Source organism: Desulfosarcina widdelii (genome assembly GCF_009688965.1).
Taxonomy (GTDB): domain Bacteria; phylum Desulfobacterota; class Desulfobacteria; order Desulfobacterales; family Desulfosarcinaceae; genus Desulfosarcina; species Desulfosarcina widdelii.
Window position 1 is genome coordinate 2,994,404 of record NZ_AP021875.1, and the last position, 57,671, is coordinate 3,052,074.

A 57,671-nucleotide genomic window follows, 5' to 3' on the forward strand; every position below is an offset into this window, starting at 1 on the left:
CCAAGGGCATCTGCGGCTCGGGCCTGATCATCATGATCGCGGTGATGTTCGAACTGGGTCTGATCGACAACCTGGGCAAATTCAACCGCGATCTTGCCACCGACCGCATCCGTGAGGACAATGGGGTATGGGAATACGTGCTGGCCCGGGCCGAAGAAACCCAGATCGACCGGGACATCGCCCTGACCGAGATCGACATAGAGAACCTGATCCGGGCCAAGGGGGCGATATACAGCGGCTGCATGACCCTGCTGGCCGAGGTGGGCATGGACAAGGCGGATATCGAGCGCATCATCCTGGCCGGGGGGTTCGGCAGCTATGTGGACCTGGAAAAGGCCATGACCATTGGCCTGCTGCCGGAAATCGAACCGGAGAAGGTGACCTTCATCGGCAACAGTTCTCTCATGGGTGCCAAGATGAGCAGTCTGACCAACCGCATCCGGCGGGACGTGGTGGAGGTGACGCGCTCCATGACCAATTTCGAATTGTCGGAAACCCCGTCGTACATGGACAACTATGTGGCCGCCCTGTTTTTGCCCCATACCGACATGGAACGGTTTCCCCGTCTCAAAGAACGGCTGTCCCGACGTCGGGACAATGCCTGATCGCGCGCTTGCGGGCAAACCGAAAAAACGGAAATCCGATTGTTCTAGGTGCAGGCGTTTTTGCCATTGCGAACAATCCCTGCCCACTGAAGGCAATCTAGTAGGAAATTGGGATTTAATCGCACTCCTCTATTGACAAATAAACCCGCCAAGATATAAGTACAATCCTTGGTTTTACACCTTTTATTAAGCAAAAAGCCGTCTTGGCCCTTCGGGCCTTATCGCAGTGAATAAAAAGCCGTTTCTCAGATTGACCAAATAAGCGATTATTTGTGCACCAGAGGACTGTTTCGACGATGCCACGCTGCATAAAAACGAAAACGATCCATCTCGCTTACCGCGGTTTTTGCTTTCCCCCGCCATACGCCTGCCATGGATTCTTATCTGCCGTTGTAGATATTGCATATAAAAAAAAATTATACGAAAGGGGGTCTGAATTTCTCATGTAGTGGCCGGGTATCTGCGCCCTGTCACGAGCGTACGAACCACCGCATTGCTGTCACAAAATTGCTGTCACAAACCTCAATCATTAACCGGTAGCTGATAAGGAGGTAACGTTGAGCTTCGAATTCTACAAGGAATCGTATGCAGGTGCGATTAAGGCGATCTCCATCGGTAAAGGCGACAAGGCCATTACCGTTGGTGGCGAAACCTGCTATCCGTTTTACCAGTTTGAGGGGGAAATGCCCCACAAACCGCGGATTGCCATGGAAATCTGGGATATGGAGCCCGAGGAGTGGCCGGCAGCCGCCTTGGAGCCGTTCAAGGATGTGATTTCGGATCCGGCTGCATGGGCCAAAAAATGCGTCGCGGAATACGGTGCCGAGATTATCGTGCTGCAGCTCAAGAGCACCGATCCCAACGGTACCGACGCCAGTCCGGCGGATGCCTCTGCCACGGTCAAAAAAGTGCTGGCCGCCATCGATGTTCCCCTGGTGGTCTGGGGCGTGGCCAACCACGAGAAAGACGAAGCGGTCTTCAAAAAGATCGCCGAAGATGTCCAGGACGTGCAGCTGACCCTGGGACCGGTGGAAGATAAAAACCACAAAGGCATCGGCGCCGCAGCCATGGGTTACGGCCACGCCATCATCAGCTCGTCTCCCATCGACGTCAACCTGGCCAAGCAGGTCAACATCCTGCTGGAAAACCTGGGCATGCCCATGGACCGAGTGATCATCGACCCGACCACCGGCGGTCTGGGATACGGCATGGAGTACAGCTATTCGGTCATGGAACGCCTGAGAATGGCCGCCATGGCCCAGGGCGACGACAAGCTGCAGATGCCCATCATCAACAACCTGGCCAACGAAGTCTGGAAGTGCAAGGAAGCCAAACAGACCGTTGAAGAAGCCCCGACCCTGGGGGACCCGGAAAAACGCGGCATCCTCATGGAAGCCGTAGGGGCCGTTACCTACCTCATGGCCGGTTCGGACATCCTCATCATGCGACATCCCGAATCCATCCGCCTGGTCAAGGCCTTTATCGACCTGGCCATGGACGGCGGCAGTGCTGCCGACATTGATCCCATCGCCAAGCGGCTGGAAGGCGTCTCCGTTGACCTGGCCGCCCTGGCTCCGGAACCGGATCTGACCGTCGAAGAAGAGAAGAAAGCCGCCAAACCGGCTGCCAAGGCCGCGCCGAAAGCCGCTGCCAAGCCGGCTGCCGCCGCTGCAAAACCCGCCGCCAAACCGGCTGCGGAGAAGAAAGCCGAACCTGCACCGGCCGCTGCCCCGGCCGCACCTGCGGCAGATCCCGAAGCCGAAGCCAAAGCCAAAGCCGAAGCTGAAGCCAAGGCCAAGGCCGATGCTGCCGCCAAAGCCGAGGCCGATGCCAAGGCCAAGGCCGATGCTGAAGCCAAGGCCAAAGCGGATGCCGAAGCCAAAGCCAAGGCCGATGCCGAGGCCAAAGCCAAAGCGGAAAAGGAAGCCGCAGCCAAGGCTGCCGCCGAACGCGAAGCCGCCGAAGATGCCCTGCGCCAGAAGCGTGCCGCCGAGCGCGAGGCACATGCTGCCAAGCGTGCCAGCGGCGAAACGGAAAAGGCCGTCTCCATGACCGCCGCCGCCGTCCAGAAAACCGAATACGAAAAGATTCTGGACAAGCTCAACTGGGTGCATCGACGCATCCCGCTGTATTAATTTGTTAACCTTTGCCGAAATCAATACGAGGAGGAACCTCTGATGGCAGAAATCAAGAAACCCGTCGCGAAAAAAGCCGCGGCCCCGAAGTTGGCCGATCCCATCGCCGCAACCATCGATCCGGCCAGTCAGGAAATGATCGCCCGGGCCCAGAAAATGGGCATCGACACGGTGTTCGACCGCGCCGTGCAAATGAAACCCTGTAACATCGGAATCCAGGGCATCTGCTGTAAAAACTGCGCCATGGGCCCCTGCCGCCTGCCGCTGCCCAAGGGCGGCATCGAAGGCGAAGACACCCGTAAGGGCCTGTGCGGTGCCACGGCCAACACCATTGCCGCGCGTAACTTCATCCGCATGATCGCCGGCGGCGCCTCCGCTCACTCCGATCACGGCCGCTGCGTGGCCGAGGTGTTCATGAGCGCGGCCCGCAAGGAGACCGAGGCTTACAAGATCAAAGACACCAACAAGCTGCTGCAGATCGCTCCCTGGCTGGAAGTCGCCACTACCGTCGAGGAGGACGGCGAGGTCAAGGACCGCGACATCGACGAGATCGCCCTGGAAGTGGCCGAAAAGGCCCTCAATGAATGGGGCAAGTACGAAGGCGAGTTGCTTTTCGCCAAACGCGCACCTGCGCCGCTGTACGAGAAATGGAAGAAAAACGGCGTGATTCCGCGCAACATCGACCGCGAAATCGTCGAAATCATGCACCGCACCCATATGGGCGTGGACCAGGACTACAAAAACCTGATGAAGCAGGGCACCCGCGCCGCCATCGCCGACGGCTGGGGCGGCTCCATGCTGGCCACCGACCTGCAGGACGTGCTCTTCGGCACCCCCTACCCCCTGCAGTCCGAAGCCAATCTGGGCGTGATGAAGGAAGACCACGTCAACATCGTCGTCCACGGCCATGAACCGGTACTCTCCGAAATGATCGTAGCGGTATCCCAGAAGCCCGAGATCATTGAATACGCCAAGTCCAAGGGCGCCAAGGGCATTCAGCTCAGCGGTATCTGCTGCACGGCCAACGAAATCCTGCAGCGCCACGGCATCCCGTCGGCCACCACCTTCCTGTCCCAGGAACTGGCCATTATCACTGGCGCCTGCGACGCCATGGTGGTCGATATTCAGTGCATCATGCAGAACCTGGCAAATGTGGCCAAATGTTTCCACACCAAGCTGATCACCACCCACCCCATCGCCAAGATGGAGCAGGATAACGTGATCCACATCGAATTCGATGAGCATTACGCCCTTGAAGACGCTGAGAAGATCGTCAAGATGGGTATCGACAATTTCGCCAATCGCGGCAGCGAGGTGATGATCCCCCGCCATAAATGCACCCAGGTCGCCGGTTTCGGTGTGGAATCGATCCAGTATCACCTGGGCGGCACCTTCCGCGGTAACTACTACACCCTGAACGACAATATCATCAACGGCCGTATCCGCGGCATCGCCGGCGTAGTGGGATGCAACAACGCCCGCAACCGCCACAACGAAGCCCATATCGAGGTGGTCAAGGAACTGATCAAAAACGACGTCATCGTCCTGACGACCGGCTGCAACGGCATCGCCTGTGCCATGGAAGGGCTGCTGACGCCCGAAGCCGCCGCCGTGCATTGCGGTCCGGGCCTGGCCGAGGTCTGCGAGGTCGTGGGTATCCCGCCGGTCCTGCATCTGGGCTCCTGTGTGGACAACAGCCGGATCCTGCTGGCAGCCACCGAAGTGGTCAAGGCAGGCGGACTGGGCAAGGACATCTGCGATCTGCCGGCCGCCGGTAGCGCGCCCGAGTGGATGAGTGAGAAAGCCATCTCCATCGGCCACTATTTCGTCGCCTCCGGTATGTATACGGTATTCGGCGTGACCCTGCCCACTTCCGGTGCACCGGTGTTCCACAATTACATTTCCGATGAGCTGGAAAAAATTTACGGCGGCAAGTGGGATATCGAGCCCGACCCGATCAAGCATGCTCAGATGATGATCGCCCACATCGACAAGAAACGCAAAGAACTGGGAATCGACAAAGCCCGGGAACGTGTGCTCATGGATATGGCCGACCGCCAGGCGCTGGAAGCGTAATTGATTTTCAACCAGATCCTCAACGAAGGAGGAATACGATATGTCTAAATTAGTCGCATTTGCTGCCATTCAGGGTGGATACAAGGTGGTTTCCAGCACTGAAGGCCTTTACCGCAAAGCAATGGCTACCTACAACGCCGACACCAAGATCGGGTTTCCCAACACGGCCTACTACCTGCCGGTGATCTACTCGCTGACCGGCATGAAGGTCGAGACGCTGGAAGACCTGAAAAAACCCCTCGAATTTGCCCGCGGCCTCCTGCCGCCGCACATCAAGGGGAAACACCATCTGCCCTACCTGGGTCCCCTGCTGGACGCCGGTATGGCCAGTATTTTCTGCTACGAGATCATGGAAGCCCTGCGCATCCTGGAGCAGCCGGATTTCTACATTCCCGAAGAAGATCCGGACATCGAAGCCGGCAAGCTCTGGGTCGGTCCGGCCGACGATACCATCCTGCGGAAACGCGGTGTGGAATTCGTCGACGGTTCGGCTCCCGGATTCGCCGCCATGGTCGGCGCCGCACCGAATAAAGAGATCGCCAAGGATATCGTCGAAGAGTACCAGAGACGAAGCCTTTATATCTTCTGTGCGGCCAGCCACAACGGCACCACCCTCATTGAGCAGTTGCTCGATGCCGGCGTCCAGATCGGCTGGAACACCCGTATCGTTCCTTTCGGCCCGGACATCTCCTCGGCCGTATTCGCTCTCGGTTTCGCCAACCGCGCCGCCATGGCTTTCGGTGGCGTGAAACCCGGTGATTACAAGAAAATCCTGCTCTACAACAAGGATCGTATTTTTGCCTTCGTCAACGCTCTGGGCGATGTGGGCACCGAGTGGGGCGTGGCTGCTGCCGGCTGCGTCAACTGGGGTTTTCCGACCCTGGCCGATACCGACATTCCCGAGATCCTGCCCACGGGTATCTGTACCTACGAGCATGTGGTCGCCAACGTGTCCCACGAGGAAATGTGCCAGCGTTCCGTGGAAGTCCGCGGCTTGAAAACCATCGTCTCCGACATCGAAATCCCCTGCGCTTTTGGTCCGGCTTACGAGGGCGAGCGTGTACGCGGCGCCGACCTGTATGCTCAGTGCGGTGGCGGCAAGACCCAGTGCACCGAGTTGGTGAAGATGGCCGAGATGAACGAGATCGAAGACGGCAAGGTTATCGTCGATGGCCCGGATGTGGGCGACCTTAAGGAAGGCGACACCTTTCCCATGGGGATCTTCATCCAGGTGGCCGGCCGCGAGATGCAGCCCGACTTCGAGCCTATCCTGGAACGCCAGATCCACCACCTGATCAACTACATCCAGGGCATCATGCACATCGGTCAGCGTGACATCTCCTGGGTGCGCATCAGCAAGGCCGCCATCGAGAAGGGCTTCACCCTGAAAGACATCGGCGTGGTGCTGCATGCCAAGTTCCATCAGGACTTCGGCAAGATCCTCGACAAGGTCCAGGTTACCCTGATGACCAAGAAGGAAGACGTGGAAAAACTCACGGCTAAGGCCCGCGCCGAGTACAAGACGCGCGACGAGCGTGTCGAGAAGATGACCGACGAGGATGTGGAGATCTTCTACTCCTGCACCCTGTGCCAGTCCTTCGCGCCCAACCACGTGTGTTCGGTCAGCCCGGAACGGACCGGCCTGTGCGGCGCTTACAACTGGATGGACTGCAAGGCCTCCTACGAGATCAACCCCACCGGCCCCAACCAGCCCATCGAAAAGGGCGAGTGCATCGATCCGGTGCTGGGCCAGTGGAAAGGCGTCAACGACTTTGTTTACAAAGCCTCCCGCGGCGCCGTGACCCACTACAACTTCTACTCCATGGTCATTGATCCCATGACCACCTGCGGGTGCTGTGAGTGCATCGCAGCCATGCTGCCCTCATGCAACGGGGTCATGACCGTTAACCGTGACTATGCCGGCGAGACTCCCTGCGGCATGAAGTTCACCACCCTGGCCGGCGTCATGGGCGGTGGTGCTTCCTCACCGGGATTCGTGGGCCACTCCAAGTTCAACATCACCCAGAAGAAGTTCATCAAGGGTGACGGCGGACTGAAACGCATGGTCTGGATGCCTAAAATCCTCAAGGAAGAAATCAAAGAGCGTCTGGACAGATTCGGCGAGGAGAATGGTATTCCAGGTTTTTATGACATGATCGCAGACGAAACCGTGGGCATCACCGAGGAGGAGATCCTGCCCTACCTCCAGGAAAAAGGCCACCCGGCCCTGTCCATGGATCCGCTGATTGGTTAATCAGGTTTAGACGGGCCGGTCCCTGGCGTCCGGCCCGTCGAGCCATAGCAACCGATTCCCCGGTCACGCCAGCCGGGGAATTGCCCATACAGATAAGGAGAAGAGTATGGCATTAACCGGTATTCAGATTTTCAAACTGCTGCCCAAGACCAACTGCAAGGAGTGCGGGGTACCCACCTGCCTTGCCTTTGCCATGAACCTGGCATCCGGTAAGGCCGAGCTGGACAGTTGCCCCTATGTCTCCGATGAAGCCCGTGCCCAACTCTCCGAGGCCTCAGCGCCGCCCATCCGTCCTGTCGTGGTCGGTGCCGGTGTACGCAAAGCCACTACCGGAGGCGAAACCGTCCAGTACCGCCATGAAAAAACCTTCTACAGCCCCACCCTGCTGGCCGCCCAGGTAGGCTCCGACATCTCCGCCGGTGACCTGGAAGCCAAACTCAAGGACTGGAATGCTTACCAGTTCGAACGGGTGGGGTTGAACCTGCGGCCGGAACTGGTGGCCGTCAAGGATGTAAACGGCGATGCAGCCGCCTTTGCTGCCGTGGCCAAACAGATTGCCGATACCTCCGAGTTTAACGTGATCCTGATGACCGAAGACGCCGACGTAATGAAAGCCGGCGCGGAGGCTTGCGCTTTTAAACGCCCCCTGCTCTTCGGGGCCACGGAAGCCAACGCCGACGCCATGGGTGCCATCGCCAAGGACAACGACCTGCCCTTGGGCATCAAGGCCGATTCCATCGATGCGCTGACCGCCCTGTCTGAAAAACTCACCGGCATGGGTCTCAAGGACCTGGTGCTGGATCCCGGATCACGGGAACCCAAGCAGGCCAACGAGGACATGATCGCCATTCGCCGGGCTGCCCTGAAGGACGGCAACCGGGCCGTGGGTTTCCCCACCATTGCTTTTCCCTGCGAAATGGCCTCCAACCTGGATGCGGAAACCATGCTGGCTGCCATGTTCGTGGCTAAATACGGCAGCATCGTGGTCATGTCCGACTTCGCCGGCGAATCGGTCTTCCCCCTGCTGCTGGAACGGCTCAACATCTTTACCGACCCGCAACGGCCTATGACCGTCACCGAGGGCATTTACCCCATCAACAACCCGGATGAGAATTCACGCGTGCTGGTGACCACCAACTTTGCGCTGACCTACTTCATCGTTTCCGGTGAAATCGAGGCCAGCAAGGTACCCACCTGGCTGCTCATCAAAGATTCCGAGGGTCTATCCGTTCTCACCGCCTGGGCCGCCGGGAAGTTCGCCGGCGACGATGTGGGGATGTTTGTCAAGAAAAGCGGCATCACCGACAAGATCAAACATCAGGAAATCGTCATTCCCGGCTATGCCGCCGCCATCGTGGGCGACGTGGAAGAGGAACTGCCTGGCTGGACCATCACCGTGGGTCCCCGGGAAGCTGCGCACATTCCTGGATTCCTCAGAGCGTAACCGCTATGTGATCTAACGGTCAGGATCGTTGGCAACCGCCTGGTCCTGACCGTCGTTTCCTGGCCGGATTGCCGGCCATCAACGTTGGCAATTGCGTCATTCGTGGCCGGAAAACTGGCCGGAGCATGATGCCGAGAAAAAGAAAGGAAGGGAGTATGCTACTTATCGGCGAGAGTTTGAATGTTATTTCCAAAAAGATCGGTCGGGCCTTCAAGGAGCGCGATCCCAAACCGATCCAGGAAGAGGCCCTCTTCCAGAAGGAAAAACGGATGGACTACATCGACATCAACCTTGGTCCTGCCAAGAAAGACGGCCATGAGTTGATGCCTTGGGTGGTCGAAGTGGTCCAGGATGTTGTTCCCGATTTGCCCCTGGCCCTGGACACCTCCAACATTGACGCCATCGAAGCGGCCCTGAAGGTGGTCAAGCCGGTGCCCAGCGGGACACCGCACATCATCAACTCCATCATGTGCCGCCCCGAGCGTTACGAGCGCATGGTGCCCATGGCGGCCGAGTACAACGCCGACTTCGTGGCCCTGATGTGGGGTCCCGATGGTCTGCCCCGGGACGAGAACGAACGCGCCGCCCTGTGCGTGGAATTGCTTTACTTTGCCAACGAAGCCGGCATCCCCAACGAAAAAATCTGGGTGGACGGCATCGTGACACCGGTGAACATTCAGCAGCCCCAGGCCATCAGCCTCATGGAGTTCCAGAAGATGATCCCGGACATGGCCCCCGGCGCCAGAAGCACCTGCGGCCTGTCCAACATCTCCAACGGACCGCCCGATCACCTGCGTCCGATTTTGAACCAGACTTACACCGTAATGTTGATGAAATGCGGTATGGAGTCGATCATCACCGATCCTCGCGATGAACAGCAGACTGCTATTTGCAAGGGCGAGCGCCAGGATGTCGTGGACCTGATCTACGGCATGCTGGACGGCAACGAGCCCGACCGCGCAAGCCTCTCCAAGGAGATGCTGGACTACGCCAAGACCGTGGACGTCATCCTCGGAAAGACCCTTTACTCCGACTCCTGGTTGGAAGTTTAGGCGTCCAGCGCAATACCTCTGTTTTGCAATGAAAAGCCCCTTCCGTATGGAGGGGGCTTTTTTTATTTTCTGGCGGCGCAAATGGCGCCATGGTCAAATTTGAAATTTCAAACCATCAGTGTCCCGGCATGCGCATTTTAACAGAGTGCTCGGATACCGCCCGGGTCCGGTCCGAAAACATCTTGGCACAGGTCGGGCAATAGGCATGGGTCTCTTTCACGTGGGGATGGGGTGCGGTGCGCTGTTCGATGAAATCCATGAAGCGGGTGGTGGCAAACCAGCGTCCACATCCTTCGCAACGCTCCAGCGGATGTTTGCCGACGACTTCGTCCCGAATCATCACCGAGCGAACGTTTTCATGGTCCTCCACCCGGATGGCACCGGTGGGGCAGATATTGGCGCAGGTGCCGCAGCCGATGCAGCGATCCGGTTCCGGTATCACAAAGTTGACGTCGTCGATTTTCTTCATTTTCAACGCACTGGCCCCGACGACCTCTTTGCAGACCCGCACGCAAAGCCGGCAGCGAACGCAACCGTCCGGCGGCGTTCCTAAATCCACACCGTGTTCCCTGGCCATTTGCCGCAGCCGCGCGGATTGGGGAGCCATGCGCAGCAGATTTTGAAAGGCCTTGGTCCGGGCGGCCTCCACAATGGGCCCCGTGGTCTTGATTTCCAGCCCGTCCTTTACCTTGAGAATACAGGACAGCATGGCGATTTGCCGGCCGCTGCGGCCGGTCACCTCCACCGCGCACAATTTGCAGGAACCGGACGGTTTCAGGGCCGGATGGTAGCACAGGGTCGGAATGGAAATGTTGTTGGCCCGGGCGACCTGCAGCGCCGTCTTTCCTTCTTCGGCTTCGTAGGTCTGCCCGTCGATAATGATGGTGGTCATGAGTTGATCCTTTACAACCGCTTGATCGGTTTTTCGAAATCGTCAATCGTGTACGGCATCCTGAAGATCGGTAATGTATTCCTGGAGGTAGTGCAGTTCGGCAGTCAATTCGCCCACGTGGTGCTTCACCAGATCGGAAATGGTGAGCATGCCGTCGATTCTCCCGTCTCTGACCACCGGCAGGTGACGGATATCCGCCTTGATCATCATGGCCATGGCGCTGCTCACCAGATCGTCAAGCTGGGCCACGATCAGGTTATCGGTCATGGCCTCCTTCAGGGGCATTTCCCGGAAAAGCCGATCCCGCCAGGCTACATGGCACCGCAGCACGTCCCTCTCGGTAAAAATTCCCACCGGCATGTCGCCATCCATGACAATCAGCGCCGATGCCTGCTGCTCTGTCATACGTACAATGGCGTCTTCGGCGGTTTGCCTGGCATCAATGGTGTGCACGGCCCGGCTCTTTCCCGCCATCACATCCCGAACGCGCATGTCTTTATGGCTCCTTTACGAAAGACCTTGGGAACGTTTCACTCGTCGATGCGTCGCAAACAATCCTGGGGCAGCCGGTGGGTGCCTTTGCCTTCGAGACTCACTTCCACCAGCGCATCCGGATCATTGATGGCCGTGTCCGGATCGGTGATGATGCCGTGAAGGCCGATAAAGCGATCCATGTATGTCTCCCAACTCTCATCGCTGCTGCGCTGAAATACTTCTACTTTTTCCCCTCTGCGGAACGCCATGGCGCCTCCTCTTTAAGAAACAAACCGAACGAAAGAAATTCCAAATACCAAATACCAAATCTCAAAAAAATTCCAATATCCAAATCTCAAACGACATGGCTTCATCAGGTTCGGAAATTGTGGTTTCGGTCATTGGAATTTGTTTGTTATTTGTGATTTGGGTTTTGTGTTTTTTGCCTGATCCAACAGCAGGAAAAAAAACACATCCGATTCAGCGGCTTGACGGTTGCCCGAACATCCTTACACAGGCAGGGTGTCCACATTGAACCGCGCCGTCTGGCTCCGGGCACACGCTTCGCAAAGGACCTGTTCGCCGGTCGTCTGCCCAACCGATTTCACCCGCTTATTGATGAAATCCAGATATTTTTTCGGTCCCATGGCTTTTCCGCAAGAGCTGCAGAATACCAGTTTCTGCCGGTTTAAAATGGTACCGCAAAGGATCAGCAGCCGTTCGTCGCCGCGATCTTCGATACGAATGGCATTGTTGGGGCAGTTGGCGGCGCAGGCGCCGCAAAGAATGCAGCGCTCCTCGGTAGCCCGCAAATCGGTGTGGCCGGGGTGGTCGAAATCCAGGTAGCCCATTTCCAGAGCGCTGATCCCCATCTTGTCCCGACAGACCTCCACACACTTGCCGCAGCGACGGCAGATATCGCACCGCAGACATCGGCGGGCCTCCTCGCGGACCATATTTTCGGTGTACCCCAGTTCCACCTGCTGAAAGGTCGTTCGCCGGCGATCCAGGTTCAGCATGTCCATGGTCGGCCGCTTGATCACCATTTTGGTGCTGGCCGGCAGCTCGGTACAGGCCTCCCGGCCACGGCGGACGGGAACCGGCGGCATCTGTGGCTGGGGAATTCCCAACAGGTAGCGGTCGATGGATTCTGCGGCCCGCTTGCCACCGCCGATGGCTTCGATCACCGTGGCCGGTCCGGTAACGGCATCGCCGGCGGCAAAAATGCCCTCGACGGCGGTTTCCATGGTTACCATGTTCACATCGATGGTCCCGCGCCGGGTCCATCCCATCCCTTTTAGATCCCCCATGCAGTGCTGGTCGACCTTCTGGCCGATGGCGCTGATTACCACGTCGGCATCCATGACGTACTCGCTGCCCAGAACCGGAACCGGGGACATGCGGCTGCTGCCCTCCCGCTGCACCAGTTCAGCCCGCACACATTGCATTCCAGTAATGCGGCCGTCCTGGCCAACGATCTTGCCGGGAATGGTGAGAAAAGAGAAATGCACGCCCTCTTCCTCGGCCTGCTCCACTTCTTCCTCGTCGGCCGGCATTTCATGTCGCGTCCGCCGATAGGCGATGGTCACTTCGGGAGAACCGAGACGCAGGCAGGTTCGGGCCGCATCGATGGCCACATTGCCGCCGCCGACCACGACCACACGCTTTCCGGGCACCCGCCGTTCACCCAGCGCCACCCGGCGTAGCAAGTCAATGGCCTCCATGGTCTGCGGAAAATCGGCTTCTCCGGGAATCCCCAATTGATATGCCTTGTGGGCGCCGATGGCGAAGAAGAAGGCCTCATATCCCTCGGCTTTCAGGTCATCCAAGGTCACGTCTTCGCCGAAGCGCGTGTTAAACGCAAAGGTGACGCCTAGTTCTTCCAGCATGGCCACCTCCCGGTCGATCACCTCCCGGGGCAGGCGGTAGCGCGGAATGCCCACCATGATCATGCCGCCAGCCATGGGCAGGGCCTCGATGACATGAACGCCGTAGCCTTTCAGGGCCAGATAGTACGCCGCACTCAATCCGCCGGGGCCGGCGCCGATCACGCATACGCGCTTGCCCCGATCCGGCTCTTTTTCCGGATTGCGATAACTGCCTTCCGACATGGCCCGCTCGGCGGCAAAGGCTTTGAGAAATTTGATGGAGACCGGCCGGTCGATGCGGCCGCGCACACACATGAATTCGCAGGGCCGGGTGCAGACCAGACCGCACACCCAGGGAAAGGGATTGTCCCTACGGATGACATCGATGGCTTCGGCGTCCCTTCCCTCTCCGATCAGGGTTACGTAGGTCGGGACATCGATTCCCGCAGGACACGCCATCTGACAGGGTGCCGGCGTCAACCATTCGCAGGTTCCGGTAGGACAGTTGTGGGTTTTCACATGGCTGTCGAAAACCTCGCCATGGGTATCCAGGGTCTGCTGAAGCTGCGTGGCCAGGCGATGCCCTTCAGGTTCGTCGGCATCGCCAAGTAAATCCTGGATCAATGTCTGAACGGCTGGCATGTGGTCATTACCGGCCCGCCCCCAGGCGACATCGTCCAGCAGGCTATGAATCTCTTCGGCAATTCTGCGGCTTCGGGGAGACGTCAGCCCACCCTGGCGAATGACTTCGTCAACAAAATGGATGCTTTCCGTGACCGGGCATTGGCTTGCAGGCATGCGTGACCTCTTGTCACCCGCTGCCCTCCGGGACGAAAATCAGTGTCATAACCGAAGAGCGTTTTGAGAGAAGCCAACTTCCGGTCATGAGTGGAGCGGTCCTTCCGGGATGCGCCCGGAAGGACCTGGAGGGAGGGGGTTGGGTGTTTGGAACATCGTTAAGTAAATGAAGTCGTCAGTTAAAACGCACTGTGCTCCAAAGATGCGACACTCTGGGCGTGGCGTTCCCGACGGATCTGTGTCATGTCTTCCACTTTGCCGAACTTCAGGCAATGTGAGGTACAGGTGGTCACGCAGGCAGGCTCCAGCCCCTGGTCCACACGATCCATGCAGTAATCGCACTTGACCACCTTGCCGGTTTCCGGATTCCACTGCGGCGCCCCCCAGGGACATGCGGAAATACAGGTTTTACATCCAACGCAAAGGTTCTGGTCCACAAATACGATGCCGTCGCTGCTGCGCTGCTGCATGGCACCGGTGGGGCAGGCGGCCACACACCAGGGATTTTCGCAGTGAAAACAGGGCATGAAAATGTAAGCGGCACGTGGGAGGCCACCGATCATTTTCGGACCGATCTGAATGATCTGGCACAGTCGCGGCCCTACGGGCAGATTTTTGTTGGCCTTGCATTGAACTTCGCAGGCATGGCAGCCGATGCACTTTTTGGTGTCCTGGAACAGATAGTATTTGCTCATCGTCCTCTTATCCTGTTGCACTTGCGGTTGCATTCACCGCAGCTTCAATGGTGAACAGCAGAAAATCAGGCGGCTTTCACGTCAACAAAGGTATCATGATACGCGGGACTGCCTCCGACTTTATCGAATATGTTTTCCTGCAAGGCCGCATCGCTTACGCCCCTGTTGTAGGAGCGCTCCGCACCCTTGGCCTGATGCCCGAACCCATGCAATAGAAACACGCAGTCAGGATGGATCAGGTCGGTCACATAGGCGCGGATCTGACCCTTGTGACGACTGGAAGAAATTTCCACCACGTCCTTGTTGGCAATGCCCAGTTCGGCGGCTTTGCCGGTATTGATCCAGAGTACGTTCTCGCCGCACAACTCGTTAAGGTATTCCACATTCTGGGTCGATATGTGGGTGTGCAGTGCATTGCGGCCGGTCACCAGACGGAACTTGCCGGACTCGGGCGCAGGCATGGGTTCGTAGGCTGGGAAGGATGCAAACCCGGCATCTTCCAGCAGCGAGGATTTGAACTCGATTTTCTTTGACGGAGTCTTGAATTTAATGCCATCCTGCCGGTCCCAGAAAATCTTCTGCTTTCCGTAGGCCACAAACCCCTTGGCTTCGAAATCCTCCATGGAAAACCCCGTGCCCTCGAGTTGCCAGCGGACCAGATCGTCCATGCTTTCATAGGGGAAATAATGGCCGGTACCAATGCGCTCGGCGATCTGCTTCAGGATCATGGCCCCCTCACGGGTATCGTAGCGGGGGGCGACGGCCTGACGCCGCAGAAACATCTGGGGCTTGAGCCCGTTGGCCTGCTGGATGCAATCGGTGCGTTCCAGATAGGTGGACTCGGGCAGGATCACGTCGCTGTACCAGGCGATATCGCTATAATTGATATCGATGGTAACGATCAGATCCAGCTGGTCCAAGGCCTTGCGGGTCAGCTCGGTATCGGCGATCGACATCAGGGGCTCGAAGCGGAAATTGAACAGGGCCTTGATGGGATAAGGATCGGCGTTCATAATGGCATAAGGCAGCCGGTGAGGCACCCCGTGGGCCGGGTCGGGTAGTGGGAAATCGGGTGTTCCCACCTTGTCGAAACGCGGCACCTCGATTTTGGGGAAGTCCTGCTCGACCAGTTTTCGCGCCGCCTTGCCGCCGACTTCACCGGGACCCTTCTTAAAAAAGAGTCCCCCTTTTGCCTCTACAGACCCCATCAGGGCGTTCAGCATGAGAATCGAGCGGCGCAGGTAGATCTCGTTGGTATGACTGGCCCCACGGTAACCGTAGTGAAATGCCACTGCCGGCCGGTCCTTGGCAACCTCGCGGGCAAAAGCGACAATTTGATCAGCGGGAATGCCGGTCTCCGCCTCCGCCCACTGGGGCGTATACGGCTCGACGAATTCCCGAAGCTCGGCCAAACCATGCACCCAACGGTCCACATACTGGGCATCGTAAAGCCGCTCATTGAGGATCACATGCATCAGGGCGTAATTGAGGGCCAGGTCCGAACCGGGCCGAATCATCCAGTAGCGATGCGCTTTGGTGGCGGTTATGGATACACGTGGATCGATGTAGGTCATCTTGGCCCCGTTCTCCAAAGCCTTCATCAGGTTGTTAACTTCTTTGACCGAGATGGCTTCGAAAATGTTGCGGCCGTAAAGAACAATGTGCCGGGTATTGCCGTAGTCGACACCGATCTGTCCATCGGTGTAACCGAAAAGTGAACGGCAGGCCGTATTCACCGACCCCTTGCACAGGGCGTCATGGGTAAAATGGTTGGGAGAGCCGATGGCTTTTAAAAAGGTTTTGCTCACATGGGTAGCCAGTTGGGTCCGCTCGCCCAGAACGACACTGTGCCCCCCATATTGATCGATAATCCCCTTGAGTTTTTCACCTACATAATCCAGGGCCTCGTCCCAACTGGCCTTTCGCCAGTTTCCCGATCCCCGGTCGCCGACCCGGATCATAGGGCTCTGCACCCGCTGGCGGTCATACAACAGGGAGGTGCCAGCGGCACCTCGGGGGCATAAACTGCCCTCCATGCCCGCAACGTTCGGATTGCCTTCGATCCATGTCACCTGTCCATCATTGACCTTGACTTTGATGGGGCAGCGAACCGAACACATAAAACAAAGACTGTAGACTTCCTTTTCCATGCCTTGCCTCCAGAAAGCAGCTGATTATATGCAGCATTGTGTCCTACGGTGGATTCAGCATCCGCAAGGGATCGGAAGCGTTGCAGATCTTGCATCCCTTCTCCCGCACGAAATCGTTGCATTTGATAGCAACATCCGTACCATCTTTATTCTTGTTTTCTTTGATCCGTTTCTTTCGCTGGATTCTTTATCGCACTGAAATTTTACCATATCACGAGAACTCAAAAGTAGAGGAAGAGGCGGTTCCGCAGTAGAAATCCAGGAAGATGAAATATAATTCTTGCACTGATATAATTTTTTTGCAATACCTTGACACGTTAAAAAACCGAAGTTTTTGGTGAACCCAAGAGAAACTGCAATATTTTTCTTGCATTTATATGAATACGCGCAAACGAAAACCACTTTCAACGCCTTCCTCGAAGCCGGACAAATCGGGTTCGATTCATCCATATCGTACATTCTTTCAAAGAGTTAAATTCCTGTTGGGCCCCTCTTCCCCATCAAAGACGACCCATGGCACAGGCTTTGCTGTGTGGTGGGAGATATTCCTGCCCCGTTAGGGGACCTCACGCCCTGAGGAGCCGAAAGCCAGAAGATGAAAAGAGCCTTTGTTTATATCATATGCACATTACCGGCCATACAGGCATTTGCCTGGAGCACGCTTTCCGGTCTGATCGGAACGTTGATTCTGGCCGGGTTTTTCAGCACCATCATGAGTCTTGAATTGCTATCTCTGCTGCTCCCGCTGATTATGGGCATCAATGCATCCATATCCGGATATATGCTGATCGAAGGGGCCGAAAACGAAATATGCCGCACGCGTCTCTCCTCTTTGGCTGCGGGGGTACTGGTGGCTGTTTTATCGTTTATTGCGGTCAATGGGTTTTGCTATAAAACGGGCGGCTTTATTCTCATGTCCGGCTTGCAGGCGCTGGTTGCAATCGGCATCTGTGCCATCGGCGCGTGGTCGGGAGGGATTCTGGCGGTCAAATACCGCAAACTCAAAGAGCAGGCCGCTGGAAGCTGAATGTTGGATATGCGGGGCGCAAATCCGCTCTGATAATCGATATCGAGGAGCCGTGGGCTCCGAGCGGTTTAGGGGAAACTGGAGTTGTTTTCTTTTTCACACTGCATGCCTGAAAGGCGAGCGTATTTTTACTTTACCATGAGGAGGTTGACAATGAAGAAAGTTTTGTTTCCGGCTATTATGATCGCATTAATAGCTGTTTTTACAACCACAGGGATCTGCAGCACGGCTGCCACCATTTCCGCCACCGAAGTAAAGGCGGGGGACACGGTCACCATAGAGGGTACCATCCTCCCGGGCCAGGACCTGTACATCGCTGTGGCTCAGCAGACAATGTTCGCCCCGCAGGACACCAACGGCGTACATGAAGTCAAACGCTTCAAGAAAGACATGGAAAAAGCCAATTTCAGTGCGGATACGAAGATCCCGCCCATGTACTACATGATCACCAACAATCCGGGCGCCTTCGGTGCCGAAGGAAAAAAGAAATTCGGCGGACCGTCCGTGCTTCTTGGCAAAAAGGGCGGCATTTACAACACCACCATGTATTACCTGAAAAAAAACTTTGCCGAAGTCGATCCCACGGCCAAGGCCATGCTGGGTCCCATCCAAACCGAGGAACAATGGAATTTCCTCCGGTATGCCAACGAATCCAGCTACGGAATCAATACCATCGTCAAGGAAGGCAACAATGTCGGCAAGGTGACCATCTTCTCCCGCACCGTGATCACCGACCATGCCACCAGCGGCAACTACTGGGACAAGGGCACGTCCGTCAAACTGGACAAGGCCACCGGCAAATTTACCGCAACTTTTAAAACCTACCGTCACACCGCACCGGACACCAAGTTCGACGTCTTTGTCAACGGCGAGAAAAGCGCTTCATACAATGTCGCCGGCAAAGGCTTCTGGCTCTCCAAAGGCTACCGCTACATGAATCCCATCTGGATCATCATCGGTGCCATTCTGGTGGGTACCTACTTCTCCATGATCGGTGCCGCCGGCGGCATGCTCATGGCCGCCTTCCAGGTGCTGGTCGTCAAAACCGCCGGCCCGGTGGGTATCAACGCCGCCAACGTTTTGAAACCCTCCAACATGGCCCTGACCCTCTTCTCGCCGCTGGGCTCGTTCTATCGATACGCAGTGGTGGAACGGCGTGTGGCCTGGCCCATCGGCCTTTCCTTCGGGGCCGGTATTTTCATTGGCTCCATCTGGCTGGGTAAATACGTTTCGGCCGTACTGCCCTTAAAGGCCTACAAAGAGTGGCTGGCCGTGCTGGTGGTTCTCATGGGTATCCAGACCCTGCGGGAACTGTCTCCGAAAATGATGGAGAAACGTAAAAACATCAAAGCCATGGTCAAAAAGTTCAACGATGCCGTGGCCAAGGCCAAAGCGGACGGCACATCCGTGGAAATGGGCAAGATCGAGCCGGTCAAGAGCAGCCTGGTCGATTATCGCTTCAAGTTCTGGGGCGAGGAATTCAAGATCAATCCCCTGCTGTTCGCCATCCTCGGTCTGGCCATCGGCGTGGTCTCCCGTTCCTTCGGCATCGGCGGCGGCTTTCTGCTGGTTCCAGCCATGACCACCCTGGGCGCCCTGCCCATGTACGTAGCGGTGCCCATTTCACTAATCGGCACCTCTTTTTCCAGTATCGGCTCTTTTATCGGCTACCTGATGACCGGGTACTACCCCGACCTCTGGCTGATGATCGCCATCATCATCGGCGGGTTTGCCGGCGGTATGCTGGGAAGCCGGGCCCAGAAGCTCTTCAGCGAAAAAACCCTGAAGGTCGTTCTGGCGATCACCCTGTTCTTCCTGTTCTTCCGGTTCTTCAAGATCGAGATCTGGATCTAATCTGTGAAGAATATTAACAATAGGGGAAGGCGCCAGCCTTCCCCTATTGTGCTTTTATGCCAACGGTTTTCGACAAACCGGTTTGTTAGATGGATCGTTTCTCTCATCGGAAATGCCCATGGATGAATGGATGGACAGGGTGTGGGACGCAATTGTGGGGTTCATCGTCCAGATTGCGTTCATGCTGGATGGGATTCTCGCCCCACTCAACGACCGTATCGGCCCGGCCCTGGTGATTTTCATGCTGGTTGTTCTGCTGGTCGCTTTCACCAAATTTCTGGGCAGCGTGTACCACACCAAACGGTACGTCGAACTGAAAAAAAACTATGAGCACTGGTACAAACTGCGCCAAGAGGCCATGGCCTGCGAAGATCGCGAAAAGGCCAAACTGCTTGCCAGAAACATCGACCAGGCCCAATTGAACAAAGCGTACTACGACTACTTTTTTGAAGGCTTTTTAAAAAGCATCGCGACGGCAATTTTGCCCATCCTTTTTTTCGCGGCCTACGTGAACCATGCCTACGGGCCTGAAAAACTGCTTCGACAGATTGGCCAAAAGACAATCTTCTCGTTCTCGCGAGCCAGCGGCGAACCCATTGCGGTCAGCGCTTTCTTCTGGTTTGTGATCTGCCTCGTTCTTGTGCACCTGATCTGGTTTGTGGCTGCCGCCATGGTTAAAAAGCGACGGCGCTCCGGCGACGGCTGAATCGAATTTGCCTGCCGCTGGCCAAAAGGCCCGATACCCGTCGTGAGAATCACCTCCACAGCGACTTATTTGCTGCAATGAAGCTGAATCGTATTTTTTTCGTTTTTTCCGCCTGGATGGTTTTATGGCTGCTGATTCCTTCGGCTCCGGCTCTGGCCACCCAGGGTCACGCCGGAATCGAGGGTGTCTGGGTCCACCAGTTTGCCCACCTGTTCTTCCTTTTTTCCATGCTGCTTCTGATTTACTGGCTGCGGCAGGCGGGGCTGGTAAAACGGCCGGGTTGGCGTTTTATCCAGTATGCGGCCCTTTTCTTCATTCTCTGGAATTTAGACACCATTCTGGTTCATTTCCTCGACGAACAGGTTCGCGCCGTCAGCGTCGACAATCTCGGAAACTGGAGAATCCAGGTCACGGCCGTCGACGGTTATGAATGGCTGGCCACGGTGTACTACCTGACCAAGCTGGACCACCTGTTGTGCGTGCCGGCCATGATTTTTCTGATGATGGGACTGCGCCACATGCTCAAGGAGGTCCCGCCCGCAGTCGCCGATAAAGGAGGCCGTCAATGACCGCCTCTTTGATTCCCATCTGGTCGGTGGACGTTGTCGGCTCCATCCTGATGATCGTTTTCGCCTTTGTCAGCTACGGAATGAGCCTGCGCCTTAAAAAACGTGACCCCAACAATATTATCCTCACTTACCTGCTGTGGGTCTGCCTGGCCCTGTTCGTTTTCGCCATCTCGCGATCCGCCGGACATCTGCTCAAACAGATCTTTCTGCTCATCGACCGCCGGGATCTGTGGACCGCCATTCAGCCATTTTCCGGCGCGGTCAATACCTTTACCTTTATCGTGGTCGCCTCGGTTACGCTTTTCTTCGAACGCACATGGGTCATTTACGGCACGATTTTGAAAGACCGGCAGGCCCTACAAAATGCCCATGAGGAGCTGCTCTACCTCAACCAGAACCTGGAACAACTGGTGGAAAAACGAACCGAGGCCCTGGTCATTTCCGAACAGAAATACCGCCGTATCTTCGAAGTCTCCAAGGACATGATCCTGGTTACGCGCAGAGATGGACGGATTGTCAACATCAACCCGGCCGGGAGAAATATGATCGACGTCCAGAGCGCCAGCGGGGGCGAAGCCCTCGACCATCAATACTTCCGGGATTTTCTCTCCGGCCCCGGCGACTGGGGCGCAATCAGTCGACACATCGAAAATCGCGGCTTCATCTCCAGCGAGGAATTCGATCTGGTATTGAAAAACGGTGTCCGCCGCCGGGTGCTGCTTTCGGGAAGCCTGGCCAAAAGCCCCTCGGAGGACGGAGAAACCATTCACTTTTTGATCAAGGATATCGAGCAGCGCCGGTTGATGCAAAAACAGATGGCCCAGGCCGACAAGCTGGCCTCCATCGGAGAACTCTCTTCGGGTATCGCCCACGAAATCAACAACCCTTTGGGCATTATCCTTGGCTATACCCAGCTTCTGCTACGCGGCGAGGACGCCGAATCCGATCGTTTCAACGACCTGAAAACCATCGAAAAACACGTCCAGTCCTGCAAGGCCATTGTCGAAGACCTGCTCAACTTCGCCCGGACATCCAGTCCTCAGAAGGAAAACCTGGATATCCATGACATCATCGAGGATGTCATCGGTTTCGTTCGCCATCACAGCAATCTCGAAAACATTGACATCAATACGGATTTCGGGCCCAGGCTCCCTTTGGCACGCATCGACGAAAAGAAGATCAAACAGGTGCTGATCAATCTGCTGATGAATGCCATTCATGCCGTGGAGCGCGAGGGTACCATCACCATCGCCACCGGGATCAACGCTGCCACCGGCCGGATCACCGTGGAGGTGTCCGATACCGGACATGGTATCGCGAAAGAAAATCTTTCCAGAATCTTCGATCCGTTTTTCACGACCAAGCCTACCGGAGAGGGAACCGGGCTCGGGCTTTCGGTCAGCTACGGCATCATTAAAGGCCATGGGGGCAACATCAGTGTGAAAAGCGAACCGGGACAGGGAGCGGCGTTCACCCTTACCCTTCCCGTCAGTCCCCCGAATTCAGGGAGATAGACCATGGCACAACATCTTCTCATCGTCGATGACGAACCGGACATGCTCACCCTGCTCAAAAGAAGCCTGGAGCCCGAACTCGGGTGCCGGGTGGACACCGCCGCCTCGGGAGAAATGGCCCTGGATATGATCCGCGACGGCGACTACGACCTGGTGCTGGCGGACATTAAAATGCCCGGTATCAGCGGTCTCGAAGTGCTCGAACGGGTCAAATCCGACCACGAGGAGATCACCTTCGTCATGATGACCGCCTACGGTCATATCGAAATGGCTGTGGAAGCCATGAAACGCGGCGCCTACGATTTCATCACCAAGCCCTTCGATCACGATGCCCTGGTGATGCGTCTGGAAAAAGCCTTTGAACGCAGCCGGCTTTTGAAAGAAAACCTGCGGCTTCATCACGAGTGCCACTCGACGGACATGTTTCAGGAACTGGTGGGTAAAAGCCCAAAAATGCAGCGCGTGTACGAAACGATCCGTACGGTGGCCCAGAACGACCTCACGGTGCTGATCACCGGCGAGTCGGGTACGGGCAAAGACTTGGCCGCACGGGCGGTGCATGCCCTGAGCAACCGCAGCAAGCGATCCTTTATCGCAGTGAACTGCCCCACGGTTCCCGAACACATTCTGGAAAGTGAGTTGTTCGGTTACAAGAAAGGCGCCTTCACCCATGCCACCAGCGACAAGAAGGGACTTTTCCAGGAAGCCCATACCGGTACGATCTTCCTCGACGAGATCGGGGACATCACCCCCACAATCCAGACCAAACTGCTGCGGGTATTGCAGGAAAAAGAGATCAAACCCTTGGGCGACGCCCGTCCCGTCCAGGTGGATGTGCGCATCATCGCCTCTACCAATCAGCCGTTGGCCGAAAAAATCAAATCCGGAGATTTCCGCGAGGATTTTTTCTACCGGCTCAACGTGCTTCCCATACGGCTGCCGCCGCTTCGGGAACGGGTGGAGGACATTCCCCTGATTGCCAACCATCTGCTGGAGAAGCATTGCCGCAAGCTTGGAAAAGCGTCGAAGCGATTTTCACCGGCGTTGATGGACGCCTTTGTCGCGCGCAGATGGGAGGGAAACGTTCGTGAAATGGAAAATATGATCATGCAGGGGATTCTGTTTTCCCAATCCGATGAAATTACCTTGAAGGACGTGAAAATCGGTCGGAAACCCCCAGCGGTACCGGAGGCCGAAATCACACCGAACTTGGACCAGCCGTACAAGCAGGCCAAGGAGAACAACCTGAAGGCCTTCAATTCAGCCTATATCGGCCATATGCTCTCGCAAAGCAAAGGCAACGTGACCCAGGCGGCCAAGGCCTGCGGCCTCGAACGCCAGGCCCTGCAACAAATCATGCGCCGCTACGACATTTCGGCGGAGCCGTACCGCCGGTAACAGGTGCAGGCAGGGAAAACGATTACTCGACGGGCAGTCCGCTTTCACGCCAGCGGGTCAGTCCGTTTTTGAGGTAGCCGACATTCTCGAAACCGTTAAGCACGAGAAGTTCGGCCAGTTCCTCGGCCAGCGGGCAACTTTCTCCGTCGCAATAGGTAACGATCCGCGTCGCAGGATCGGTGGCGGGAATAAAGTCCGGCAGCCAGGCATCCGGCTCGGTAACGTTAAGATTAACGGCACCCTGGATGTGCCCGGCCTCATAATCGGCCCGATGCCGGGAGTCCGCAAAAAGGACGCCTTCCTCTTTGAAAAGATGCCGGGCTTCTTCGACCGAAATTTCCCGGACCCCTAAAGTCTGCTGAATCGTTTGGACGTCACCGCCGTTGGACCGGTCAACGACGGGCGCGATCCTATCGGGCCGGATAATATGGATTGCGATGGCAATCCCGACCGCTGCCAGGATAAGGATCGTCGCTTCTTTGATGGTCTGTTTGATCGTCATGGATGACCCTTTTGTTTTATCCATGCACGGTATTGCAATTTGCAGCCGGATTGTCCACAATTGTTTTTCGCTGGTTAAAGGAGTACAAAAACGGTTCCAAGATCGTGGGCGGGCTGCCGTGGCCGCCCATTTCAGATAGGAGATGAATGATGTGTGATATCAGTGTATTTATCAGGAAAAACGGCGCCGAAGAGAAGGTGCTGGAAAACGTGGACATCATCGAGGAAGTGGCCGGCGGCGGTATGCGTCTGGTCAACATATTCGGCGAGGAAGAAACCATCAGCGCTAGGATGATCCTGTACAACAACAGCGAAAAACGGATGGTATTTACGCCGGTGTGACGTCAAGCGGCCGGCTGTAGACATCAATACTATTGATTGTCGATCCACGCCTGCTCCCTGCGGACAATGGAAGCAATGGCCTCGCGAACCTTTTCCGGCAGCGCTTCGGCGGTATGCGTATCCAGGATTCGGTCGACCTCCCTGGCCGCCTTTTCCTCAAGCGTCAGGCGCCCGTTTTTCTCCCACATCGAGTAGGGTCCTTTGTCGAAAAGCTTCGAATAAAACGGCTCCTTGTAATGCCTTAAGGTATGCGGGTGCTGCAGGAAGCTTCCCGTTGGCCCGACTTCGTGGATGGCGTCCAGGGCCAGGGTTTCGTCGTCCACGACAACTCCCCGGGTGGCGGCCCGGAGAAAACCGATGGTTTCGCTGGCCATTACCTGCAATTGCAGGGAGCCCTGAATGCCCGAATCCATGAACCCCACATCGTGAACGATGTTGGCGCCGTGGAGCAGTGCAGTCATGAGGCTGACAGTACACTCCATGCCGGCCTGGTGGTCGAGAACCTTGGCATCGGTGGACCCGCCCAGGCCGAACACCGGAAGATCGTAGTATTTCCCCATGCTTGTGGGCACCCCCTGCTCGTCGGCCAACACATAATTGCCCACCATGGTTTTGAGGTTATAAGGGCCGCCGTTCCAGCCCGGCACGGCAATGGGAACGCCGGGGCGGACCAGTTGGGACAGCACGACGCCCAGAAGAATGCCGGCATTCATGGAGGCCATGCAACCGGCGATGGTGGCCGGTGAATTGACGCCGCCGGCGTTCAATGGGATCCACAGCTGAGGCAGCCCCTTTTCGGCCAGGTAGATGCATTTCTGGAGCGATTCCGCATTGGCTACCAACCCTGCCGTGACGTTGATGTAGCAGGTGGCGAAAGGATATTGCCGAAATGCCTCTTCGCCGCCGGCAACGGCTTCGCACATTTCCACGGCCGCGACGCAGCCCTGGAAATCCGGGGAAACGAAAACGATGGGTTTGGTGGTGTGGTTAAGCATCACTTCCATCTGATAGCGGTCGTAAATGCGTGCATCGACGTCTTTGGGCAGGAATAGCGACATGACGAAATCGATCTCGGGCAGAAAGTCCATCACTTTTGTTGCCGCGACAACATCGGCAAGCAGCGGTTCGCGGCGCTTCCCCGTCCGATGATCCAGAACGTTCAGGCAGTCCGAACCGCCTCCATAATACGTGTTGTGCCCCCAGGCGCGAATCGCCGGCCGCTTGGCCCGATCATACAACGTAAGCCTGCGGGGGGCGCTGGCAAGGGCTCGGGTGACCATGAATTCCGGGATACGGATACGGACTCCGTCGACGCTGGCTCCTCCGGCTGCCAGGATCTTCCGGGCGTTTTCGTCGTGAACGTCCACCCCGGTCCGCTCCAGGATCTCCAAGGTGGCGATGTGAATGCGGTCGCACTCGTCGTGGCCCATACGGGCATAATGGGCGCTGGCCATGCGGGTTTCGCCGGTCGGTATCATGTTTTCCCTTCCTATTGACAGGTCAACTTAATGGTTAATCGTAATTCTCGATAAACAGCCGCGAATCGCCGAACCGCCCGTCGATGACAGCCGTGGCGTCTTTAATCATATCACGCCGCCCGCACAGGTAGAAATCGTAGGTGCCGGGAGCCAACTCCGATTTCAAGTAATCGGTGACACGACCCGCATAGACCTCGATCCCGTCTTCCGGGATTGTGGCTGGCCTGCCAATGCAGGCAAAATACCCTTGTACGGCAGGTGCCAGGACGTTTCGATAAATCAATCCGTCGGCATGGTGCACGCCATGCAGCAGCAATGCACGCTCCACGCCGCTGCGGCAAAAGGCCACGAAGGGGGCGATTCCGGTGCCCGTAGCCACGAACACTGCCGGGTTGGCTGCCCCCTGGTAGATGAAATGCCCCAGCGGACCGGACGCCTGAAACCGGCTTCCAATCCGGGCCTGTCGGATTGCGGTGGAAAAGCGCCCCCCGTCTGCCACGGCGATGCAGAAATCGATGGTCTGCGCTTCAGGACGGGAAACCATGGTATAATCCCTCTGGACCCCATCCACCGTAAAACGCAAAAACTGGCCCGGGAAAAAAGTAAAACCGTCCGGGCGCCGCAGCCGGAATTCGAGGACACCGGGCGCCAGCCGTCGCCGGTCCACCAATACCGCTGAAAAATTCGGTTTGCCGCTCAGGCCTCCCACAAAAAGTCCCCCTGGCCCGACAGATGGTTGCAGTATCTTGCAAGGACAAACAGATAATCGGAAAGTCGATTGAGGAAAACCAGGATATGGACCATAGTTTCGCCGGCGCCGTCATTATCCGATTCGACCAGGGAAATGGTCCGTCGCTCCGTCCGCCGGCAGACGGTCCGCGCCATATGTGCCAGCGAAGCGGAGAGGTGGCCGCCGGGCAGGATGAACTGTTTCAGCTCTGGAAGGGAAGCGTTCATCCGGTCGATGGCATCCTCCAGCCATTTGGCCGGCGCTTCGGTGAAAGGTTTCAAAAAGCGGGTGGTAGCGGCATGGGGCGTGGTCGCCATCCAGGCCCCTGCATCCAGGAGCATCCCCTGAACGAACTGGATCTCTTTTTTCAGGTCGTTATGCTTGGGTTCGAGCGCTGCCGCCACAGCCCCCATGACGGAATTCAGTTCGTCCAGGTCGCCGTAGGCCTCGATGCGAAGGCTGCTTTTGGACACCCGTTCTCCGCTGAAAAGGCTGGTTTTCCCCCGATCCCCCGTACCGGTGTAAATCTTCATACCACCTCCAAAGCCCCGAATCGACCGGACCCGTTAAAAGAATATTTGACGTTATTGGTCGGACCGCATTCGGATCAATCGGCCGGCCACAAAATACCAGATGGCGGACAAAACCTGAAGGCCAATCATGAGACCGAACCCGGTCCGGTAGCCGGCCAGGGCGTAGCTTCCGTGTTCGCCCACTGGCCAGAGGCCGATGACCAGGCCGATGGCCCACTGGCCGGCAAAGGCGGCCACGAAGACCAGCAGGTTGATGGCGGTGGTGACCCGCCCGGACAGATGAACCGGAAATTTCTGGGACAACGCCGCATAGGCAAGAATCCCGGACGTGCCGAAGAAACCGAAAAACGGCCAGACGAATTTTGCCCACGCGATGGGCGCTGCCAGCAATAAGACCTGCGTTCCCATGAAAAGGTTCATCCCTGTCACCGCTGTGCTGCGCACGGGGATGCCAGAACGGCTGAGACGTTCTGCCAGTGATCCCAGCAAAATCCATCCGCAGATCATGGCTACGGCAATCCAGAAAAGGATGCCGGCAGCAGCCATGCGGTCCATCCCGGCCACGTCCTTGAGCCAGGGACCGGCCCACAGTCCCTGGATGGAAAGAAATGCGGCCTGGGACACGGTGGTCAACGGCGCCGTCCGCCAGAATTCCAGGCTGGTAAACACCGTCCGCACCCCCTGCAGCGCATCGCTGAAGCGCTCCCCTGCACCGCTGGACGATTTTTGCGGTACAACCGTATAAACGGATACGGACACCACCAGGGTCAATCCGGCCAGGACCATAAAAACGCCGCGCCAATCGGTGATCTGCAGGGCAGCTTCCACCGGCGAGGTCGCCGCCAGCGCACCGAGACCTCCGGCTGCCATCTGAAAACCGTTCACCAGGGGCCACTTCTCTTTGGGAAACCACAGGGTATAGGCTTTAAAGGCCGCCATGAGGCAGGCCGAAACACCGAAACCAATCAATGCCCGGGCGACCACCAGACCGACCAGGGTTCCGGAGCGGGAAAACAGATAGGCGCCCCCGGCGGCAAAAATCAGCAGAACGGACTCGGTCCGCCGTGGGCCGTAGCGGTCCAGCAGCAATCCCAGCGGCAGTTGAAAGGAGGCGAAGGAGATGAAATAAGTCGCGGTCAAAAGCCCCAAGGCCGAGGGTCCGATGCCCAGATCGCCCACCAGGTCCGGTGCGATCACCGCATTGACCACCCGGTAGAGATAGGAAAGAAAATAACCGGCGGCAAAGGGAAAAAAGACACGCAAGCTGGTCGCAAGGGAAACCTTCATGCAAACCGGCCACTCATGAAAAGGATGCTTTCATCTACTGGCTCGCTCCCTAATCAGGCCTACCGGCCATCCTCGTTTTTAAGGCGATGCTATATTTGCGGAGCAATTTCCACTGGCAGTAGTTGGACGGGTTGGTGCGGTTTTTTTTCAACCTTTTCTCGACATCTTTGAGGCTCAACCCCGTTCTCATCAGGTAGGCGCCCACAAAGGTACCGGTGCGCCCTACCCCAAAACGGCAATGCACCAATACTTTTCGTCCTTTGGCGATCTGCCTGTCTACCCATCGAAGCGCGGCTTCCATTTTTTCCATATCAGGTGCACATTCGTCAAGCGTCGGGAGAAAACACACCGCAAACCCGGTTTCCTGCTGAATCTCGTACAACTCTTTAAATTCACTACACAAATTTACGATCGAGCTGATTCCATGGGCTTTGATTTCCTCCAGATCCTGGTAGGAATGCGGTGCGTGGCCCGCCGCCAGTTGTTCGGTAATCCAAGTCAGTTTGTAACCACTCACCGGTCATTCCTCTCTACGATGCGCGCGTTTCTTTTTATCGGATTTCGTAAGTTTTGCAAAACCGCCATGCCTATATATCCACGTTGGAAAAGTGATACCGCCCCGCCATGAATTCGTCCACATAGGCATCCACCATGGTTTCATCCTTCAGGTACATGTCCATCAGGCGGGTTGCGCCCAGCAGGCGCCCGACCCGGTCCAGAGTGCGGGCCGTGTTGGCCCGGCTGTCAGCCCCATACCGGGCGTCAATGAGATCGATCGTGCGGGTTACGTCGAACCCCAGCCGCTGAAACACCTGGCTCAGGAAGAGGGCCCGCAGCCGACGTTTATCGATATCGGCACCCCCGCCGGAGAAGCGCAATAAAATGTAATTGTCCGCTTCTTCAGCGCTGCAGACCGTATCCAGAATCACGAAATGGTAGCCGAAACGCAGGTTCAGGTTGGCGTAGCGGTCGGAAATGATGGCGTGGCTGGCGAACATCACCGAATCCGGATTGGCGGAACCGCCGCTCAAGGTCACTTTGTCATAGGACTCCCAGTCGAAGTGGGAAAAGTTTCCCCATTGAATATCCGGGTGGGTCAACCCGCCGATCAGCGCTTGCAGGGGCCGGCTGGCAATCTGAGTCGAGTCCAGTTCGATCCGGTCGCCGGCGCCTTCGGCGAACCCACCGCCGACATCGATCACATAAAAAAGCATGGGGATACCGAATTTCAGCTTCCTGGAACCCCCGACTTTGCGAAATCGGATATTGCTGAGCTGAAACATGGCTTCCACGGCTTTTTGATGGACAAACCGCAGGATATCGTGATGGGAGCGGCAGCCTTCCGGGGTAAAATCAGCGCTTTGCGAGTCTACAAGTTCCAGCGCTGAAATGAAGCTCATGATCGCCCCCAAGCGTTTCATAAAAGGGCTGTCAACCAGCAGGTTCCGGCGGGCACAGGGACTTTCGACCATGCTTTCCACCACGCCGCGATACACGGTTCCGGTTTCCGCATTGACCGTGACATCAATCCCCTCCGGTAGAGCATCCAAGGCCCCTTCGGCGTTTACAAGGGTGGGAATTCCGAATTCGCGGGCCACGGAGGCAAAGTGTCCGGCAAAGCTGCCGGCTTCGGCAACCACGGCATTCATGCGATTCACGGCAGCGGCAAAATCGGGTGGAATATTGCGGGTGACCACAACCGCACCCTCGGACACGCGGGCAAGGTCCTCGATCTGCATAACCCGTATCGTCCTGCCGGCGGCGATGCCACCGGCGGCAGGCTCGCCGTCGGCGACCAGCACCTCGTTGTCCACGTCTTCAAAGGAACACACCGGCCGGCCGCCGATGGGAGAACCCGATTCGGCCTGAAAGGGTCGGGCCTGCAGCAGGACCGGTTGACGGGCGTGGGTCAGGCACCATTCCACATCCTGGGGTTCTCCCAGGCGGTCTTCAAGGGACATGCCCCATTGTGCCAAAGAAAGCGCCGTAGATTCCCCGATAGGCGGGTTGCCGGCCTGTTTGTCGCTTAGCGGGCGTGCAACAAGGCCCCGTTCCGGATCGAAAACCTGCTGCTGCGTCTGGCGATGCGGGCGCCGGGCCACCAGGGTCGGCGGGTCGGTGGCGGCAACCCGAAAAACGGCCGGAACCGTTGCACCATCCACCAGCGCCTGCCCCTGCCCCCAGATCGCGTGGATCGACAGCCGCCCACCGGTCTTCGCGGCGGGCTGCCCGGTATACAGGACCCCACTGGCCATGGCGTCGATCATCTCCACCACCAGAACGGCCATGGGGGTTTCACGGTCCGCCAGACCGTAGTTGATCCGGTAGACCAGGGCCGGCGGTGCATACTTGCTGGCCAGAACGTTTCTATAGGCCTCGACGATATCGGTGGCCTGGACGTTCAGAACGGTCTTGTACTGGCCGGCAAAAGAACTTTTGGTATCCTCGGCCACGGCGCTGCTGCGAACGGCGAATCGCCCGGTAAAGCGGCAAGTCGCCTGCAGCCGGTCCAATTCGCCATGGATCGCGTCAGCCACCTCCGGGGGAACCGCTGCCCGGCCGATAGCCCGGCCAATCCGATTCGAGACCTCGGCCAGCGACGCCGGACTGTTGATGTCCAGACGCTCCAGTTCAGCGGCAATCGGATCCTCCAAATCGTTGAATTCAATCAATCGATGGAAGGCTCGGGTGGTAACGGCAAAACCGGCCGGGACGGGAAGCCCGACGGATTGCGATACCCAGGCCAGCTTGGCGGCCTTGCCGCCGACCAGAGAGGCATCCCGGGCCTGCCGCTCGTTCAGGTTCAATACATAGGGCGGCTCCACGGGCCTTTTTGGCGGCCCCAGCATGAAACGCACATAATCGTCGAATCGTTTGTGGAACCTGCCCAGGGAGGTGTATTTCCCCGGCGCCACCCTTGCCAGATCGGCGATCATGCTGCCGACGGCATCGGCAAATTCCCGGTATCTGGCTTCGATGACGTTGAGATCGACAGGCATCTGATCGTAGTAGATCTCTTCCAACTCGGCCATTTTCTCGTGGGCCTGCTTGTCCTTATCCAGCAGCGACTGAAAGGCGGTGTATTTCTCTCGAATCACCGCACCGGGCTTGAAAAGCTGCAGGGTCCAGTATGTAAAAAGGTTCTTGATCATGGCAAAAACGGGGTCAGAGGCGGCCCCGGCCTAAAAAAATACGCGTTCACGGGGTTGAAATGCCCAATATGCTGCAGCTTTCTGATCAGTAAGCGTTCACAGGGTGCCGCAGATGTGAGGCGCCGGGTGCGCAGACGGTTTGGTCAACCTTCAAGTGCCCGGGAACAACGCAGATGCGTTTCCCTGTGAACGCCAGCAAAAAAAGCGCCCGGCCGATAGCCGGGCGCTCGTTCCACAGCCTTTTCGAACCGATCCTGATTTACTTGGTCCCGAAAATCTTGTCGCCGGCATCTCCCAGACCCGGAAGGATATAGCCGATGTCGTTGAGTCTTTCGTCGATGGCCGCCACGTAGACATCCACATCGGGATGAGCCTTTTCCAAACGTTTAAGCCCCTCGGGAGCGGCAACCAGAAACAATCCGCGAATCTGCTGGCAGCCGGACTCTTTCAAAAGGTCGATGGTCGCCACCAACGTTCCGCCCGTAGCCAGCATGGGATCCAGGATGAGGGCGATGCGCTCTTCCATGTTGCTGGTCATTTTCACATAATAGCGAACCGGTTCCAGGGTCTCTTCGTTGCGGTAAAGCCCTACCACACTCACCTTGGCAGAAGGAATCAGGTTCAGAACGCCGTCCATCATCCCTAAACCAGCGCGAAGAATGGGAACGACCGTGATCTTCTTGCCCTTGATTTTTTCAACGACCACCTCGCCGGCCCATCCCTGGATGGTACTGGTCTCGGTTTCCAGGTCCTTGGTCGCCTCATAGGTGAGCAGCGTTGCCAGTTCATTGGCCAATTCCCTGAATTTTTTTGTGGTCACATCGTGCCCACGCATAAGGCCGATTTTGTGTCTGATAAGCGGGTGTTCAACGCAGTGTACGGGCAAAAGATCCTCCTTTACGGCAAACAGTAGTGCAATGTCGGCTTTTCTTAATGTTCGTTCTCATCAAACGGTTAGAAATCGCCTAAAGGCCTGTTGAACGTGAAATTGAACGGGTCGGCCAGAAGGTGATCGTAGGCAGGCTTCGTGTTTCCGCCCAAAGCGGAAAACGGCAAGGAGACAATGAATACCGCTCCACCGATTACCGTGGCACAAAGACCCAGGGGTCTTACAATCAAACCATCGGCGGCCATTTTCCCTCCGACGAGATCACTGTCCTGATCAAGTTCGCCCGCCAGGCAGGTCGTACAGGGAACTGCGATCAGTGCCAGCGCGGTCAGCAGAATGATAGCGCGTTTTAAAATCGAGATCATTTCGTTTCCTCCTTTTTTGATGGGTCGGTCTTCCCGGACAATAAGGGTAAACTGTCGAATTTAATAATATTAGCAGGTATTGGAACCACTTGCAACGCATGAAATGCTTGAAAACACAGTTTGCGGATCCTATAATGGTTGTCATCCACTTGCCGTCATGGGCATATTCTATCCAACCTCAAGTGATTATAGCTAAAATTCGCTGTGGCCCCTATTGATGACAATTCCGTCGACCCACCCCGGCAACATGTAACCGTGGCCGTGGTCCTCCCAGTCTACGAGACGTTCAGCTACAGCGTTCCGGCGCACCTGTCCGACCAGGCCCGTCCCGGAATGCGGGTGCTGGTGCCCTTTGGCCGGCGGACCGTCACCGGATACCTGATCGGGCCGGACCGGCAAACGGACAGCCGGGAGATCAAGCAGATCCTGGATGTACTCGACGACAGTCCCCTTTTCCCCGAAACCATGATCCCGTTTTTCCAGTGGATCGCAAGTTACTACATGCATCCACCAGGGCTGGTGGTCAACACGGCCCTGCCCGCCGGGCTGAACATGACCGACATCGCGGTTCTGACCATAGACGAAAACGGAATACAGGCCCTGGCATCGTCATCCACCGGACCTGTAGAAAAGTCGATTCTTGCCGCTCTTTCGGAAGGACCGGCCAGCATCAAGCAGCTACAGAAAAAAATCGGCCGGCCGGTGCCATGGGCATTGATCCATCGAATGCGTCAACGAAAATGGCTCTTGCTGGACCGGCGCATCGAAGGCGGTCGGATCCGGCCCAAAACGATCCGCATGGTCGCCCTTGAAAAAAGCGAAAATTTTTCCCGTCGACTGTCCCGGCAGCGCCGGGCCATCTGCGACATCCTGAAAGCCGAAGGCGATCTGAGCGTCCCGGCGTTGAAAAAACGCATCCCCACCGCCGCCACGCTGGTGCGGGGGATGCAGAAGGCCGGACAGGTCGCCGTGTACGAAAAAACGATCAGTCGGGACCCCTTTGGCGACCCCATCGAACCGGACACCACGCCCCGGCTCACCGGCGAGCAGACCCGGGCCGTGCGCCAAATGGCCCCGCTGCTGGGCCGCGGATTCAAAACCGTCCTTCTGGCCGGTGTCACCGGGAGCGGGAAAACCGAGGTGTATCTGCGACTGACCCGGGCAGCCATCAGCAAAAAAATGCAGGTGTTGGTGCTGGTGCCGGAAATCGGCCTCATTTCCCAGACCGAACGCCGATTCCGGGCCCGGTTTGGAGAAAGGGTGGCTGTGCTTCACAGCGGACTGAGCCGGGGCGAACGCTACGACCAGTGGTTGAGAATCGTCAAGGAGGAGGCGGCTATTGCCATCGGCGCCCGATCCTGCATCTTTGCACCCTTTACGGATGTCGGCCTGATCATCGTCGACGAAGAACACGATTCTTCCTATAAGCAGGAAACCGGACTGCGCTACAACGCAAGGGACCTGGCCGTCGTCCGGGGCCGTCACCACAAGGCCCTGGTAATTCTTGGGTCGGCCACCCCTTCCGTCCAATCCTGGCACAACGTCACCATCGGCAAATATGATCTTGCCACGCTGTCTAAACGCATCAATCGTCAACCGCTGCCGGAGATCCGGACCGTGGATCTCTCCCTATCCCGCGATGAGCGCGGCATCCAACGCTACATCACGCCTCAATTGCAAAAGGAAATCCGCAATACCCTGGACGAAGGCAACCAGGCCTTGATTTTTCTCAACCGTCGGGGATTTTCCGCATTTCCCATCTGCGCCCACTGCGGTCAGGCCCTGCGATGCAAAAACTGCGACATCTCCCTGACCCTGCACAAAAAGGCCAATGCGTTCCGCTGCCATTACTGCGGGTTTACCAAAGCGGCCACATCAGCCTGCCCCTCATGCGGCAGCGAGGACATCAAGCTGCTGGGGATGGGAACCGAAAAGGTTCAGGAAGCCATGGTGCAATTGTTTCCCGACGCAAGGGTGGCGCGCATGGACCGGGACACCATGAATCGTAAAGGCGCTATCGTGCGCCTGCTCAAGGACCTGAAACACCGTCGCATCGACATTCTGGTGGGCACCCAGATGGTGGCCAAGGGGCACGATTTCCCAGGCATTACCCTGGTGGGGGTGGTGTGCGCCGACTTGACCCTCAATTTTCCCGATTTTCGTTCCGGGGAGCGAACCTTTCAACTGTTGGCCCAGGTGGCGGGACGGGCCGGACGCGGCGAGCACCCGGGCAAGGTGGTCCTGCAGACCTTCAATCCCGACCATTTCACCATCGGCGCGGCAAAGAATCAGGATTTCAAAAAATTTTTCGACCAGGAAATCAGCTTTCGCAAGGCCTTGGCATACCCACCTTTTTCCCGTATGGTGGCCGTGCGCATTTCCGGTAAAGATCCGCAGAAAACCGCCGAAATGGCAGGAAAGATAGGAACAAACGGTCGGCGAATGCTGGCCAACGCCGGTCCCGGCGGCAGCCGGGTGAAGTTAATGGGGCCCATCGAAGCCCCGCTGGCGCGCATCGCCAACCGCCACCGCTGGCAGTTGCTAATCAGCAGCCCCGACGTGGCCGGACTTCACCGACTGGTCCACGAACTGATGCAAGGCCCAAACTCAGTCGCGACGGGCCGCGACATCAGGGTTTCCGTCGATGTCGATCCGTTTTTCCTGATGTAACTTGACAGAAGTGGAAGTCAGGCATAAAAATATTTTTTTGGCTTTTGCAAAAACAGCCGGCAGTCAGCGGCTGGTTGATTAAGGAGAAAAAAATGAGATTTCGAATAGTTATCCCAATGGTCATGCTGGCGCTGATGTGGGGCGCAACGGCCGGTTTCGGGGCGTCGGATCAGGCCGCAGGAAAGGCGTCTTCCAGCGCCGGAACCACCGTTCAAGCTGCGCCCGTCGCCGTTATACCGGAGTTGAAATACGAATTCACACCGGTGGTTGACGGCGCGGAAGTGACCCACGATTTTACCGTCAAGAATTTCGGCGAGGCAGCTCTTGCCATTCATCAGGTAAAAACCGGTTGAGGGTGTTCGGTAGCCTCCTATCCGAGGCAGATCCCCGCCGGCGGCGAGGGAACAATCAGCATCAAGGTTCATACCAACGGCTACGGCGGCCGGACCATGAACAAGCAGATCCAGGTCTTTACCAGCGACCCGGCCAACAACCGCATCACCCTTTCCATTTCAGGCAAGGTGCTCAATTTTGTAAAGATAGAGCCCAAATACGCACGGTTGGTTGGCAGATCGGGAACCGACATCCAAAAAAAGATCACCATCACCCGCGAGAAGGCTTATCCGTTCAAAATTACCAAGGCTAAGGCCAGAAGCGGCAAAGATATCGCTTTTTCGATAGAAGAATTCAGTAAGGAAGGGATCGATGGATACATCCTGACCATCGAAAACAAAAGAGAGGCGACAGGCCGCTATGCCGACACCCTGACCCTGATTACCGACAGCCCGGTGAAATCCTCTCTCAGGGTTCCGGTTTACGGGCAGATTATTGCCGCCGAGCCCAGGCCGGCATCCGCACCGGGCCAGAAGAACGCCACGGGCGGGTAAGGCATTCATTACCCAAATGAAGGAAAAGACAAGAGCATCGATCCTCTATCGTCGATGCTCTTTGTCGTGAATGAAGGAAAGGCAACTGTGACAGCCGAAACCAAAGTGGTCGCCTTCGATTGCGATGGCGTTATGTTCGACAGCCGGGAGGCCAACCGCGCCTATTACAACCATCTGTTGGATCGTTTCCACCTGCCGGAAATGACACCGGAGCAGTTGGCCTATGCCCATATGCACACCGTCGGTGAAGCGCTGGCCTTTCTGATTCCGGACAGCGCCACCCTCGAGGCCGCCCACGCCTACCGCAAGAAACTGGGATACCTGCCGTTTCTCAAATACATGCAGATGGAACCCGGTTTGGTCGAGCTGCTGGAGCGTCTTCACCCCCGGTATAAAACCGCAGTGGCCACCAACCGGACCGACACCATGGCTCATGTGCTGGTGGACAACCGCATCGATCACCTTTTCGATCTGGTGGTCTGTGCACTGGATGTGACATTTCCCAAACCCCACCCCGAAGCCCTCAACAAGGTGGTCGATCATTTTGCCGTCCTGCCCGATGAGGTCATTTATGTGGGCGACTCGCAGGTGGATGAGATGGCGGCCAGGCAAGCCGGCATTTTCTTCGTGGCCTACCGCAATCCGGAACTGAAGGCGGATCGTCACATCCGGCAGTTGTCCGAGATTGCAGATCTACTGGATTTTTAGAAATCGTGCCGTCCTCCTTTCCCGCTACGCTCAAAGCGCAGTCCGAAGAGGCCCTGACCCACCCCCATTACGATTTTATCGCCAAATATCACGCCGTCGCCGACCTGCGGCGATTGGCGCGCAAACACACCGGCGTTCTCGACGAAAAAACCCTTGATGCACTCGAAGATCTTCTCCGGACCCGGGTGTTTCGCAAAATCAGGCAGTCCTATTTTCTGTTCCGGGAAGCGGCGTCGGTCATGACGGACCTGGCAACGGCACAGGAAAGCGCAAAGCTGGGGGAGATGGCGCTGGCATCATTGAACCGAATGTTGCTTGTCACCAACGGCAGCGCCCACCGGGGTATTGCCGAAGCGATGGGCAGCCTGCCGGTCCACATTATCCCACCCCGAATAACGGCCGGTAAAGAGCCCCGTCCCCCGGCAATCGACTGGGAACGCCTGACGAAATCCAACGGGCTGAAGCTCACTGCCGCCCCCCGATACATAGGACGCAGCCTGGTGGCGCCGACCGACTCCCGGGACCGCCTGCTGGTGGTCAAATTGGCCAAATCCGGTGACACCCCGGGGGAACTGGCCGGAGAGATCAGATGGATGGAGCGCCTGCGAAAGCCCGGCTTTGCCTTCGACCGCCGGTTTCACATTCCAGTCCCCCTGCTGTTCGGCGGCCACTGCCTGTTTCGCATGGACCGCCTTCCGCTGTCACCGCCGGCCGCGGTGGACCGGCATCCCGATAAAATTGCCGTGGCCTTTCTCGCCCATCGGGACTACTTCGTCTATCCCAACCACCATGGCGTCAACGAAAAATCGGCGGCAGAAATACTGGCCCGCAACGCCTACCTACTGGGACGACTGACTGCCGGCGGGGTGATCCACAATGCCCCCATCCCGCTGTTCCACAACCGAACCCAGCGTCTGCGACGCGATGATCAGGGCCGCTACCAGTGGTTCCGCGCCGGACGTCTGGACCAGTGGCTGGACTCGTGCCGCTTTCCCAACTTCGGGTTGTCCGGGCTGCGCGACTTCGAGCATCTGGAACCCTTGTCGGGCGGCAGTCAAACGTTGTACCGGCATATTGGAAGCCACTTGCTGAGTCTTCTGCTGGTGGCCGGCAGCGTTTTTCGCTGCCGGGAAACCACCCAGGTGGGATGGGATGAAAAGGGGAACCCGCTGGACACCCGGGATCTGTTTGACCGACAGTTGCTTGGATCCATGATCCGGAAAATTTTCCGGAACTATTACAGCGGGTTCACTGGGTCACAAGCGAGTATACCGCTGCCGCTGGATGCTGATCGGCTCGTGGAACGTATGATCGAGGAGATGGGGGTGGACCGCTACATGACCGAACTGCTGCGGCGCGCCGATCAGAAGGCCCTGAGCGACAGCCAGTTTTTCGGCTTTCTGGAAGAGCGGGGCTACGACGCCGAACAGCGGGAAGGGATGATCCGCGGAGAAAAAGACATCCTCATTCGCAGCGGCCCCCATCTAGGCGATTTCAATCGTCAGATTTCCCTGCCTGAACTTATCGAGGCCGTAGCCGCCATGTCGGCGGTATGTATGACCGGCCGGTATGCTCGGCAAAATAGCATCGGCTCCCCCTGATATGATTTGCTACACGGCCTCGCAACCCATCAGAGTTCTTCTCGGGCAAGATTGATATTCTCGATGTCTCCCATCACGATCAGGGTCATCCCCGCCTCGATGATAAAAGAGCTTGGCGGCCGGAACTCGAATTCACCCCCTTCTTTGCGAACGCCCAGCAAAAGGAGGTTGAACCGGTCTCGAAGGCCGGACTGGAGAATCGGTTTGCCCACCAGGTCGGAGTTTTTCTTGACGGCGATTGGATGGATGCGCAATTCGCCGCGCTCGCTGCGCAGCATGTTGTCGAGAAACTCAACGGCTTCCGGTCGGATCATTTCCGAGGCGATGCGCAGCGCACCGATGGCATTGGGGGAGACCACGGAGGTGGCACCGGCCTTGAGCAGCTTGGGCTTGAGGCGGCGGTTGGTCATCCGGCTGATAATGCGCGCCTTGGCATTGAGCATGCGGGCGGTCATGGTGATATAGAGGTTGTCGTTATCCGACGGAAGGCAGATGGCGATCCCCGAGGCCCTCTCGATTCCTGCGGCGACCAGGTTTTTATCATCGGTGGCGTCGCCGTGAACGTGATAAAGCCCCTTGATCTGGCGGCTGCGTTCAATCACGGCGTTGTCCTGTTCGACGAGAACAACCTTGGCCTTGCTGGTTACCAGTTCCTCTGCCAGCGGGAAGCCGGTCTCCCCACCGCCGCATATGATGTAGTGCCCGGAGATCGCCTCGATTTTTCTCTCCATTTTTCTTCTCCTGAGCATGCCGGTCAACTCGCCTTCGATCAGCATGGCCGTCAAAGTACTGATGCTGTATAGGATAACGCCCATGCCGAAAACGATCAGCAGCATGGTGAAAATCTGGGCCGGTACGTTGCCGGTGATGCCCAGCACCTCGCCATAGCCTACAGTGGTCAGGGAAATCACGGTCATGTACAGGCAGTCGATGTAGCTGGAACTGCCTTCGAAAATGAGATAATAACCCGTGCTGCCCAGCAGCATGGTGCCGACAAGAATGGCTGCCGCAAAAAATAGCCGACTTCTGATGCCCATAATGATTATCGAAACTCCCGTTATAAAACGGCTTTTGGGCAGACAACGGTCCTGAACACGCCCATGTCGATATTGCGGCCGCAGGTCACAATCACCGTCGTCTTTCCCGTAAGCCGGGGGGCCAGCTTGAGAAAACCGGCCACCGCCACGGCGGCCGCCCCCTCGATCACCAGCCGGTGGCGTTCGAACACCAGTACCATGGCCCGGCGAATGTCGTTTTCGGATACCAGTTGCCAGCGGTCCACCAGGCGGGTGCACGCATCGAATGTGATGGCACCGGGTTCGATACCGCCGGCCGTGCCATCGGAAAGGGTTTCCTGCATGGGGACATCCAAAATCCGACCGGATTGCACCGACACTGCCATAGCCGGTGAGTTCTCGGGAAGGCAGCCGATGACGGTGGTTTCCGGTCGAACCGCTTTGACCGCTCCGGCAATGCCGGTTATCAGGCCGCCACCGCCCACCGACGCCAGAATGCAGTCCACGTGGGGAAGCCGGTCCAGAATTTCCAACCCGATGGTCCCCTGTCCGCCAATCACGTAGGTGTCATTATAGGGCGAAATGTATATTTTTCCGGTTTTCTCGGCCTGCTGGCGGGCAAACGCTTCGGTGCGGTCGCAGTCCGCACCGTGGAACCGGATCGCAGCGCCCAAGTCCTTTAACATGCTGACCTTAAGCGGCGAGGCATTCTCGGGGAGATAAATAGTCCCGTCGATCCCCAGACGATTCATCCCGAAAGCCGTGGCCAGGCCATGGTTTCCGGAAGATGCCGTGATCACCCCCGCCCGCAATTCGCTTTCGTCCATGGCCAGCAGCCGGTTCAGGGCGCCCCTGACTTTGAAGGAGCCCGTATGCTGCATGCTTTCCATTTTGAGATACACCCGGCCTTCGTTTTCGCGGCTCAGGTCGGCGGCCGGCTCCATGGGCGTCCGCCGGATATGGGGTCGGATTCTCTTTTCCGCGGCCAGGGCCAGCTCGCGGATCTCCCTGGACGTGTTCGATTCGTCAAAACCCATTTATGAACGTTCCCCGCCGGGCGTAATACCGCAGGCGGCAGCCATGGCTGCGGCGGCACTGCCGGGGTCCTCGACGCGGGTGATGCAACTGATGACGGCGACACCGGCGGCGCCGTGGGCAAAGCAGTCCAGCGCATTGGTCGGATCGATGCCGCCAATGGCCACAGCCGGGATGGGCGAACGGTTGACGATGTCCCGCAGGCCGGAAAGACCATGGACCGCTTTGGCGTCGCGCTTGGTGTCGGTTGAAAACGTGGGGCCCGTGCCAATATAATCGCAGGGCACCAGGTCGGTACGCTCCAGTTCTTCCATGCTGGAGACCGACACTCCGACAATGGCCTCCGGCCCCATAATGCCCCGGGCCAGCCGGGGTGGGGTGTCGTCCTGGCCCACATGAACGCCGTCGGCCCCTGCGGCCCGGGCCAGCAGCACGTCGTCGTTGACCACGAAAGGCACCCGGCGTTGACGGCACAATCGACAGATAGCCTCAACCTCTTCAAAGTCTTTCAGGGAAAAAGATTTATTGCGATATTGAATCAGGGTCGCACCGGCTTCAAGGGCCACCCGAACCTGGTCCTGAGCCGAGAACCCATCAACGGAATCATCCGTGATGAAGTAGAAGCGAAGGTGTTCACGGATTTCTTCTGGCGTCATCATTTCCCCCCATGGGGTCACCCTTCGGCGGCGTCTTGCGGCCCGTCCGGCCGGCGGGTCAACCATCGATGGAGCGCCATGAAACGCGCCCCGTATTCCGGTGAAAATCGTTTGAGGCCGGCCGAGATCTCGGCGATGCGCTTCTCATGCCGGCCATTGTCGGTTTTCGAGAAAAACTTGTCCGCGTAACAGATCAGCCGCTCTTCCAGAGAAAGAGGCAGCATGTCCCTGTCCGGCAAGGGAAGCTTTCGCCGCAGCGTTTCGTCCGCCCGGATGCCCACCCCCACGTGGCGCTCGCAGACCAGCCCATGGTCTTTTAAACCAATCCGGTCGAGGATGTACCGGCCTTCGACGCCGTGGCAGACATAGGGTAGATCGCCCGTGCAGCCCAGTTCCGGGCAATGGGTCCGTCCGATGCCGATGTCGTGCAGCATTGCCGCCTGGACGACGAATTCCCGATCCGCGTCCAGCCACGGCGCCCGGTCGAGAACCGCCAGGGCCTTGCCCGCCACCAGCTCGCCGTGGCGCAGCAACAGTTCCCGGGTGATCCCGCCGACGGGATAGAACTGGCTGACAATACCTTCGGGGTCAATCATTTGAGCACAACCGCAGATATCGGGCACATTGGTCTTTTCCGGACGGGCGCGACTATGCCTTGCGAGAGAGAAGAACCCCCTCGATAAACACATCGATATCCCCATCCAGCACGCCGTTCACGTTGCCCACGTCCAGACCGATGCGATGGTCTTTGACCATCTGGTAAGGGTGCAGCACATAGGAGCGAATCTGGCTGCCCCAGGCGATGTCGTCCTTGCCGTCGTGGATCTGTTGCATCCGCTCGTCCTGTTTGCGCTTTTCCGCTTCGTAAAGCCGCGACTTGAGCACCTTCATGGCCATGTCTTTGTTTCGGTGCTGGGATTTTTCCTGCTGGCACTGAACCACGATGCCGGTAGGCAGGTGGGTGATGCGCACGGCACTGCTGGTTTTGTTGACATGCTGGCCGCCTGCACCGCTGGCACGAAACACATCGATGCGCAGGTCCTTCTCCTCGACATCGACCTCAATAGTATTGTCCAGCTCCGGATATACGAAAACAGATGCAAAAGAGGTGTGGCGCTTGCCGCTGGCATTGAAAGGAGAAATTCTCACCAGACGGTGAACGCCGGTTTCCGATTTGAGATAGCCATAGGCGTATAGGCCGGTGGCGGTGAACGTGACACTTTTAATACCCGCCTCGTCGCCGGGCTGAAAATCGACGATCGTGGACTTGAACCCCTTGGCTTCCACCCATCGCAGGTACATGCGAAAAAGCATTTCGGCCCAGTCCTGTGCCTCGGTACCGCCGGCACCGGCGTTGATGGAAACGATGGCGTTGTTCTGGTCGTCGACACCGTCCAGCATCATATCCAGGGAAAGCTGGCGCATGCGGCGTCCCAGCTCGCCAATCTGACCGGATACCTCGGCCAGAGTGCCGGCATCGTCCTCTTCGACGGCCAATTCCAGCAGGATACCCGCGTCCTCAAGATCCTTTTCCAGGCCTTTGAAGGCCTCGATGCGCTGGCTTAACCCCGTGCGCTCCTTTAAAATGGCCGTTGTGGCGTCGGGGTTGTCCCAGAATCCTTCTCTGGCGATTTCCGCCTCGATTTCCTGCAATCGTTTTTCCTGGCTGCCCAGGTCAAAGATACTCCTTGAGCTGGTCGAGTTTCTGCCGATGCTCTTTCAATGCCTGTTTGGCTTCACCACTCATGATTTATCTCCTCTTGCCGACCATCCGGTCGATCCAATCTTTCAGTTTTTCGGGCAACGCCGCCAGCATGCCGCCGGAGGGAAACGCGCCCGTTAGAAACCGTTGTCGTATCGTCAACCCTGCCAACCCCAACAGGCAAACCATGGCCAGCAGATCGCCGAAGCGGGTGTAAAAGCTTAATGCCCGCATTTCGGGAACATTTCGATCCACCACCGCTTCTTCGAACAGGGAGGTCTGGGCCACCACCCGGCCAACGGGGTCGATGAACCCGCTGATTCCGGTATTGGCGCACCTTACCAGGCTACGCCGGTTCTCGACCGCACGGAAAACCGCCATCGAAAAATGCTGGTAGGCAGCACTGCTCCTGCCAAACCAGGCATCGTTGGTCAAATTGACCAGCAGACCGGCACCGTTTTTTGCCAACGACCGCGAAAGACCCGGAAAAATGATCTCGAAACAAATCTGCACGCCGATGGGTGCCTTGTCTTCTTTCCAGGCCAGCGTGCGGCCCTTTTCGCCGGCCGAAAAATCTCCCACCTGGGCCACCATCTTTCCGGCAAAGGACAGGATGCCTTTCAAGGGCACATATTCGCCGAAAGGAACCAGGTGGACCTTGTCATAGCGTGCACCGGCATCACCTTCCGGCGTTACCAGGTAGGCACTGTTGTAGTAGATCTGCCTTCCTTTCTCAACATCCACACTGGGACTGCCCGCCAACAGGTAGGTACCCGCCTGGCGAACGGCGTCGGTCACCACCCGGGTAAGCTTGGGGCTGGCCGAAAAGTAAAAGGGCGTCGCCGTTTCCGGCCAAACCACCAGATCGGGCTGCCGCGAGCCGGCTTTAAGCGTCAGATCCACATATTTTTTCGTGGTTCCGATCTGAAATGCCGGATCCCATTTACGGGCCTGATCGATATTGCCCTGTATGATCGCTACGCGTACCGTCGGGGCCTTGGCCCGGGCAACGTCCACGGCCTTGATGCGGTAACTGCCGTAGGCCAGCGACAAAAGGATCGTCCCAATGGCAATCACTACGGCTTTTACGGCCAGCGTTCGGCCCACCGGCTGCCCCTCCCATTTCTTTTGGGCTAGGAGCAGCAGCAGGACATAAATGGCGGCATTGAAAAGAACGATCAAAAACGTGACGCCGTATACACCAAACATATCGGAGATCTGGATGATATGCAACCGATTAAACTGGGAATATCCAACGATTCCCCAGGGAAAACCGGTCAGTATAAAGCTGCGCAGATATTCAAGCGCCACCCAGAAAACAGGGGCGAGAATCACCAGGTGTCCGGGTCGATTAACGAGACGGACCACGGCCAGGGCAAAGAGCCCCGGATAAACGGAAAGGTAGGCCGCCAGCAGCACCAAAAGGGAGACGCACTGCCACCACGGCAGGTATCCGTAAGTTCGCATGGTGAAGACCACCCAGTACAAAAGGGTCAGGTAGTGGGCCATACCAAAAATCCAGCCAACCCGAAACGCGCGTCCGCCATCCAATCCCCGCAGAGAGATCAGGAGGGGAACCAGGGCGATCCAGGCCAGAAGCGAAAATCCCATTTTAGGGAAAGCCGCGGTCAGCATAAGCCCGCCGATGACAGCCGGCAGCCATTTCGACTTAAGATCGGGCACCGCTGCCATCCTGTTGGTCAACCGCTGCCTGGAGGTATTCGCGAACGGCATGAATGGTATGGGTAAACATTTTGCTGCCGGCCAGGGTGGCACAGGCGTCGTCTTTATCTCCGCAAGTCTCGGCAAAGGCCGGACCGATGACCATGGCCGGTTGGTCGATCCCACCGGCTTTGTCCAGGGTGCCGACATAAAAATCGAGGCGCTGCTTGACGGTATCGAAATAGTCGATATCAGCCCCCACAGTGAACGATGCCGAGGAAGAAAGGGTGGCGGCGAACGCCCTGATATTCTCCCAGAAATGCTGATTGACAGGATTTTTCAACCGGTCGTCGGCCAGAAAAAACGCGATCGCCCAACCGACGGAAATAATTCTGAGCAGTTGAATCTCGTATTCCAGGGCGACCCGCTTTTCCTGCATCGCGGGCGGCAGGGCATCCAGGATCGCCTGCATGTCCCCCCGGTCGATGGCGAACTGAAAAAGCTGCTCACCGGCACGGGCAGCCAGCGCATCTATCTTTTCGGTAATGTTCATACATCCCTTCCGCCAGCAGCCTCGACCATATTTTTTGCGTGTCCCGCCGGCTCCAGAAACCAAAGGCAACGCCGTTTTTCGGGCGCTGCCTTCCGACCGGTGCGAAGCGTTTGCCACTGCCCCTGACAAGGCCCGATTCGCTGGTCGTCAAACAAAAACGCGCCAACTTTAAATCACCAGCGATAGCAAGTCAAGATGGCAGCTGCCGTGTTCAAAGCTTGTATTTCATCCGTTTTCATGGGATGAGAGTCGAACGGCCCGTCCGGGCCGGCACGGACGGCCCATCGGGCCGATTGCCATCAACTTTCAAATGCGATTTCTGCTGAAAGGCTGCCCATGCGACTCTTTGCCACGGTGGTGATGATCGGACTGCTCCTCTTTTCCCCTGCTTCTCCTGCATTCTCCCAACAGCCGGAACCGGACCCGCCGGAACCGGTGGAAAATACGGCAACCGTCCGCCCCCTTATAAATTGGGCGGCCACCACCTTCGAGCTTTCCGCTGGCTACCGGACCGACAACCTGAACTGGAATATCGCCGGCAACCTGCAGGGCCAAAATCCCAACGTGCGCAGTGAACTCAAATGGTCCGGTGTCAAAATTTACCAATTCAACCTGTCCAACCGTACCGTCATCAAGGATCGGTTCTATATCCGCGGCAACCTGAACTATGGGATGGTCGCCTCCGGAGACAATCGGGACTCGGACTACGACGGCGACGATCGCACCCTGGAATTTTCCCGTTCGACCAACTCGGTGGACGGCAACAGCGTGTGGGATGGATCCATCGGCGTAGGCCCCCGCTTCACGTTTTTTGACGGCACCCTGGCGGTCAGCCCCCTGGTCGGCTATGCCGTTTCGGAGCAGGACCTGAATATCGTGGACGGCTACCAGGCGCTTTCTTCGTCCCCCAACCCCCCTCCCGTCGGCCCCATTGCCAATCTGGACAGCCGTTACGAAACCCATTGGGAAGGACCCTGGATCGGCGTGGACCTCATGGTGTCGATTCCGTGCAAGCAGGGCCCGTTTACCCGTATCGGCATCCTGTTCAGCGGCGAGGTGCATTGGATCGACTACGATGCCGAGGCCAACTGGAACCTGCGGGAAGAGTATCGCCATCCGGTCAGCTTTACCCACGAAGCGGAAGGCAGCGGCTATCGTGCCGGGGTCAAGATGCTGTTCGAAACGAAAAGTCGCTGGGGGATGCATGCCGGCATGAATGTGCAGGAAATGACCACCGACGCGGGATTGGACCGCATCTTTTACGCAGACGGCGCCACTGCCGATACACGCCTGAATGAAGTCCAATGGCGTTCGTTCACTTTCGAAGCCGGTGTTTCTTATCGGTTTTAACCGCGTGCGGGCTGAAACGGCGTCTGCGCCTCTTGCACGATCTGACGCAAAGTCGCGACAGCACAAAAAAAAGCTCCTCAAACCGTTAGAGATTGAGGAGCTGACGACAAGAAACGCACCCAATTAAAAGAATCATACACCAACGGAAAAAAAACACAACCCTTAAAAAACATAGATTTATACGTAATCAAAATACGTGGTATAAAAAGGGTCGTTTGCTTTGGCCGAAATCGCTTTGAAAGGGAGCCCCGAATCAAGGCAAAATATACAATCATCCCGCCATATGGCCGAGAATAATGTTCAGCACCCGCCGCAACGGCTCGGCAGCTCCCCACAGTAGCTGATCGCCCACGGTGAACAGGGTCAGGTACTCCGGCCCCAGGTTCATTTTGCGGATTCGGCCCACAGCTATGGTCAGCGTCCCGGAAACCGCCGCCGGGCTGAGCTTCGCCAGGGTGGCCGCTTTGTCGTTGGGAACCACCGACACCCAGTCGTTGGCCGAGGCGATGGCTTCTTCGATGGTCTTTAGGGGAATCGCCTCTTTGAGCTTGATCGCCAGGGCCTGGCTGTGGCAGCGCATGGCGCCGACGCGGACACATTGCCCGTCGATGGCAATCGGGCTGTCGGATCGCCCGAGAATCTTATTGGTCTCCGCGATCCCCTTCCACTCCTCACGGGTCTGCCCGTTTTCCATGGCCCGATCGATCCAGGGAATCAGGCTGGCCGCCAGCGGGGCACCGAAATATTGCGAGGGGAAATCCGGGTCGGCGAGGGTCTGAGAGATCCGTTGGTCGATGTCCAGGATGGTCGCCGCCGGGTCATGCAGCAGATCCTTGCTCTTTTCGCCCAACACCCCCATTTGCTGCACCAGTTCCCGCATGTTGTTGGCACCGGCCCCCGAGGCGCTCTGATAGGTCATGGCGGTCAGCCATTCGACCCAGTTTCGGGCAAACAGGCCGCCGACCGCCATCAACATCAAGGAAACCGTGCAGTTGCCGCCGATAAAATCCTTGACGCCTTCGTCCAGTGCCCGGTCGATCACGTGCCGGTTTACCGGGTCGAGGACGATGACGCTGTTGTCTTTCATTCGCAGGGTCGATGCGGCGTCGATCCAGTAGCCGCTCCAGCCCTTCTTCCGAAGTGCCGGATGGATTCGCTCTGTATAACCGCCTCCCTGACAGGAGACGACTACCGCCATTTCAGCCAGTTTCTCCAGGTCATTGGCATCCAGGACCGGCTTTACGGCCCCACCGATCTCCGGCCCGTCTTTTCCTGCTTGCGAGGTTGAGAAAAAGACGGGCTCGAAAGCCGAAAAATCATCTTCACGCCGCATGCGGTCCATGAGAACCGATCCCACCATTCCCCGCCATCCGACAACGCCTACACTGACCATCGCTTATTGACTCCTTTTTATTGTTGAATTTTCTTTCGCACCTGACAATAACCAGTCGTTTTGTCTGATTAAAGGCGGGGTTGTCCGGTTGTCAAGAAGTTTTCTGTCAGAACCCTTCGGGCATTCCGGACCAGCGGTCCGAAAGAAATTGCGAGAGCGTTTTTAGAAACAACTTCGGCGCTTCCACCGGAATCGAGTGACCGGCATCCCGGACAACCATGTGCCTGCCGCCGCTCTTCTCGGCCACTTCGGCGGCACCGGCAGCACTGACCAGCGAATCGTCCGAACCGGACATCACCAGCAAGGGAATATCCATTTTTTTGAGCATGGACCTCAGTCGCGGATATGCAGTCATGGCCGACAAATGGGCCTGAAGAAAGGGGCCCCGGTTGCGGCGGACAATGGTTTTGGCCACGCGTTCCAGGTGCCTGCTGTTGCGGTTTAAAAACGCCTCCCCGAAAACGTGCGGCAGGACCGCGTCAACCATGGGCTCGAGGCCGCCGTTTTGAACGATGGATCGCCAGGCCCGGACGATCAGTCGGGCGCGAGTCGTCGGGCGGACGCCGATGGAGCAAAGCACCATCCGGTTGACCGCTTCCGGGTTGCGCCGGGCCATGGCATAGGCCAGCAGAGCGCCGTGGCTCACCCCAACCAGGTTGACCGGCCCGACGGCGAGGTGATCGAGCAGCGCCGTCAGGTCTTCTACGTGCAGATCCAGGCTGAGTGGCAGCGCCCCGAGTTCGCTTTCCCCCTGCCCCCTGGCATCGTAGAGCAGTGAGCGGAATTCGGGCTTCAGCGATCCGGCGATCACTTTCCAGTACATGGTCGTCTGCAGGGTGCCGTTCAAAAAGACCACCACCGGCCGTGCCAGTTCGAATCCTACGGTTTCGTAGTAAAGGCTGCATCCGTCACGGGTTCTAAAGTAGGCCATCTTGTGTCCCCTCATCAAATCCGGCAGGAGTGATTATATACCACAGTTCTGCATCTTGATGAAATGGACCCCCATTTTTTTGACAAACGGCGCTTTCGATACCATCCTATTGGCGAAATAAAAAAATGGCGCACACCTGTTCCTAACAATGGCTCGTTAAATTTGTTCATGGAGGAACGGCGCAACAAATCGGTCCCCGTTACGCCGGATCATTAAATCCTGAGGAACCCGAACAAAGACTTGTAAACCAATAGCAACGCGTTTAAACTGTTTTTTATCAAAAAAACCAAAGGAGCACACATTATGTCCACCCGATTCTACTGCAACAGCGAAAGCTGCACCCATGGGGATAAAGGGCCGTTCGTTCTCGAACTCGCTCAGGAAGCCGTGATGGACGGCAACAATATGGCCACCATCTTCTGTCCCCGGTGCGGCAAGCCCATGAAACAATTACCGCCGGCGCCGGAAGACACCATCCAGACCCATCGCTTTTATTGTTACAACGAAATCTGCAGCGGAACCGGAGAAGATCCGTTTTTCATCGACCTCCCGGAAGAAGCCATCATGGACAATCACAATATGGCCGCCATCTTCTGCCCCAAATGCGGAAAAGAGATGAGTCCACTGGGCCAGTCAGTCAACGGAGCCGTTAATTATTGAAGAAAGCCCATTAAAATCGTTTGATTCCGGCACGCGAGACCCGTTGAACAGGTGGTCCCCGTCATGTCGAACAGTATAAAAATACTCGCTGTATTATTTTTTCTCTTCGCTTCGGCGATGCCCGCCAGAAGTCAGGACGTCGTTAAATGGGTCTTCACCGACTATCCTCCGGCAAATTTTCGGACCGAGGAGGGAAATTTTTCTGGATTTTTCCATGATATCGTCATGGAGGTGTTCCAAAAAAGACTTGGGCTCCATGTCGATATCGCCATCTACCCCTGGAAGCGATGCCAACGGATGGTCAAAAGCGGCGAGGCGGATATCATGGTGACCATCCCCACTACGGAACGAAGGAAATATTCAGTGACCCACAACCGGCCCATCTGGGTCAAGCGCCGCATTCTGTATACCTTTCGAGAACACCCCAGAATTCATGAAATCCATTTGCTCAACGGTTTGGCTTCCATCAAGAATGGCGGCTATCGGGTCATTTCCTATCTTGGCAACGGCTGGACTGAAAACGAAGTGCAGGGGGTCGGCATACCCGTTTCCTTCGCCACCACCGTGGACGGCATGTATCGCATGCTGGCGTCCAAGCGGGGAGACTTGATCATCGAGGAAAAGATCCTGGCCGCCCCCCATATCGTCGATTTGGGGCTTTCAGAAAAAATTGTGGAAACCAACGGTGTCGGTTCCGAAAGCGGCTTTCATATTCTGATCGGGAAAAAATCGGCCTATGCGTCCCTGATCTCAGCCCTTGACCGGGAGATTGAAGACATGCGAAAACAGGGACGTTTGGATGATATCTTCCGAAGTTATCTTATTCCCCCGAACAACTGAACCGGTTGAACGATGCACCTCCATACGACCTCGTGAAAAACAGAATTTGCCCAATCTTTCTGCTGATTGTCTTCTGGCTGCACTGGGGAGCCACGGCATCCGTCGCCGACGGCCCAGTCGTCGTGGGCTTTAATGAGAACCCCCCTCTAATCTTCACGGACACCGACGGCCAGGTTAAGGGCATTGCCTTCGATCTTCTCAACGATATCGCGGACGAAGAAGGCTGGCAGATACGCTATCTTCCCGGTTCCTACAGCGAGTGCATCCGTCGCCTGGAAGAAGGCACCGTCGATCTGTTTCCGGGCATGGCCGTCGCAAAGGAACACGAAAACAGGTTCATTCTCGGCCAGGAGGCCATCGTTGCCGACTGGGGGCAGTTGTACACCGCTTCGGATGCGGTCTTATCGGACATCCTCGATTTTCAGGATAAGGCTGTGGCCGTAGTCGGGTCCGACATCTATTTTCAGGCCTTCGCCACAATTTTGGAAAAATTCGAGATTCGTTCCCGCTTCGTACAGGTGGACTCCTACGGCGAGGTGTTGTCCCTGGTTCATCATAAAGAAGTGGCCGCCGGCATTGTTTCCCACCTTTACGGGGCCTACTATGAAAAACGCTTCAGGGTGAGAAGAAGTCCTGTCAGCTTCAGGCACACGGAATTGCGGTTTGCCGTTTCCAAGAACCAAAACCGAAAAATTCTTTCCACCTTGGACAGCCATTTAAAAAAACTGAAAGAGAACCCCAATTCGATCTTTTACAGCTCCCTTGACCGCTGGACACAGGGCGTACGGAAAGTGACGCTGCCACTCTGGTTGCGCCCTTTATGGGTATTGAGCGCCATCGCCGTCATCATGGGGTTGATCATCCTGGGAAACATATTTCTCAGAAGGCAGGTTAAACTTCAGACGGAAGCGCTGAAGGTAACGATCGCGGAAAAGGAGAAAATCGAAAGCGAGCTGGCAGTGGCCAGGGAAATCCAACTGCAGTTGGTCCCCGGTGATTTTCCGGCCTTTTCCAACCGGAAGGAGTTCGACATTTATGCCAGCCTGGAACCGGCCCGCGAAGTGGGGGGAGATTTTTACGATTGTTTTTTCATCGATGGAAATCATCTGTGCCTGGTTATTGGCGATGTGTCCGGCAAGGGGATGCCTGCCGCCCTGTTCATGGCCATGGCCAAAACCATGATCAAATCCGGCGCCCGCTTGCTCGCGGAACCGGAGTATATCCTGGCAGATGTCAATCGAGAAATTGCCAGGAACAATCCTTCGCTCACCTTCGTGACGGTGTTTCTGGGCGTCCTGAACCTGAACAGCGGTGAACTGACCTACTCCTGTGCCGGGCACAACCCGCCTCTTTTCATCGGCCGCAAGGGGAATTCAGTGCTGCTCAGTGATGCCCAGTGCCCGGCCATCGGCTTTGACGACACTTTCCAATACCGCCAGGCCGCAGTGAAAATGCAGCACGGGGAAAGCCTGCTTCTGTATACCGATGGCGTTACCGAAGCGCAGGACAGCCAGGATCACCTGTTCTCCCAGGAAGCCCTGATGAACACCGTATCGCTGACAGCCGGACTGACCCCCAAGGAACGGGTAATCGCCATTATCTCCCGAATTCGCGAATTCACGGGCGAACGCCCGTTGGATGACGACTTGACACTGCTCTCGCTCACCTACTTCTCGCCGCACCACATGGGCTACACGGGCAAAAGGATCATTTTACGAAACGACATCCACGAGATGGGACGGATTGTCGAGGCGATTTCCCGGGTTGCCGAATCGGCCTCCTGCCCGCGGGTAGCGGTTCACGACGTCACCCTGGCCATCGAGGAAGTCTTCTCGAATATCGTCTTCTACGGATTCGGCGACGACCTCGATCACAACATCACGCTGGAGCTGTTAGTCGAAAACAACACCCTGATCCTGATTTTGCAGGACGGCGGCATTCCCTTCAACCCGCTGAACGTGCAGGTGGGCCGTGAAAAACCCCTTGAAGAAAGGGACAAGGGCGGAATGGGAATAATGCTGGCTAAAAATCTGATGGACCGGATGGATTACCGGCGCGATCAGGGGAAAAATATTCTGCGCCTAGAAAAGCGCTTCCGTTGAATAAGTGTTCTTCCAGAAATAGGCAAATTTGGTCGAGATCAAGGCGCGCGAAAAATTAACCCGCAGGCATATGGGGATAGATATTCCGAGGAGTGAATTTTGAGCGCAACGCAGATATCGGGCAAATTTGCCATTTATGGATGGACACGATAAGGAGAGCCCATGAATCTGACAGTTACATCGAAGCAAAAAATGGACGGCGTCTATATCGTTTCTCCCTCAGGACGGTTGGACACCAATACGTACGCCATTTTGGAAGAACGGGTGGACGTGGTGCTGAAGGAAGAACCGCACACCCTGGTATTCGACATGGAAACGCTGGACTATATTTCCAGTATGGGGGTACGGACGATTGCCAAGGCGCAGCGGACCATGAAGGCCTATAGCGGGAGGGTAATTTTGCTGAATCTGCAGCCCCAGATTCAGAAGGTGTTCGATATTATCAAGGCCCTTCCGTCCCAGCAGGTTTTTTCCAACATGCAGGAACTGGATGACTACCTCGATCGGATGCAGCGCCAGGTCACCGGATAATAGACGCTGCAAAGAGACAAAAAAACCTTTCAATCCTTGCGATCATCGCCCGATGCTTGCGGATAAGTGCGTCAGCGGGTGCGCCTTGACAGGGATCTATCGGAAGGATAAAAACCGGCTGCACACCCTGAAAGGGCATGCGAAAAAATCAAAGGAGACGTTCATGGACAACCCCGTCCGCCATTACTGGGAAATCCGGCTGCAAAAATTGAAAAAGGCCCTGGAGTCCAACAATTTCGATGTCTATATTGCCGACAACAAGGATCTGGCCAAAAAAATCGCTTACAACACGCTGATTCCGGAAATCGCTCCCAGGACCATCTCCTGGGGAGGATCCGTTACCTTCGTGGGCACTCGCCTCTACGAAGCGCTGAAGAACGATCCCCGCTATACCATTTTGGACACCTATGACAAAAGCCTGTCCCCGGAGCAGAGCATGCAGCGGCGAAGGGAATCCATGTTGGTGGATCTGTTCATCACCGGCACCAATGCGGTCACCGAAACAGGCCATCTGGTCAACTTGGACATGATCGGCAATCGGGTGGCCGCTCTGACGTTCGGGCCCAAACAGGTGCTCCTTTTCATCGGCCGGAATAAAATCGTCGCCGACCGCCAGGCGGCCTTTGATCGTGTCAAAAATTATGCGGCACCGGTCAACGTGATGCGTTTGGAGAAAAAGACACCATGCGGGAAGACAGGCGAATGCGAGAATTGCAGCAGCCCGGATCGAATCTGCAACACATGGACGGTCACCGAAAAATGTTTTCCCAAGCACCGGATAAAAATCGTCTTAATCAATGAAGACATCGGGTTTTAAAGGGAGAGGCAAATGACGATTCGAACGGACACCTGGCTTTATGTGGCGATCCAGAAAATCGGCAACATCGATCAGATCGTTGGCCAGACCGATACCGAGCATAATGTCGCTTTCATCCCCGCGTTTCTCAGCAAGGATGTTGCCCAGCAGGCCATGTTTCATCTGCATCTGGAGAAAAAGGGAAAATATGAAATCCAGGCCATCATCTACGAGGATCTGGCCAGTTATGCAATGGAAGGCGGATTTCTCATTTTCGTACTGGATGAAGAGGGCAACGTTTTAGAGAGACTGCCGGCCGAAGCATAGAATATTGGCGTTTGCCGCTCAGGGTTGGTGAACCGGCGGGAGTATAACCTCCGGTTGATCAGATGGCAGGCTTTCCACATAGATCGACTGGCTGGGAAACGCAAACCCCGTCCCCGCCCCTTCGACAATGCATTTGATTTCATAGGCCAGCTTTTCTTTGATCGCCAGCCATTCCCCCCACTGTGTGGTGCGCGTAAAACAGTAAACCATGATATCGATGGACGAATCTGAAAACCGGTCGATGCGCACAAAGGTGGGCAGCGCCGGCGACGTGTCAAAGGCATCGCATCCACGGATATAGGTCTCGATACCGTCCCTGATTCGACGCAACTGATCCACCGTTGTGCGATACTCCACGCCAATCAGCCAAAAGATGCGCCGATGGCTCATCTTGCTGTAGTTGATCAGCGAATTGTCGGACAGTCTGGCATTGGGCACATACACAGGGGCCTTGTCAAACTGCCGGATCAAGGTAGAACGAAAGCCGATATCTTCCACCGTGCCTTCCACTTCTCCGTCCACCTTGATCCAGTCCCCCGGGTTGAATCGCTTCTCGGCGATGATCAAAATTCCGGAAATCAAATTCTTGAACAGATCCTGGGCACCCAGGGCTACAGCAACGCCAAACAAGCCCAAACCGGCGATAATCGGTCCGATGCGAATCCCCCAGATTTCCAGCACCGTGGCTGCGCCGATGAATATCAAGACCACCTTGATAGCTTTGATCAGCCAGTCAATCATGGAAGCGGTAAAGTAGCGTTCCAACTGACGCAGAAGGGTGGACAGCGGGGTCACCAGATTCCTGAACGCCCAGAAGATGATCAGAACAATCAGCGAACGCACCAGACGATCGGCGAAAAGCGCCAAGCCGCCGGACAGGTCCAGATAGTCGACGGCCAAATAAAGCCCCACCAGCACGGGGATGAAGGCCATGGGTCGTTCAAGCACGGCCAGGGCCTCATCGTCTAAACGTGTGTCGGTTTTCAGTGCCATCCGCCGAAGCCACCCGACAACGAGTTTGACAAACAGATTGCGCACCAAAAGGGCCAGGACCACGATTCCCAGAGCCACGAAAATGCGTCCCAGGCTGGTTTCAAGCAATCCCCGGTTCCACACGTCCACCACCAGCAGCCAAAATTGTCTCAATTTCTCCAACGTTTTATGTCCCCATTCCAATGGATTCCGAATCCATTGCAAGCTTAGAATGCCTAACAAAGTCGCGAACGATGGGCAGAACATGATCGCCACGTTCCAGATGCGGGGCATGACCGCAGTCGGCAATCATTCGGACGTCCACCGCACTTTTCTTGCCATCCCGAATGGCATCGACCTGTGCCGGGCTTCCATACGGATCATCCTCGCCCTGGATGGCCATCACCGGCACCTGGATGGCCGGCAGAAACGCTTCGATGTTCCAGTGCGCGAAATCCGGACGCAGCCAGACATCGTTCCATCCCCAAAATGCGCAGTCGGTATTTTCGCCATGATACACCGCAAGGCGTGCCTTGAGATCCTCGGTAAGATATCGTCGGCGGGCATCTTCAATGGAGTGCCGGGTGATCGATTCGCAAAAAACGTGGGCCGCCAGGGTCACCAAACCTGCCAGACCGGGTGCAGGGCAGGAGCCGGCGTTGATCAGGGCAATTGACCCGCCATCCGAATGGCCGATCAGAACGTGATGGCGGATTTTGCATTGCCGGATGACGTCGGGCAGCACCACCTGCCCTTCATGGTGCATGAAATCGATTGGACGCGGCAACGGGCAGGGGTCCGAGCCGCCGTACCCCAAACGGCTGAACACCAGGGCACCGCAGCCGGTCATCTCAACCAGCCTTGCCGGGATGTCTCGCCACAGTGCTGCACATCCCAACCCCTCGTGGAGAAATATGAGGGTGGGGGCGTCCTCCGGTTCCGGGCCGATCCAAAACGCCTCCAGGCGTCCGGCGCTTAAATGAATATCGAATCGGCGCGGCGGTTTTATTTTCGATACCACTTGCCGCCGGCATCCTGGAGCCATTCTCCGGGCTGGGCCTTTTCCGCGATCTGCAGCGCCCGGCGCTGGCCGACCACCTTGGCCGAGGTGCCCTGCTGCTTGGCGATGGCCTGGTACACCTTTTTTCGATCCTCGTTTTCCGCAGCCACCAGGTCCTGCTCCGCTTTCTGGGCGCCGACAAAGGCCAAAAAACCATCATTGGTTTCGCCGATGACGCCCTTTGCCTTGAGCTGAACGATCTTAGGCAGCCGGCTTTTCATGCGCGCCTTGATATCCCCTGCGAAAACCGGCGTAGAGAAGAGAAAACTTGTGGCCAGCAATGCCGCCATAATCCAGAACAGATAACCTTTCCGGTTCATGTTTACCATCCTTTCAATCACCTAAAAAAACCGGTCTTACCGGCATCATTCCGACTGCTTGATCTCTTCGGCGGTCTCGTCGATATCTCCAAAAAAATCGTCCAGCGCCCGGTCCACTTTCACATTGACATCGATGGTGATGTGGATGGGCTTGATTTCAACCGGCTTTACTTCCACCTCGTGGCGGGTGGCGCATGAGGAGAGAATCCCCAGTGCCCAAAGGACAGCCACAGCCGGCAGCCAGAGGTTCTTCAGATTTCTCATCATCATCAATCTCCTTGGGAATTTCAGTATCCGTGCAGAAGACAGATACTAATCGATCATATCGACAATGTCCTTATACTGCAAAAGCCGGTTCAAAGGAAGTTTCAGGTTCACATCCAGGGAAATACCCTGGAAAACCGATCCTTGAGAGCCGGCCTCGACCCTTACGAAACTGCCGATCTCTTTCTTATAGACAAATGGCAAAGGCTTGGCCGGCTTGCCATCGAACTGCAGGCGCATGATCAACGTCTCGCCCTCGGTGGTCATGCCCAGTTTGGCCCATTTGTAATTGTAGTCCTTCAGGGCCTCTCTGGCCAGCTCCACCTGGGCGAACTGGGGTGTTTCCGGCGGAATCCCCCGCGTGAGGATCTCCGTTCCGGTGAGTTGAATCTGGCCTTCCTCGCCGGGTGTGGAAAAGAGGAACCCGTCGTCAAAACGGATGCTGCCATTGCTGTATAAAACCGGGATTCTGCCGTTCACCGTTCCGCTGCCCTTGGCATTCACGGCGCCCAGTTGTTCGAGAATCTGGGACAACCCAAGCCGCTGGCAGTACAGGCTGATCTGGTAATTCTGCCGTTTTGCCGCAATGCGCAGGGACTGGGCGTCGACCTTGCCCCCGCACCACGAAAGCCGTCCTTTTTCCACCAGCAAGGTATCGGGCGACTCCACCTGAAAGTCGAAGCGACCACCGTCCACCACGATGCTGCCCATGGCGGCGCGGCTGAACTGCAGGGTCTGGGCCGGTGCACTGCGGATCCTTGGCAGTTCCGGAAAATGAATGGTAGCGTCGATGCCTTCCACCCGGATCTGTTTTGGGGCTAATTCCAGCAGCCCGTCGGTGATGGTC

At 56.8% G+C, this 57,671-nt stretch carries 53 protein-coding genes (2 of these 53 running past the window's edge); 24 read left to right on the forward strand and 29 right to left on the reverse strand.

Annotated elements, in window-relative coordinates:
• The 6 genes from GN111_RS14070 to GN111_RS14095 all read left to right on the forward strand — a co-directional run.
• Nucleotides 1-605: the end of an ASKHA domain-containing protein gene (locus GN111_RS14070; protein ID WP_155304356.1), read on the forward strand. 1,342 nt of this gene lie to the left of the window's left edge; the window shows 605 of its 1,947 coding nt (coding positions 1,343-1,947); the start codon falls outside the window, past its left edge; its stop codon occupies nucleotides 603-605.
• 557 nt (nucleotides 606-1,162) lie between these two features.
• On the forward strand, nucleotides 1,163-2,740 hold the full coding sequence (locus GN111_RS14075; protein WP_155304357.1) for an acetyl-CoA decarbonylase/synthase complex subunit delta: 1,578 nt from the start codon (nucleotides 1,163-1,165) through the stop codon (nucleotides 2,738-2,740).
• 42 nt (nucleotides 2,741-2,782) lie between these two features.
• Complete coding sequence (gene cooS / locus GN111_RS14080; protein WP_155304358.1) at nucleotides 2,783-4,816, forward strand: anaerobic carbon-monoxide dehydrogenase catalytic subunit; 2,034 nt, start codon at nucleotides 2,783-2,785, stop codon at nucleotides 4,814-4,816.
• A 40-nt stretch (nucleotides 4,817-4,856) separates the two neighbouring features.
• On the forward strand, nucleotides 4,857-7,070 hold the full coding sequence (gene acsB, locus GN111_RS14085) for an acetyl-CoA decarbonylase/synthase complex subunit alpha/beta (RefSeq protein WP_155304359.1): 2,214 nt from the start codon (nucleotides 4,857-4,859) through the stop codon (nucleotides 7,068-7,070).
• Between the two features lie 106 nt (nucleotides 7,071-7,176).
• Nucleotides 7,177-8,514, forward strand: coding sequence for an acetyl-CoA decarbonylase/synthase complex subunit gamma (acsC, locus tag GN111_RS14090; protein WP_155304360.1), 1,338 nt, complete (start codon nucleotides 7,177-7,179; stop codon nucleotides 8,512-8,514).
• A gap of 155 nt (nucleotides 8,515-8,669) precedes the next feature.
• Nucleotides 8,670-9,566 carry a dihydropteroate synthase gene (locus GN111_RS14095; protein ID WP_155304361.1) on the forward strand — a complete coding sequence of 299 codons (897 nt, stop codon included), beginning with the start codon at nucleotides 8,670-8,672 and terminating at the stop codon, nucleotides 9,564-9,566.
• Nucleotides 9,567-9,681: 115 nt separating this feature from the next.
• On the opposite strand, the gene GN111_RS14100 is transcribed toward GN111_RS14095, so the two are convergent.
• The 6 genes from GN111_RS14100 to GN111_RS14125 form a co-directional block, all read right to left on the reverse strand.
• Complete coding sequence (locus GN111_RS14100; protein WP_155304362.1) at nucleotides 9,682-10,458, reverse strand: 2Fe-2S iron-sulfur cluster-binding protein; 777 nt, start codon at nucleotides 10,456-10,458, stop codon at nucleotides 9,682-9,684.
• A gap of 42 nt (nucleotides 10,459-10,500) precedes the next feature.
• On the reverse strand, nucleotides 10,501-10,950 hold the full coding sequence (locus tag GN111_RS14105) for a CBS domain-containing protein (RefSeq protein ID WP_155304363.1): 450 nt from the start codon (nucleotides 10,948-10,950) through the stop codon (nucleotides 10,501-10,503).
• A gap of 38 nt (nucleotides 10,951-10,988) precedes the next feature.
• Nucleotides 10,989-11,201 carry a hypothetical protein gene (locus GN111_RS14110; RefSeq protein WP_155304364.1) on the reverse strand — a complete coding sequence of 71 codons (213 nt, stop codon included), beginning with the start codon at nucleotides 11,199-11,201 and terminating at the stop codon, nucleotides 10,989-10,991.
• 240 nt (nucleotides 11,202-11,441) lie between these two features.
• Nucleotides 11,442-13,598, reverse strand: a complete 2,157-nt coding sequence (locus tag GN111_RS14115) for an FAD-dependent oxidoreductase (protein WP_155304365.1) — start codon at nucleotides 13,596-13,598, stop codon at nucleotides 11,442-11,444.
• A gap of 179 nt (nucleotides 13,599-13,777) precedes the next feature.
• Nucleotides 13,778-14,293, reverse strand: a complete 516-nt coding sequence (locus GN111_RS14120; RefSeq protein ID WP_155304366.1) for a 4Fe-4S dicluster domain-containing protein — start codon at nucleotides 14,291-14,293, stop codon at nucleotides 13,778-13,780.
• A 65-nt stretch (nucleotides 14,294-14,358) separates the two neighbouring features.
• Nucleotides 14,359-16,443 (reverse strand): molybdopterin-dependent oxidoreductase, encoded by a 2,085-nt coding sequence (locus tag GN111_RS14125; RefSeq protein ID WP_155304367.1) that lies wholly within the window; start codon nucleotides 16,441-16,443, stop codon nucleotides 14,359-14,361.
• 595 nt (nucleotides 16,444-17,038) lie between these two features.
• On the opposite strand from GN111_RS14125, the gene GN111_RS14130 reads away from it, so the two are divergent.
• The 6 genes from GN111_RS14130 to GN111_RS14155 all read left to right on the forward strand — a co-directional run bounded on the left by GN111_RS14130 (nucleotide 17,039) and on the right by GN111_RS14155 (nucleotide 23,511).
• Nucleotides 17,039-17,470, forward strand: coding sequence for a hypothetical protein (locus GN111_RS14130; protein ID WP_155304368.1), 432 nt, complete (start codon nucleotides 17,039-17,041; stop codon nucleotides 17,468-17,470).
• Between the two features lie 153 nt (nucleotides 17,471-17,623).
• Nucleotides 17,624-19,324 (forward strand): sulfite exporter TauE/SafE family protein, encoded by a 1,701-nt coding sequence (locus GN111_RS14135; RefSeq protein WP_155304369.1) that lies wholly within the window; start codon nucleotides 17,624-17,626, stop codon nucleotides 19,322-19,324.
• A gap of 118 nt (nucleotides 19,325-19,442) precedes the next feature.
• Nucleotides 19,443-20,030 carry a hypothetical protein gene (locus GN111_RS14140; RefSeq protein WP_155304370.1) on the forward strand — a complete coding sequence of 196 codons (588 nt, stop codon included), beginning with the start codon at nucleotides 19,443-19,445 and terminating at the stop codon, nucleotides 20,028-20,030.
• 77 nt (nucleotides 20,031-20,107) lie between these two features.
• A complete protein-coding gene (locus GN111_RS14145; protein ID WP_155304371.1) occupies nucleotides 20,108-20,599 on the forward strand; it encodes a hypothetical protein in 492 nt (163 codons plus the stop codon).
• On the forward strand, nucleotides 20,596-22,113 hold the full coding sequence (locus tag GN111_RS14150; RefSeq protein WP_155304372.1) for a two-component system sensor histidine kinase NtrB: 1,518 nt from the start codon (nucleotides 20,596-20,598) through the stop codon (nucleotides 22,111-22,113). Before GN111_RS14145 ends, GN111_RS14150 begins: the two co-directional genes overlap by 4 nt.
• 3 nt (nucleotides 22,114-22,116) lie before the next feature.
• Nucleotides 22,117-23,511 (forward strand): sigma-54-dependent transcriptional regulator, encoded by a 1,395-nt coding sequence (locus tag GN111_RS14155; RefSeq protein ID WP_155304373.1) that lies wholly within the window; start codon nucleotides 22,117-22,119, stop codon nucleotides 23,509-23,511.
• Nucleotides 23,512-23,533: 22 nt separating this feature from the next.
• Here GN111_RS14155 and GN111_RS14160 read toward each other — a convergent pair whose 3' ends face one another.
• Entirely contained in the window at nucleotides 23,534-24,013 is a 480-nt protein-coding gene (locus tag GN111_RS14160) for a rhodanese-like domain-containing protein (RefSeq protein WP_170302287.1), read from the reverse strand.
• Between the two features lie 146 nt (nucleotides 24,014-24,159).
• Between GN111_RS14160 and GN111_RS14165 the strand changes: the two genes are divergently transcribed.
• Nucleotides 24,160-24,354, forward strand: a complete 195-nt coding sequence (locus GN111_RS14165; protein WP_197740548.1) for a CooT family nickel-binding protein — start codon at nucleotides 24,160-24,162, stop codon at nucleotides 24,352-24,354.
• 29 nt (nucleotides 24,355-24,383) lie between these two features.
• Here GN111_RS14165 and GN111_RS14170 read toward each other — a convergent pair whose 3' ends face one another.
• The 8 genes from GN111_RS14170 to GN111_RS14205 all read right to left on the reverse strand — a co-directional run bounded on the left by GN111_RS14170 (nucleotide 24,384) and on the right by GN111_RS14205 (nucleotide 32,788).
• Entirely contained in the window at nucleotides 24,384-25,832 is a 1,449-nt protein-coding gene (locus GN111_RS14170) for a trimethylamine methyltransferase family protein (RefSeq protein WP_155304375.1), read from the reverse strand.
• 34 nt (nucleotides 25,833-25,866) lie between these two features.
• Nucleotides 25,867-26,541: a ferredoxin--NADP reductase gene (locus GN111_RS14175; protein ID WP_155304376.1), complete on the reverse strand. Its 675-nt coding sequence runs from the start codon at nucleotides 26,539-26,541 to the stop codon at nucleotides 25,867-25,869.
• The gene (locus GN111_RS14180; protein WP_155304377.1) at nucleotides 26,529-27,095 is read right to left on the reverse strand and encodes a cob(I)yrinic acid a,c-diamide adenosyltransferase; all 567 of its coding nucleotides are present in this window, start codon (nucleotides 27,093-27,095) and stop codon (nucleotides 26,529-26,531) included. The genes GN111_RS14175 and GN111_RS14180 overlap by 13 nt, the downstream gene beginning before the upstream one ends.
• A 51-nt stretch (nucleotides 27,096-27,146) precedes the next feature.
• Nucleotides 27,147-28,382, reverse strand: a complete 1,236-nt coding sequence (locus tag GN111_RS14185; protein WP_155304378.1) for an MFS transporter — start codon at nucleotides 28,380-28,382, stop codon at nucleotides 27,147-27,149.
• 49 nt (nucleotides 28,383-28,431) lie between these two features.
• The gene (locus tag GN111_RS14190; RefSeq protein WP_155304379.1) at nucleotides 28,432-28,899 is read right to left on the reverse strand and encodes a protein-tyrosine phosphatase family protein; all 468 of its coding nucleotides are present in this window, start codon (nucleotides 28,897-28,899) and stop codon (nucleotides 28,432-28,434) included.
• Between the two features lie 70 nt (nucleotides 28,900-28,969).
• Nucleotides 28,970-31,534, reverse strand: a complete 2,565-nt coding sequence (locus tag GN111_RS14195; RefSeq protein ID WP_155304380.1) for a PEP/pyruvate-binding domain-containing protein — start codon at nucleotides 31,532-31,534, stop codon at nucleotides 28,970-28,972.
• Nucleotides 31,535-31,793: 259 nt separating this feature from the next.
• On the reverse strand, nucleotides 31,794-32,420 hold the full coding sequence (gene upp, locus GN111_RS14200) for a uracil phosphoribosyltransferase (protein ID WP_155304381.1): 627 nt from the start codon (nucleotides 32,418-32,420) through the stop codon (nucleotides 31,794-31,796).
• A 68-nt stretch (nucleotides 32,421-32,488) separates the two neighbouring features.
• On the reverse strand, nucleotides 32,489-32,788 hold the full coding sequence (locus GN111_RS14205) for a hypothetical protein (protein ID WP_155304382.1): 300 nt from the start codon (nucleotides 32,786-32,788) through the stop codon (nucleotides 32,489-32,491).
• Between the two features lie 204 nt (nucleotides 32,789-32,992).
• On the opposite strand from GN111_RS14205, the gene priA reads away from it, so the two are divergent.
• From priA to GN111_RS14230, 4 genes are all read left to right on the forward strand, one after another.
• Entirely contained in the window at nucleotides 32,993-35,458 is a 2,466-nt protein-coding gene (priA, locus tag GN111_RS14210; RefSeq protein WP_231715740.1) for a replication restart helicase PriA, read from the forward strand.
• 92 nt (nucleotides 35,459-35,550) lie between these two features.
• Nucleotides 35,551-36,345 (forward strand): DUF1573 domain-containing protein, encoded by a 795-nt coding sequence (locus tag GN111_RS34200; RefSeq protein WP_262987170.1) that lies wholly within the window; start codon nucleotides 35,551-35,553, stop codon nucleotides 36,343-36,345.
• An 87-nt stretch (nucleotides 36,346-36,432) separates the two neighbouring features.
• A complete protein-coding gene (locus GN111_RS14225) occupies nucleotides 36,433-37,053 on the forward strand; it encodes an HAD family hydrolase (protein ID WP_197740549.1) in 621 nt (206 codons plus the stop codon).
• Nucleotides 37,054-37,058: 5 nt separating this feature from the next.
• Complete coding sequence (locus tag GN111_RS14230) at nucleotides 37,059-38,654, forward strand: SidJ-related pseudokinase (protein WP_170302288.1); 1,596 nt, start codon at nucleotides 37,059-37,061, stop codon at nucleotides 38,652-38,654.
• A gap of 29 nt (nucleotides 38,655-38,683) precedes the next feature.
• Here the strand turns inward: GN111_RS14230 and GN111_RS14235 are convergent, their stop codons facing one another.
• From GN111_RS14235 to GN111_RS33380, 7 genes are all read right to left on the reverse strand, one after another.
• A complete protein-coding gene (locus GN111_RS14235) occupies nucleotides 38,684-39,691 on the reverse strand; it encodes a potassium channel family protein (protein ID WP_155304387.1) in 1,008 nt (335 codons plus the stop codon).
• A 20-nt stretch (nucleotides 39,692-39,711) separates the two neighbouring features.
• Entirely contained in the window at nucleotides 39,712-40,707 is a 996-nt protein-coding gene (locus GN111_RS14240; RefSeq protein WP_155304388.1) for a threonine/serine dehydratase, read from the reverse strand.
• Entirely contained in the window at nucleotides 40,708-41,364 is a 657-nt protein-coding gene (gene thiE / locus GN111_RS14245; RefSeq protein ID WP_170302289.1) for a thiamine phosphate synthase, read from the reverse strand.
• A 14-nt stretch (nucleotides 41,365-41,378) separates the two neighbouring features.
• Nucleotides 41,379-41,957 (reverse strand): HD domain-containing protein, encoded by a 579-nt coding sequence (locus GN111_RS14250; RefSeq protein ID WP_231715741.1) that lies wholly within the window; start codon nucleotides 41,955-41,957, stop codon nucleotides 41,379-41,381.
• 52 nt (nucleotides 41,958-42,009) lie between these two features.
• Nucleotides 42,010-43,108, reverse strand: a protein-coding gene (gene prfB, locus GN111_RS14255) for a peptide chain release factor 2 (protein WP_231715742.1) whose coding sequence is annotated in 2 segments (ribosomal slippage) — nucleotides 42,010-43,038 and nucleotides 43,040-43,108 — 1,098 coding nt in all. Because the reading frame shifts where the segments join, the coding sequence is not laid out codon by codon here.
• A gap of 3 nt (nucleotides 43,109-43,111) precedes the next feature.
• Entirely contained in the window at nucleotides 43,112-44,746 is a 1,635-nt protein-coding gene (lnt, locus tag GN111_RS14260) for an apolipoprotein N-acyltransferase (RefSeq protein WP_170302290.1), read from the reverse strand.
• The gene (locus GN111_RS33380; protein ID WP_170302291.1) at nucleotides 44,733-45,278 is read right to left on the reverse strand and encodes a hypothetical protein; all 546 of its coding nucleotides are present in this window, start codon (nucleotides 45,276-45,278) and stop codon (nucleotides 44,733-44,735) included. Before GN111_RS33380 ends, lnt begins: the two co-directional genes overlap by 14 nt.
• 336 nt (nucleotides 45,279-45,614) lie before the next feature.
• Here GN111_RS33380 and GN111_RS14265 point away from each other — a divergent pair, with 336 nt between their 5' ends.
• Entirely contained in the window at nucleotides 45,615-46,628 is a 1,014-nt protein-coding gene (locus tag GN111_RS14265; RefSeq protein WP_155304392.1) for a hypothetical protein, read from the forward strand.
• Nucleotides 46,629-46,899: 271 nt separating this feature from the next.
• On the opposite strand, the gene asd is transcribed toward GN111_RS14265, so the two are convergent.
• Together asd and GN111_RS14275 are read right to left on the reverse strand one after the other, a co-directional pair.
• The gene (gene asd / locus GN111_RS14270) at nucleotides 46,900-48,021 is read right to left on the reverse strand and encodes an aspartate-semialdehyde dehydrogenase (RefSeq protein ID WP_155304393.1); all 1,122 of its coding nucleotides are present in this window, start codon (nucleotides 48,019-48,021) and stop codon (nucleotides 46,900-46,902) included.
• Between the two features lie 106 nt (nucleotides 48,022-48,127).
• The gene (locus tag GN111_RS14275; RefSeq protein ID WP_170302292.1) at nucleotides 48,128-48,952 is read right to left on the reverse strand and encodes an alpha/beta fold hydrolase; all 825 of its coding nucleotides are present in this window, start codon (nucleotides 48,950-48,952) and stop codon (nucleotides 48,128-48,130) included.
• 303 nt (nucleotides 48,953-49,255) lie between these two features.
• Here GN111_RS14275 and GN111_RS14280 point away from each other — a divergent pair, with 303 nt between their 5' ends.
• The 6 genes from GN111_RS14280 to GN111_RS14305 all read left to right on the forward strand — a co-directional run bounded on the left by GN111_RS14280 (nucleotide 49,256) and on the right by GN111_RS14305 (nucleotide 54,208).
• Nucleotides 49,256-49,612 (forward strand): hypothetical protein, encoded by a 357-nt coding sequence (locus GN111_RS14280; protein WP_155304395.1) that lies wholly within the window; start codon nucleotides 49,256-49,258, stop codon nucleotides 49,610-49,612.
• Nucleotides 49,613-49,729: 117 nt separating this feature from the next.
• Nucleotides 49,730-50,452, forward strand: coding sequence for a substrate-binding periplasmic protein (locus GN111_RS14285; protein WP_231715787.1), 723 nt, complete (start codon nucleotides 49,730-49,732; stop codon nucleotides 50,450-50,452).
• A 32-nt stretch (nucleotides 50,453-50,484) separates the two neighbouring features.
• A complete protein-coding gene (locus GN111_RS14290) occupies nucleotides 50,485-52,554 on the forward strand; it encodes a SpoIIE family protein phosphatase (RefSeq protein ID WP_155304397.1) in 2,070 nt (689 codons plus the stop codon).
• A 162-nt stretch (nucleotides 52,555-52,716) separates the two neighbouring features.
• The gene (locus tag GN111_RS14295; RefSeq protein WP_155304398.1) at nucleotides 52,717-53,085 is read left to right on the forward strand and encodes an STAS domain-containing protein; all 369 of its coding nucleotides are present in this window, start codon (nucleotides 52,717-52,719) and stop codon (nucleotides 53,083-53,085) included.
• 163 nt (nucleotides 53,086-53,248) lie between these two features.
• On the forward strand, nucleotides 53,249-53,902 hold the full coding sequence (locus GN111_RS14300; protein WP_155304399.1) for a lactate utilization protein: 654 nt from the start codon (nucleotides 53,249-53,251) through the stop codon (nucleotides 53,900-53,902).
• Between the two features lie 12 nt (nucleotides 53,903-53,914).
• Nucleotides 53,915-54,208 carry a hypothetical protein gene (locus tag GN111_RS14305; protein ID WP_155304400.1) on the forward strand — a complete coding sequence of 98 codons (294 nt, stop codon included), beginning with the start codon at nucleotides 53,915-53,917 and terminating at the stop codon, nucleotides 54,206-54,208.
• 18 nt (nucleotides 54,209-54,226) lie between these two features.
• On the opposite strand, the gene GN111_RS14310 is transcribed toward GN111_RS14305, so the two are convergent.
• The 5 genes in view from GN111_RS14310 to GN111_RS14330 are tightly spaced (at most 45 nt apart) and all read right to left on the reverse strand, a layout consistent with a single transcriptional unit that may run on beyond the window.
• Nucleotides 54,227-55,354, reverse strand: a complete 1,128-nt coding sequence (locus GN111_RS14310) for a mechanosensitive ion channel family protein (protein WP_197740551.1) — start codon at nucleotides 55,352-55,354, stop codon at nucleotides 54,227-54,229.
• Nucleotides 55,355-55,367: 13 nt separating this feature from the next.
• The gene (locus GN111_RS14315) at nucleotides 55,368-56,201 is read right to left on the reverse strand and encodes an alpha/beta fold hydrolase (protein WP_231715743.1); all 834 of its coding nucleotides are present in this window, start codon (nucleotides 56,199-56,201) and stop codon (nucleotides 55,368-55,370) included.
• Nucleotides 56,186-56,560, reverse strand: coding sequence for a YdbL family probable chaperone protein (locus tag GN111_RS14320; RefSeq protein WP_155304403.1), 375 nt, complete (start codon nucleotides 56,558-56,560; stop codon nucleotides 56,186-56,188). Before GN111_RS14320 ends, GN111_RS14315 begins: the two co-directional genes overlap by 16 nt.
• A 45-nt stretch (nucleotides 56,561-56,605) precedes the next feature.
• Nucleotides 56,606-56,830, reverse strand: a complete 225-nt coding sequence (locus GN111_RS14325) for a hypothetical protein (protein ID WP_231715744.1) — start codon at nucleotides 56,828-56,830, stop codon at nucleotides 56,606-56,608.
• 42 nt (nucleotides 56,831-56,872) lie between these two features.
• A protein-coding gene (locus GN111_RS14330; protein ID WP_155304404.1) for an intermembrane phospholipid transport protein YdbH family protein crosses the window boundary here: on the reverse strand, nucleotides 56,873-57,671 show its end. 1,991 nt of this gene lie beyond the right edge of the window; only the last 799 of its 2,790 coding nucleotides appear in the window; its start codon lies off the right edge, out of view; the stop codon is at nucleotides 56,873-56,875.

Coding starts and splice junctions, on each gene's coding strand:
- GN111_RS14140 (WP_155304370.1), top strand. CDS start 19,443: ATGGATGAATGGATGGACAGGGTGTGGGACGCAATTGTGGGGTTCATC.
- GN111_RS14160 (WP_170302287.1), bottom strand. CDS start 24,013: ATGACGATCAAACAGACCATCAAAGAAGCGACGATCCTTATCCTGGCA.
- GN111_RS14275 (WP_170302292.1), bottom strand. CDS start 48,952: ATGGCCTACTTTAGAACCCGTGACGGATGCAGCCTTTACTACGAAACC.
- GN111_RS14110 (WP_155304364.1), bottom strand. CDS start 11,201: ATGGCGTTCCGCAGAGGGGAAAAAGTAGAAGTATTTCAGCGCAGCAGC.
- acsB (WP_155304359.1), top strand. CDS start 4,857: ATGTCTAAATTAGTCGCATTTGCTGCCATTCAGGGTGGATACAAGGTG.
- GN111_RS33380 (WP_170302291.1), bottom strand. CDS start 45,278: ATGAACATTACCGAAAAGATAGATGCGCTGGCTGCCCGTGCCGGTGAG.
- GN111_RS14115 (WP_155304365.1), bottom strand. CDS start 13,598: ATGCCTGCAAGCCAATGCCCGGTCACGGAAAGCATCCATTTTGTTGAC.
- GN111_RS14135 (WP_155304369.1), top strand. CDS start 17,624: ATGAAGAAAGTTTTGTTTCCGGCTATTATGATCGCATTAATAGCTGTT.
- GN111_RS14165 (WP_197740548.1), top strand. CDS start 24,160: ATGATGTGTGATATCAGTGTATTTATCAGGAAAAACGGCGCCGAAGAG.
- GN111_RS14180 (WP_155304377.1), bottom strand. CDS start 27,095: ATGAAGATTTACACCGGTACGGGGGATCGGGGGAAAACCAGCCTTTTC.
- GN111_RS14120 (WP_155304366.1), bottom strand. CDS start 14,293: ATGAGCAAATACTATCTGTTCCAGGACACCAAAAAGTGCATCGGCTGC.
- GN111_RS14095 (WP_155304361.1), top strand. CDS start 8,670: ATGCTACTTATCGGCGAGAGTTTGAATGTTATTTCCAAAAAGATCGGT.
- GN111_RS14325 (WP_231715744.1), bottom strand. CDS start 56,830: ATGATGATGAGAAATCTGAAGAACCTCTGGCTGCCGGCTGTGGCTGTC.
- GN111_RS14300 (WP_155304399.1), top strand. CDS start 53,249: ATGGACAACCCCGTCCGCCATTACTGGGAAATCCGGCTGCAAAAATTG.
- GN111_RS14205 (WP_155304382.1), bottom strand. CDS start 32,788: ATGATCTCGATTTTAAAACGCGCTATCATTCTGCTGACCGCGCTGGCA.
- GN111_RS14295 (WP_155304398.1), top strand. CDS start 52,717: ATGAATCTGACAGTTACATCGAAGCAAAAAATGGACGGCGTCTATATC.
- asd (WP_155304393.1), bottom strand. CDS start 48,021: ATGGTCAGTGTAGGCGTTGTCGGATGGCGGGGAATGGTGGGATCGGTT.
- GN111_RS14155 (WP_155304373.1), top strand. CDS start 22,117: ATGGCACAACATCTTCTCATCGTCGATGACGAACCGGACATGCTCACC.
- GN111_RS14280 (WP_155304395.1), top strand. CDS start 49,256: ATGTCCACCCGATTCTACTGCAACAGCGAAAGCTGCACCCATGGGGAT.
- GN111_RS14265 (WP_155304392.1), top strand. CDS start 45,615: ATGCGACTCTTTGCCACGGTGGTGATGATCGGACTGCTCCTCTTTTCC.
- GN111_RS14125 (WP_155304367.1), bottom strand. CDS start 16,443: ATGGAAAAGGAAGTCTACAGTCTTTGTTTTATGTGTTCGGTTCGCTGC.
- GN111_RS14100 (WP_155304362.1), bottom strand. CDS start 10,458: ATGACCACCATCATTATCGACGGGCAGACCTACGAAGCCGAAGAAGGA.
- GN111_RS14305 (WP_155304400.1), top strand. CDS start 53,915: ATGACGATTCGAACGGACACCTGGCTTTATGTGGCGATCCAGAAAATC.
- GN111_RS14285 (WP_231715787.1), top strand. CDS start 49,730: ATGCCCGCCAGAAGTCAGGACGTCGTTAAATGGGTCTTCACCGACTAT.
- cooS (WP_155304358.1), top strand. CDS start 2,783: ATGGCAGAAATCAAGAAACCCGTCGCGAAAAAAGCCGCGGCCCCGAAG.
- acsC (WP_155304360.1), top strand. CDS start 7,177: ATGGCATTAACCGGTATTCAGATTTTCAAACTGCTGCCCAAGACCAAC.
- GN111_RS14105 (WP_155304363.1), bottom strand. CDS start 10,950: ATGCGCGTTCGGGATGTGATGGCGGGAAAGAGCCGGGCCGTGCACACC.
- GN111_RS14235 (WP_155304387.1), bottom strand. CDS start 39,691: ATGGGCATCAGAAGTCGGCTATTTTTTGCGGCAGCCATTCTTGTCGGC.
- GN111_RS14145 (WP_155304371.1), top strand. CDS start 20,108: ATGAAGCTGAATCGTATTTTTTTCGTTTTTTCCGCCTGGATGGTTTTA.
- GN111_RS14240 (WP_155304388.1), bottom strand. CDS start 40,707: ATGGGTTTTGACGAATCGAACACGTCCAGGGAGATCCGCGAGCTGGCC.
- thiE (WP_170302289.1), bottom strand. CDS start 41,364: ATGATGACGCCAGAAGAAATCCGTGAACACCTTCGCTTCTACTTCATC.
- GN111_RS14185 (WP_155304378.1), bottom strand. CDS start 28,382: ATGAAGGTTTCCCTTGCGACCAGCTTGCGTGTCTTTTTTCCCTTTGCC.
- GN111_RS14250 (WP_231715741.1), bottom strand. CDS start 41,957: ATGATTGACCCCGAAGGTATTGTCAGCCAGTTCTATCCCGTCGGCGGG.
- GN111_RS14150 (WP_155304372.1), top strand. CDS start 20,596: ATGACCGCCTCTTTGATTCCCATCTGGTCGGTGGACGTTGTCGGCTCC.
- GN111_RS14170 (WP_155304375.1), bottom strand. CDS start 25,832: ATGATACCGACCGGCGAAACCCGCATGGCCAGCGCCCATTATGCCCGT.
- GN111_RS14130 (WP_155304368.1), top strand. CDS start 17,039: ATGAAAAGAGCCTTTGTTTATATCATATGCACATTACCGGCCATACAG.
- GN111_RS14320 (WP_155304403.1), bottom strand. CDS start 56,560: ATGAACCGGAAAGGTTATCTGTTCTGGATTATGGCGGCATTGCTGGCC.
- GN111_RS14195 (WP_155304380.1), bottom strand. CDS start 31,534: ATGATCAAGAACCTTTTTACATACTGGACCCTGCAGCTTTTCAAGCCC.